The organism is Gemmobacter sp. (assembly GCF_016792925.1).
GTDB lineage: Bacteria > Pseudomonadota > Alphaproteobacteria > Rhodobacterales > Rhodobacteraceae > Gemmobacter.
Genome location: NZ_JAEULU010000158.1, coordinates 1 through 44,487, shown reverse-complemented (window position 1 = coordinate 44,487; position 44,487 = coordinate 1). Strand labels below are relative to the sequence as shown.

Below are 44,487 nucleotides of genomic sequence, written 5' to 3'. Positions count from 1 at the left end.
TGATCGTCACATTCGACGTATCCACCGGCTTGCCCTTGTAATGCATGACCAGACCCGGGAAGGCGATCACCACGCCGATCATCACCACCTGGATCACCACGAAGGGCACCGCCCCGCGATAGATCTGGCCCGTGGTCACCGGCTCGGTCTTCTTGCCGGTCACCTTGTCGATGAAGGGCACGCGCGGCGCCACCGATCGCAGATAGAACAGCGAAAAGCCGAAAGGCGGGTGCATGAACGAGGTCTGCATGTTCACGCCCAGAATGACGCCCAGCCAGATCAGGTCAATGCCAAGCGCCTCGGCCGGGGCCACCAGCAGCGGCACGATGATGAAGGCCAGCTCGAAGAAATCGAGGAAGAAGGCCAGCAGGAACACCAGAATGGAGACCACGATCAGGAAGCCCAGCTGGCCCCCCGGCAGGCCCACCAGCAGATGCTCGACCCATTTATGGCCATCCACCCCATAGAAGGACAGCGAGAAGACCCGCGCGCCCAGCAGGATGAACATCACGAAGGCCGAAAGCCGCGTGGTGGCGGTCAGCGCCTGCGTGATGACGCCCATGTTCAGGCGGCCCTTCATCGCCGCCAGACCCAGCGCGCCCACTGCCCCCATGGCGCCGCCCTCGGTGGGGGTGGCAATGCCCAGGAAGATGGTGCCCAGCACAAGGAAGATCAGCGCCAGCGGCGGGATCAGCACGATGATCACCTGCTGGGCCAGACGCGACATCAACCCGGTTTTCAGCCCCTTGTCGGCCAGCGCGGCGAAATAGATCACCGTCACACCCACGCTTGCGCCCAGAATATCGGCATTGTTGCCATGGGTCTCATACAGCCACAGATGCGCGCCGTAGGCGATGCCCACACAGGCCACCAGCGCCACCAGAAGCGAAGTCACGCCCGAGCCCAGGGTGCGGGCCTCCAGCGGCAGCGCGGGCATCAGATGCGGTTTCAGGATCGACATGACCAGCACATAGCCCATGTAGAACCCGGTCAGGATCAGGCCGGGCAGCATCGCGCCCGCATACATATCCCCCACCGAGCGGCCCAACTGGTCGGCCAGCACGATCAGCACAAGGCTGGGCGGAATGATCTGCGCCAGAGTGCCCGAGGCCGCGATCACGCCCGAGGCGATCCGGCGGTCATAGCCATAGCGCAGCATGATCGGCAGCGAGATCAGACCCATGGCGATCACCGAGGCCGCCACCACGCCGGTGGTCGCCGCCAGCAGCGCCCCCACGATGATCACGGCATAGGCCAGACCGCCGCGAATGGGGCCGAAAAGCTGGCCGATGGTATCGAGCAGGTCCTCGGCCATGCCGGACCTTTCCAGCACGATGCCCATGAAGGTGAAGAAGGGGATGGCCAGCAGCGTCTCGTTGGACAGCACGCCCCACAGCCGGTTGGGCATTGTGTTCAGCAGCGGCCAGTCCAGCGTGATGGTGCCACCCGAATAGGGCGAAAGGTAAACCCCGATCACAAAGAACATCAGCCCATTCGCCGCCAGCGAGAAGGCGACCGAATACCCCATCAGCAAAAAGACGACCAGCGACACGAACATGATCGGCGCAAGGTTCGTCGCGATGAATTCCATCATTTCGACAGCTCCTCCTTCAGGGCCTCGCCCTCGGCCTCAGCCGCGGCATGGGACGACACGAAGGGGTTGGGATCTTCGATCACGCCGCGCATGACGGCGATTTTCTTGATGATTTCCGAAAGGCCCTGAAACCACAGCTGGGTAAAGCCGATCAGCAGCAGGCCCTTGGCAGGCCAGATGATCAGCCCGCCCGCATTGGTCGAAACCTCGCCCGAGGCATAGGACCGGCTGACCCACGGCACGAAATACCAGATCATCAGCGTGACAAAGGGCATCAGGAACATCACATGGCCGAACAGGTCGATCCAGTGCTGGGTGCGGCGCGACCACAGGCCGTAGACGATGTCGATGCGCACATGCTCGTTCTGTTTCAGCGTATAGGCGGCGGCCAGCAGGAAGGCCGCGCCGAACAGATACCATTGCAGTTCCAGCCAGCTGTTCGACGAGGTGTTGAACACTTTGCGCACGATGGCATTGCCTGCGCTGATCAGCACCGCGACGAAAATGAGCCAGGCCACCGCCCGCCCGATCATTTCATTGATGCGGTCGATCCCGGAGGAGACCGCAAGCAGTGATTTCATGTGAAAACCCCCCTTGTGCCCTTATGCGCTGGCCGCGCTTTTAGCTGATTTTGGCGGAAAGTGGTAAGTTTTTTTGTCCAGTTTCCCGGATTTCTTTCCCGCGTCCTCTCTTTTTCCCGGATTTTCCGCCGGAAACCAAGGAAAACCTTGGGGAAACCGTCTTCTTTGGCGCCAGCCCGCCATGCCACGCGGGCGGGTTCTTGAGTTCCCGCGCGCCTGCCCCTAAACCTTGGGCAATGAAGGAAGGATGCCCCATGCCCGTTTTCCGCGATCTGGCCGCCTCGATCGGCAATACGCCCCTCATCCGCCTGAACAAGGCAAGCGACGCCACGGGCTGCGAGATCCTCGGCAAGGCCGAATTTCTCAATCCGGGGCAATCGGTGAAGGATCGCGCGGCGCTTTACATCATCAAGGACGCGGTGGCGCGCGGGCTGCTGAAACCCGGCGGCACCATCGTGGAGGGCACGGCGGGCAATACCGGCATCGGCCTGGCGCTTGTGGGGGCCTCGATGGGGTTCCGCACCGTTATCGTCATTCCTGAAACGCAAAGTCAGGAAAAGAAGGACATGCTGCGCCTTGCCGGGGCCGAGCTGGTGCAGGTGCCGGCCGCGCCCTACAAGAACCCGAACAATTACGTGCGCTATTCCGGCCGTCTGGCCGAGGCCCTGGCCCAGACCGAACCGAATGGCGCCATCTGGGCCAATCAATTCGACAATGTGGCGAACCGTCAGGCCCATATCGAGACCACCGGCCCCGAGATCTGGGCGCAGACCGGCGGCAAGGTGGATGGCTTCATCTGCGCGGTCGGCTCGGGCGGCACGCTGGCGGGCATCGGCATGGCCTTGCAGCCCAAGGGCGTGAAGATCGGTCTGGCCGATCCGGAGGGCGCGGCGCTGCACAGCTTTTACACCCAGGGCACCTTCGAGTCGCCCGGCTCCTCGATCACGGAGGGGATCGGGCAGGGCCGCATCACCGCGAATCTGGAAGGCTTCACCCCCGATTACAGCTATCGCATCCCCGATGCCGAGGCGCTGCCCATCGTCTTTGACCTGCTGTCGGAGGAGGGGCTGTGCCTTGGCGGCTCGTCCGGGGTGAATGTGGCGGGCGCGATCCGGCTGGCGCGCGAGATGGGGCCGGGCCATACCATCGTCACCATCCTGTGCGATTACGGCACGCGCTATCAGTCGAAACTGTTCAACCCGGAATTCCTGCGCAGCAAGGGCCTTCCGGTGCCGGAATGGCTGGACCGGGCGCCGCGCGGCATTCCCGAAGTCTATGCGGATGCCTGATCTCATGCGGTCTGCGGCGCGCGTGCGGGGCTGGCTTGCCAGCCTCGTTCTGGTTTCCGGCCTTGTGGCAGGCGGGGTTGCACCGGCACAGGAGACCCCTGCGCCGCCCGCAGCCCCTGCGGCTCCGGCATCGCCTGCCGCTCCGGCTTCCGCAACGCCGGCAACGCCCGCGCCTGCGGGGCCAGCCAAGCTGGGCGCGGGCCTGACCAAGGCGCAGACCGCAGGCAGCGGCAGCGGCACCAAGACCCTGTCTGCCTCCAGCGAGATTCAGGATGTGGTGGATTACGCCGCCTGGGAGGCGATGGCCCAAAGGGCAGAACGCGCCATCGGTGCCGGGAATACCTCTGATAACGGGCTGGAGCTGTTGCGCGGTCAGCTGGTGGATTGGCGGTCGCGACTGCAAACCGCCCAGAATGCCAATGCCGGGCGCATCACCAGCCTGCGCAGCCAGATCGACGCGCTTGGCCCCGCGCCGGCCGAAGGCGCGACCGAGGCCGACGAGATCGTGGCCCGCCGGGTCGAACTGTCCGAACAGCTCTCCAGACTGGAGGCGCCGCGCCGCGCCGCCGAAGAGGCCTATCGCCGCGCCAATGGCCTGATCGCCGAGATCGACAGCGCGCTGCGCACCCGCAAGACCGCGCAGATGCTGCGGCTTTGGCCCACCCCGGCCAACCCGGCCAACTGGGGCGATGCGGTGGTCGCCGTGGGCAATAGCGTCGCGGCCCTGGGCAATGAGGCGCGCAGCAACTGGGCCAATCCGGCGCGGCAGGCCGAGTTCTACGAGATGCTGCCCGCCTCGGGCATCATGCTGGTGGTGGCGCTGATCGCCGTGCTGCGGGGGCGGCGCTGGATCGAGCGCTTCTCGAACTGGCTCAACAGCACCGCAGATTCGACCCATTGGCGCCGCGTCTGGTCCTTTGTCGCCTCGCTGGGGCAGGTGCTGGTGCCGACGCTGGGGGTCTTGCTGATCGCCTTGGCGCTGCTGTTGACCGATATGCCGGGCTGGCTGGGCCAGCAGGTGCTGGAGGCGCTGCCTGCGGCGGGGTTTGTGGTTTTCCTGTCGCTGTGGCTGGCAGGGCGCATTTTCCCGCGCGGCGATTGCGCCTCGGGGCCACTGGCCTTGCCGCCGGAAGTCTGCGCCGAGGCGCGGTTTCTGATCACGGCCATGGGGCTGGTGCGCGGCGCCGATCTGCTGCGCGAGGCGATGTTCCCGGCGCAGCTGGTTTCCGAGGCGGCGACGCCGGTGCTGGCGCTGCCCTCGATCGGGCTGCTGGCGCTGCTGCTGTGGCGCTTTGGCCATCTGCTGAACCGCCATCTGGGCCAGCACAGCGGCCGCGAGGAGGCGGGCAGCTTCCGCGACACCATGATCCGGCTGGCGGGCAAGCTGTTGATCGTCATTGCCCTTGTCGCCCCCGCCATGGCGGTGATCGGCTATGTCAATCTGGCGCAGGCGCTGATCTTCCCGGCGGCCGCCTCGCTGACGCTGATCGGCATTCTGATGGTGCTGGTGCAGCTGATCGGTGACATCTGGCGCGCCGTGGTGGGCGAGGACGAGGCGGCACAGGGCCTGCTGCCGGTGCTGTCGGGCTTTCTTCTGACGCTGGCCTCGCTGCCGCTTTTCGCGATCCTCTGGGGCGCGCGGGCCGAAGATCTGGGCGAGCTGTGGAACCGCTTCACCGAAGGGTTCATGCTGGGCGAAACCCGCATCTCGCCCTCCAGCTTTGTCTATCTGGCAGTGCTGTTCCTGATCGGCTTTGGCGCCACGCGGCTGTTTCAGGGCGCGCTGCGCAGCTCGATCTTGCCCAAGACCAAGCTGGATCAGGGCGGGCGCAATGCCATCGTCTCGGGCGCGGGCTATATCGGCATCTTCCTGTCGGTGCTGATCGCGGTGTCCACCGCGGGCATCAACCTGTCGGGCCTTGCCATCGTCGCCTCGGCCCTGTCGGTCGGCATCGGTTTTGGTCTGCAAAACATCGTGCAGAACTTCGTCTCAGGCATCATCCTGCTGATCGAACGCCCGGTCAGCGAGGGCGACTGGATCGAGGTCGGCAATGTCTCGGGCATCGTGCAGTCGATCTCGGTGCGCTCCACCCGGATTCAAACCTTCGACCGCTCCGACATCATCGTGCCGAATGGCGATCTGGTCAGCCAGCGCGTGACCAACTGGACGCGGTTCAGCCTGACCGGCCGGGTGATCGTGCCGGTCTCGATCAAGTTCGGGCAAGACACGCGCGAGGCAACCCGCATCCTGCAAGAGATCGCCGAGGCGCAGCCGCTGGCGCTGCTGAACCCCAAACCCTCGGTGCTGCTGATGGGCATGGCGGTGGATTCGGTGAATTTTGAAATCCGCATGCTGATCCGCGATGTGAATTTCTCGGCCCAGGTGCGCAGCGAGGTGAACCACCAGATCCTCGAACGCTTTGCCGAGGCCGAGATCGTGCTGACCGGCACCCCCGCCTCGGGCCCGAGCCGGGTGGAAGAGGTCATCATGCTGCTGGAGGCGCTGCGGGCCGAAGGCGCAACAGCGCTGGAGCGTCTGCCCGAAGGCCCGGTAAAGCCGCTGCAAAAAGACCAGCCGCTGAGCGAAACCGTCGATGACGCGCTGGATACCGAGACTGAAAGATGACCGACACGCCCACCCGCCTGCTGTTTCGCGAAGATGCCTATCTGCGCGAGGCGCCCGCCCGCGTCATCGGCCATACGCCGGAGGGCGGTATCCTGCTGGATGCCACGTTGTTCTACCCGACCGGCGGCGGCCAGCCCGGCGATAGCGGGCGGCTTGATTGGTCGGGCGGTGCGCTGGCGATTGCGACGGCGGTGAAGGCCGGGCCGGACCCGCGCAGCGCCGGCCAGATTGCGTTGGTGGCCGCCGAGCCGCGCCCCCTGCCGCCCATCGGCGCGCAGGTGATGCAGCATCTGGACTGGGAGCGGCGCCACCGCCACATGCGCGTGCATACCGCCCTGCATCTGCTGTCGGTGGTGATCCCGCGCCCTGTGACCGGCGGCCAGATCGGGGTGGATCGCGGGCGGCTGGATTTCGACCTGCCCGAACCGCCCGGCGATCTGGAGGGGCTGACCGCCCGGCTTCAGGCGCTGATCGACCGTGATCTGGAAGTGACCGAGGACTGGATCTCTGACGCCGATCTGGCGGCCAATCCGGGGCTGGTGAAAACCATGTCGGTGGCGCCGCCGGTCGGCACAGGCCGGGTGCGGCTGGTGCGGATCGGGCAGGGGGCGGGTCAGATCGACCTGCAACCCTGCGGCGGCACGCATGTGGCCCGCACCGCCGAGATCGGGGCGGTAGAGATCGGCAAGATCGAGAACAAGGGGCGGCAGAACCGCCGTGTCACGCTGACGCTGGTGGCGTGATCACAAACCGTCGGGGATGCGCGCCAGCGCGCGCTGCACCAGTGGCGGGGCATAGCTGAGATCATGCACCGTATCCTGCCGCACGATGCTGCGCCACAGCGCCGGGTCATGCGGCAGCCGCTCCAGCACCGCCGCCGTCATCCGGTTCATCCCGTCAATCCGCCGCCGCACCAGCAGCGAGAAGCCGGGATAGAAGCGCATGTTTCCTTCCAGCCCGAATTCAAAGAAGGTGATGTTCGACTGGTTCTGCCGATCCTGACAATAGATCGAAATCCCGTCGATATGCTGGCGCACCAGCCCGTGATAGGCGAGGCGCGGAAAGCGGCGGGCATTGGGGTTTTCCTGTTGCGCCAGCAGGTTTTCCTCGAACCCCTTGAACAGCGTCACCTCGCCATGGCTGCGGATCAGCGCCAGAGTGGTGACGATCTTGCCCTGGAACATGAAGGATTTGCGCCAGAAGCGGTAAATCGCATCCGGCAGCAGCGCCGGATCGACCGGGCGCGATTTGCCGATCAGCAGCTTGTCGCGCATCTCGATCAGGAAGCGGTCGGGCAGGGCGCGGCGCAGGTCTTCCAGCGGTTCCAGCAGGATACGGGCATCCACATCGAAATGGGTGCAGATTCGCGCCAGGATGTCCGGGCGCGGAAAGGCCTCGCCCGAGAGGTAGCGATTGAACTGGGTCCGGTTGATTCCAATCTCCCGGCAGATCACCGTGATGGGCTGGCCATTCTCGCAAAGCTCGCGCAGGTTGCGTCCGAAGATCGACCGCAACTCTGTGGGTGACAGCGCAGAGGCAGCTTTGGCGGGGCCGGTCATGTCTGCGGGTCCCTTGGGCAGTGTGACGCTCTTTAGCGTCATGATTGACCCAAAATCGTTGCCTTGTCCATGGCTGTGACGCTGAAAACCGAATGCGGCGCACGGGATGCTGTGCATAAATAATTGTTAAGGGCAGCGCTGACGCCCTTTCACATGAGCGGAAGACGATCCCGACAAGGGACAGGAGAGGAAGATGCTGGGCGTTGTGATCTGGAGCTGTCAGGAGACAGGTCGTGCGATCGTCTGGTGTGCCGATCATCGCGATCTCGCCCATTACGATGGCGCGACGCGGGGCGGATTGCGAGTGATTGTTCAGGTGGGCGACCTGGTCGAGGTTTCGCTGATGGCCGACAAGGCGGTGCGCCGCTGCGCGGGCCTGAAAATGGTCGAGGCAGGTTACTTCCCTGATATCGCAGAGGAATTGAAGGGCCGCACCCGCGCCATCGCCGCCGCCTGATCCGCAACGCCATCGCCGTTTCCCCCCTTGCACAGGTCATGGCTTCGGGGTAAACGGCAGTCACGGACAGGTGGCCGAGTGGTCGAAGGCGCACGCCTGGAAAGTGTGTAGGCGGGGAACCGTCTCGAGGGTTCGAATCCCTCTCTGTCCGCCATATTATCCATGAAAATCTGGTCTTTGCGCGTTTTTGAACGCAGGTAGCTGCGTGGGTGAGCCGCTGCCCTTTGTGATGGGCGCGCCGGCAGCCGATTGGCACAGCACGAAGTTCGGCAGGGAACCGGCAAATCCGTAAAAGCCAAAGCCCCGCCAGGGGCAGGGCTTTGGCTCAGTCGGGGGCGATGGGGGCTTTTTGCGGCCCCCCGTCCCTATTTCAGCTACAGCCGCTCGTGCCGCCGCAGGTGTTGCATTTCATGCAGGTGCCGTTGCGGACCAGGGTGTAATTGCCGCATTCGCCGCAGGCCTCGCCCTCATAGCCCTGCATCTTGGCCTTGGTGCGGGCGTCCAGGGTGACGGTTCCGGTGGCCAGCGCGGTGGCACCGGTGGTGCCAGTTGCCGCCAGACCCGCCGTCGCCAGACCTGCGGTGGGCAGCAGCATCGACAGGGCGCTTGCGTCGCCCGACAGGGCCGTGCCGCCCATACCGCCTTGCAGCACGACTAGATCCTTCGGCAGCCGCTTGCGCAGATAGCCGGTGGAGGAGATCTGCCGCAGCACTTCCAGCGATTTGGAGGCGGCGCTTTCGCTCACCGGCTCCAGATTGCTGGCGCGCTTGCCCTCGGCCTCGCCGCCGCCCAGCTCGTCAAAGCTGGCGCCTTTGGGTGCGACATGGGCCAGATCGGTGCGATCCAGATAGCTCACGGCCAGTTCGCGGAACACATAGTCCAGAATGGACGTGGCGTTCTTGATGCTGTCATTGCCCTGCACCATGCCCGCAGGCTCGAACTTGGTGAAGGTGAAGGCGTCGACGAATTCCTCCAGCGGCACGCCATATTGCAGACCCACCGAGACGGCGATGGCGAAGTTGTTCATCATGGCGCGGAAGCCCGCACCTTCCTTATGCATGTCGATGAAAATCTCGCCCAAGCTGCCGTCGCCATATTCGCCGGTGCGCAGGTAAACCTTGTGCCCGCCGACCACCGCCTTCTGGGTATAGCCCTTGCGACGCTCGGGCAGTTTCTCGCGGTGGCTGCGCACGATTTCCTTGACGATCACCTTCTCGATGATCTTCTCGGCCAGCACAGCGGCCTTTTCCTGCTGGCTGCCGGTGGCGAGGACTTCGGCGGCCTCATCATCATCTTCGACCAGCGCAGCGGCCAGCGGCTGCGACAGTTTGGAGCCGTCGCGATAGAGCGCATTGGCCTTGATGCCCAGCGAATGCGACAGCTCATAGGCTGCCAGCGTTTCGCCGATGCTGGCCGAGTTCGGCATGTTGATGGTCTTGGAAATCGCGCCCGAGATGAAGCTTTGCGCCGCCGCCATCATGGTGATGTGGCTTTCCACCGACAGGTAACGCTTGCCGGTCTTGCCGCAGGGATTGGCACAATCGAACACCGGGTAATGCTCGCGCTTGAGGAACGGCGCGCCTTCCAGCGTCATCGTGCCGCAAACATGGTCATTGGCGGCGTCGATCTGGGCCTTGGTGAAGCCCAGATGGCGCAGCAGGTCAAAGGTCGGATCGGCCAGTTTCTCGGCCGGGATACCCAGCGTGCCCTTGCAGAAATCCTCGCCCAGTGTCCATTGGTTGAATACGAAGCGGATGTCGAAGGCAGAGGGCAGGGCGGCTTCGACCTTGGCAATCTCGACCGGGCTGAAGCCGTGGCCGATCAGCGCGGTATGGTTGATCGCCGGGCAATTCCCGATGGAACCATGGCCGACAGCATGGGCGACGATCTCGGCAATCTGGCCTTGCGTATAGCCCAGTTTCGCCAGCGCCGCCGGCACCGACTGGTTGATGATCTTGAAATAGCCGCCACCCGCCAGTTTCTTGAACTTCACCAGCGCGAAGTCCGGCTCGATGCCGGTGGTGTCGCAATCCATCACCAGACCGATGGTGCCGGTGGGGGCGATCACGGTGGTCTGGGCGTTGCGGAAGCCGTGCTTCTCGCCCAGGCTCAGCGCCTCGTCCCAGGCGCCGCGCGCCAGCGTCACCAGCTCGGGGTCGGGGCAATGGGCGGCATCCAGCGGCACCGGGCGCACGTTCAGCGCCTCATAGCCCGCGTCGTGGCTATAGGCCGCACGGCGATGGTTGCGGATCACGCGCAGCATATGGGCGCTGTTGCGGCCATAGCCCGCGAAGGGGCCCAGCTCGGCCGCGATCTCGGCCGAGGTGGCATAGGTCACGCCGGTCATCAGCGCGGTGAGCGCACCGCACAGCGCGCGGCCCTCGGCGCTGTCATAGCCCAGGCCCATATTCATCAACAGGCCACCGATATTGGCATAGCCCAGGCCCAGGGTGCGGAAATCATAAGACAATTGCGCAATTTCCTTGGAGGGGAACTGCGCCATCATCACGCTGATTTCCAGCGTCAGGGTCCACAGCCGCGTGGCGTGGATATAGGCCTGCGCGTCGAACCGGCCTTCGGCAAAGAAGGTCAGCAGGTTCATCGAGGCCAGATTGCAGGCCGTATCATCAAGGAACATGTATTCCGAGCAGGGGTTGGACCCCCGGATCGGCCCATCCTCGGGGCAGGTGTGCCAGGCGTTCACCGTGTCATGGAACTGGATGCCCGGATCGGCGCAGGCCCAGGCGGCATGGCCCACATTGTCCCAAAGGTCGCGGGCCTTCACGGTTTTTGCCACCTTGCCATCGGTGCGCCGGATCAGCGCCCAATCGGCATCGTCCTTCACCGCTTGCAGGAAGGCATCGGTCACGCGGACCGAATTGTTCGAGTTCTGGCCCGAAACCGAAATATAGGCCTCGGAATCCCAATCGGTGTCATAGGTCGGGAATTCGATGCTGTCGAAGCCCTGACGCGCATATTGCAGCACGCGGTTGATATAGGTTTCCGGGATCATCGACTTTTTGGCAGCGCGGATCGCGGTTTTCAGCCCCTCGTTCTGGCTGGCATCGCAGGCGCCCTCGGCGCTGCCATCCCAGGCCTTGATCGCGGCGAAGATCGCGTTCAGATGCGCCTCGTGCATCTTGGAGCCCGCCACCAGGCTGGCAACCTTCTGTTCCTCGATCACCTTCCAGTTGATGAACTGTTCAATATCGGGGTGATCCATATCGCAGATCACCATCTTGGCCGCGCGCCGCGTGGTGCCGCCGGATTTGATCGCCCCCGCCGCGCGGTCGCCGATCTTGAGGAACCCCATCAGCCCCGAGGATTTGCCGCCGCCCGACAGCTTCTCGCCTTCGCCGCGCAGGGAGGAGAAGTTGGTGCCGGTGCCAGAGCCATATTTGAACAGCCGCGCCTCGCGCACCCAGAGATCCATGATGCCGCCATCGCCCACCAGATCATCCTTCACCGACTGGATGAAGCAGGCATGCGGCTGCGGATGCTCATAGGCCGAGGCCGATTTGGTCAGCTCGCCCGTCTGATAATCGACATAGAAATGGCCTTGGCTCGGGCCGTCGATGCCATAGGCCCAGTGCAGGCCGGTGTTGAACCACTGGGGCGAATTCGGCGCCGCCATCTGGCGCGCCAGCATATAGCGCATCTCGTCATAATAGGCGCGGGCGTCGGACTCGGTGGTGAAATAGCCGCCTTTCCAGCCCCAATAGGCCCAGGCGCCCGCCAGACGGTCGAAGACCTGCTTGGCGCTGGTTTCGCCCACAATCCGCTGGTCCTCGGGCAGGGCGGCCAGGGCGGCCTCATCGGGAACCGAGCGCCACAGGAAGTCGGGCACGCCCTTTTCCTTCACGCGTTTCAGGCGGGCCGGAACGCCGGCCTTGCGAAAATATTTCTGCGCCAGCACATCCGAGGCCACCTGGCTCCAGCCCTCCGGCACCTCGACCGCCTCATTGCGGAAGACGATCTTGCCATCGGGATTGCGGATTTCCGAGGTGGTGGTGGCGAAAGCCAGCGCGCCATAGGCGCCGGTCTCTTCCGTCGTGAACTTGCGCTCGATCTTCATCTGCCCGTCGTCCTGTCCCGATGGGGGCCTTTGCCCCTGCTGTTGTGCCGTTCCGTGCCGCGCGCGCCCGGACATGCCAAACCCGTTCCCGTCCTGTGATCAGGACGAAGCACGCCGCCAGTTCAGCACGCGGGCGCAGGGGAAGGGTTTGGTCTGTCGGGCTGCTCCTCACACCACATCTAGTGGCTCTGGCCGCAGCGAGGACAAGTTGTCGGAAATTTCCCTGCGCGGCAACGGGAAAATTTGGCAGCGGCGCCTCTATTTTGTGTTGACGCGCAGCTTACCCACAAGCCGTGGCGTTAACTTTTTGATTCAAGGATGTGACAGCCCGGCTGTGGACGCTTTGGGGAAAGGCCAGCCGCCGCGTGGCAAGGCGACACGCGCGAAAGGCGAAAATCCAGCGTTTCGGCCCGCTTCGCGGCGGCGTCTGCGCTGCGCGCCGGGCTGTGGATAACCGGCCTCCGCGCCCCTGGCCGGGCCGGGTTGTCCACAGGGAGCGGGGGAGAAGCGGCGCGCGACCGCCGCGCCCTCTCCGAGTGGCGCAACGGTCGGGCTACAGGTTTCGGCGCGGCAAGGCATGGCCGAGGGGCGAATCGCCGCCGCCATGGGCGGGCTTTGGCCCGAGGGGGAAAGCCCGCCCGATTTCCCTCTTTGGTTCATGGGGCTTTTGCGTCAGGCTTCGCATCGGGCCGCGACGGGCGGCGATGGTGGAAAGGGTTCAGAATGTCTCTGGTGAAAACGCTGGCCAAGGTGGCGATCGGTGTGGCGATGGCAAAAGGCGTCAGCCATCTGGCGAAAAACGGCCTGCCCGGCAGCAGCAAGACCACGGCGCAGCGCAGCCCGCAGGGGCAGGGCGGCGGCTTTGACGATCTGGTGGGCCAGCTGGGCGGCATGGTGGGCGGCAGCCGGGGCGCCACGCGGGCTGGTTCGCAGGGCGGCCTGGGCGATCTGCTGGGCGGCATGCTGGGCGGCGGCAAGGGCGGAGCGGGCGGGCTTGGCTCGCTGATCGAAGGGTTGGCGGGCGGCGCCATGGGCGGCAGCCAGCCGCGCAGCACCCGCCGCGCCTCGGCCCCCACCGGGCTGGAGGGCATGCTGGGCGCAGGCGGCATCGGCGGCTTGCTGGGGGGGCTTCTGGGCGGGGCCGGGTCCAGCGGCGGCGCGGGGGGGATGGGCGGCCTGGGCGGCATGCTCGATTCCGTCCTGCAAGGGCAGGAGCCCGCCACCGCCCCCAGCCGCGATCAGGAACTGGCGGCGGCCCTGATGCTGCGCGCCATGATCCAGGCGGTGAAGGCCGATGGCGAGATGGATGCGGCCGAAAAGCAAAAGCTGATGGGCGCTCTGGAAGGCGCCAGCGAGCAGGAGATCGCCTTTGTGAATGCCGAGCTTTCGGCCGAGTCCGATCTGGACCGGCTGGTGGCGCAGGTGCCGCAGGGCATGGAGGCGCAGGTCTATGCCGTGTCGCTGTCGGCCATCGACCTCGACAACCGGGCCGAGGCCGAATACCTGCATCGCCTTGCCGAGGGTCTTGGCCTCGAACCGGCCGAGGTCAATGGCATCCATGACCAGCTGGGCGCGCAGAAGCTTTATGGCTGAACAGCACGGCACCGCGCCGGAAGGGGGGCCTTCGGGCCCCCTTTTTCCTCTCTGCCCACCTTTTTCCGCCGGGGCCATGGACGCAAGCCGCCAAACCGCCTAAACACCATATCCCACGGAAAGGGGCGGCCATGTCAGACAACATCATCCTGCGCTGCGAGGCGAAAGGCCTGCGCATGACCGAACAGCGCCGCATCATCGCCCGCGTCATCGGCGCCGCCGAGGATCACCCGGATGTCGAGGAACTGCATGCCCGCGCCGCCGCACAGGATGGCCGCATCTCGCTGGCCACCGTCTATCGCACGGTGAAACTGTTCGAGGAGGCGGGCATTCTGGAAAAGCTGGAATTCGGCGATGGCCGCGCCCGCTATGAGGATGCCGACCGCGACCATCATGACCACCTGATCGACGTGTCCACCGGCCATGTCATCGAATTCGTCGACCCCGAGATCGAGGCCCTGCAAGAGCGCATCGCCGCCCGGCTGGGTTATCGGCTGATCGGGCACCGCCTCGAACTGCTGGCGGTGCCGCTGAAGCCCGGCGCCTAATCCAGCGCCGCCTGCAGCGCCTCGGTCAGGGCCGCCACATCCGGCACCACCCGGATCAGCGCGCGCAGGCTCGCATCGGCAAAGCCCTCCGCGATCACATGATCCAGCAGGGCCAGCAGCGGCTGCCAATAACCTTCGACATTCAGCAGAAACACCGGCTTGTGGTGCAGGCCGATCTGCGCCCAGGTCACCACCTCGAACAGCTCGTCCAGACTGCCCGCCCCGCCGGGCAGCACCACCACGGCATCCGAGTTCATGAACATCACCTTCTTGCGCTCGTGCATGTCCTCGGTGATCACCAGCTGCGTGAGGTCGCGCTTGCCGACCTCGCGTTTCATCAGATGGGTCGGGATGATGCCCATGGTCGCGGCCCCCGCCGCCTGCGCGGACCGGGCCACCTCGCCCATCAGCCCCACATCGCCCGCGCCATAGACCAGCCGCCAGCCCTGCGCCGCCAGCATGCTGCCGGTGGCGCGCGCGGCTTGCGCATAGACGGGGCGCGCCCCGCTGCGGGCGCCACAATACACACAGACGGAATGAGAGAATGCCATCGAAGCCTCGGATTTCTGTTGCCATTTTCCGGTCTATCGGCCTTCCTTGAGGAAGGAAAGCCGCGCTGCAAGACGCGGCATCTGCACTGCGGGGAGAGAACGGCCATGGCGGCAGAAAACGGGGCAGGGGCCAGCGGGCTTCTGATCGGCGGCGGGATCGTGGCGGGGATCGCGGCGGTGGGGGCCTTGGTCTGGGCCTTGCAGCCGGAACCGGCGGCGGCGCCCGGAACCGCGGCGCCTTTGCTGGCCGCGCCGCAACCCGCGCCGCAGGCCGCGCCACAGTCCGCGACAGCGCAATCTACCACGGCGCAATCCACCCCGCCAGCGGCCCCCGCACCAGAGGCTGCCGCGACCATGCCCGCCTTCGATACCGTCCGCGTGACGCCCGAGGGCGAGGCGCTGGTGGCCGGGCGCGCGGCGGCGGGGGCGACGGTTCTGCTCAAGCTCGACGGGGCCGAGGCCATGCGGGCGGTGGCCGACAGTCAGGGCAACTTTGTCGCCATGTTCACCCTGCCGCCCTCCGACCAGCCGCGCCTCTTGTCGCTGGCCGAGGCAGGCCCGCCCGAGCGTCTGGCCGAACAGACCGTGGCACTGGCGCCGGTGGCCGGGCCGAAGGTGCCAGAGGCGACCGCCGCAGCCGAGGCGCAGCCAGCCGAGATGCAGCCAGCCGGGGCGCCCCAACCCGAGGCCCCGCAGGCGCTTTTGATCACCGATCAGGGCGCGCAGGTCTTGCAGGCGCCTGAAACCATGCCGGAAACGGCAGCGCCGGGGCAGGTTTCGGTCGATGCGATTTCCTATACCCCCGATGGCGCGGTGCAGCTTTCGGGCCGGGCCGCAGCCGGGGCTGCCTTGCGGCTCTATCTGGATAACGCGCCGCTGGCCGAGGTTCTGGCGGCGGGCACCGGCCAATGGTTCACCACGCTGCGCGATGTGCCGCCCGGCCTTTACACGCTGCGCGCCGACCAGATCGGGGCGGAGGGCAAGGTGACCTCGCGCTTCGAGACGCCCTTCCTGCGCGAGACGCCCGAGGCGCTGGCCGCCGCGCTGAAACCACAGGCCATTCCGGGCCAGCCGCGCGCTTTGGCGCCGCCTGCCGCGCTGTCGGGCCAACCCGCCGCCACCCCGGCTGTGGCCCCGGCTGCCACCCCGGCTGTGGCCCCGGCTGCGCCCCCCCCTGCCATTGCCGATGCCGAAACCCCGCTCAGCATCACCGTGCAGCCGGGCTTTACCCTGTGGCGCATCGCGCGCGAGAATTTCGGCGATGGGGTGCTCTATGTGAAGGTGTTCGAGGCCAACAAGACCCAGATCCGCGACCCGGACCTGATCTATCCGGGGCAGGTGTTCACGATTCCGAAGGGGTGATGGGGTCCGAAGGGGGGATGGCGCAAGCTCCGGCCTCGCCCTCGGCCACCAGATGGAGCGCATGGCGGGCGCTGGCCCCACAACAGGCCAGCACCTCCGGGTGATCCATGCAGCAATCGGCCAGCAGGTAGGAAATCGCGCCGCCGATGCCTTCCAGATCGGCGCTGTAGAACACATGCCGCGATTGCTTGCGCGAACGGATCAGCCCGGCCTGTTCCAGCGCCGCCAGATGGAAGGACAGCCGCGAGGCCGTCAGGCCAAGCGCGCGCGCAATCTCGCCCGCCGCCAGCCCCTCATCGCCGCGCGGCACCAGCAGGCGCACCAGATCGAGCCGGGCCTCATGGGCCAGCGCCGACAGGCATTGCAGCACTTTACTCCGCTCCATCTTTCAACTACTCATGAAACGTTGAATTGACCCCTGTGTAACCCAGCCTTGCCGCGCAAGCAACCGGCAAGGGCAAGGAAGCCCGCATGCGCCGCCCCTCCGATTCCCTGACCTCCGCCGATTCCGATACCCCCAGCACCAGCGGCTGGGTGACCCTGCGCCGCGTGGCGCCCTATCTTTGGCCCAAGGGCGAGACATGGGTGAAACGCCGGGTGGTGCTGGCGCTTGTGATGCTGGTCTTTGCCAAGGTCATCTCGGTCTCCACCCCGTTCTTCTACAAGGCGGCGGTGGACAAGCTGGCGGGCGATGCCCCCTCCGGCGCGGCGCTGATGGGCTATGCAGCGGTGGGCCTGGTGCTGGCCTATGGTCTGGCGCGGCTGGGGGCGGTGGCCTTCGGCGAATTGCGCGACGCGATCTTTGTGCGCGTGGGCCAACGCGCGCTGCGCAAGCTGGCGCTGGAGACCTTCACCCATATTCACCGCCTGTCGATGCGCTATCACATCACCCGCAAGACCGGCGGCCTGTCGCGCATCATCGAGCGCGGGGTGAAGGGCGTGGATTTCCTGCTGCGCTTCATGCTGTTCTCGATCGGGCCGCTGATCATCGAGCTGACCATGGTGGCCGCGCTGTTCGCGGTGCTGTTTGGCTGGCAATATATGGCGGTCGTGGTGGTCACCATCGCGATCTATGTGACCTTCACCTTCAAGGTCACCGAATGGCGGGTGGCGATCCGCCGCAAGATGAATGATCAGGATACCGACGCCAACCAGAAGGCCATAGACAGCCTGCTGAACTTTGAAACCGTGCGCTATTTCGGCGCGGCGGGGCGCGAGGCCGCGCGCTATGACCGCGCGATGGAGGGTTATGAGGTGGCGGCGGTGAAAACCGGGCAATCTCTGGCCTTCCTGAATGCCGGGCAGGCCTTCATCATCACATCGGGTCTGGTCATCGTCATGGTGATGGCGGCGCAAGGGGTCGAGGCCGGGCTGCTGACCGTGGGCGATTTCGTCATGGTCAATGCCTATATGATCCAGATCACCATGCCGCTGAACTTTCTCGGCACGGTCTATCGCGAGATCCGGCAGGCCTTGGTCGATATGGGGCAGATGTTTGGCCTTTTGTCGCAACCCGCTGAAATCACGGATAAACCCGGCGCCTCCATGCTGCGCGTCAAGGGCGGGGCCGTGCGGTTCGAGGATGTGCGCTTTGCCTATGATGCCGAGCGCCCGATCCTCAAGGGCGTCACCATCGACGTGCCGGCAGGCCAGACCATCGCGCTGGTCGGGCCCTCCGGCTCGGGCAAATCCACCGTCGGGCGGCTGCTGTTCCGCTTTTACGATGTGACGGGCGGCGCGGTGAAGATTGATGGGCAAGACATCCGCGACATCACCCAAGACAGCCTGCATGCCGCCATTGGCGTAGTGCCGCAAGATACCGTGCTGTTCAACGACACGATCTTTTACAACATCGCCTATGGCCGCCCCGAGGCGACCCGTGACGAGGTGGAGGCCGCCGCCAAGGCCGCGAAAATCCACGATTTTATCCTGTCGCTGCCCGATGGCTATGCCACCACCGTGGGCGAGCGCGGCTTGAAGCTCTCGGGCGGCGAGAAGCAGCGCGTGGGCATCGCGCGCACCCTGCTGAAAAACCCGCCGATCCTGCTGTTGGACGAGGCGACCTCGGCGCTGGATACCCAGACCGAGGCCGATATTCAGGCCTCGCTGCGCGAAATGGGGCAGGGCCGCACCGTCATCACCATTGCGCACCGCCTGTCCACCATCGCCGATGCCGATTGCATCGTGGTGCTGGAGGCGGGCGAGGTGGTGGAGCAGGGCACCCATGATGTGCTGCTGGCGCGCGGCGGGCGCTATGCGGCGATGTGGGCGCGGCAGGCGGCAGAGGAGGCCGAGGCCGCCTGATCGCGGTTGCACCTTGGCGGGGCGCGTGGTTCTCTGGCGCAAAGAGGAGTTCTTCCGATGCGCCTGATGCCGCTCGCCCTGCTGGCCAGCCTGTTGCCGCTCGCCGCCTGCCTGAAACCGCTGCCCGATCCGGTGCCCTCGGGGGCCGAGGATTACGCTACCTATTGCGCCGGCTGTCATGGCATGGAGGGGCGCGGCGATGGCGAGGTAGGGGCCAGCCTTGGCAAGAAGCCTGCCGATCTGACGCAGCTTGCGGGCGCGGATGGCAAGATCCCCATGGCGCGGGTGATGAGCAAGATCTGGGGCTATACCAAGGATGCCAATGGCAATCTGATGCCCAGTTTCGCGCCGCTGCTGGATCAGGAAAAGATGGTGCTGTTTGACAGCGGCGACGGCATTCCGACACCCACGCCCCTGCGGCTGGTGCAGATTGCCGAACATCTTCAAAGACTTCAGGCGAGGGACGAATGATGCTGACGCTTTACGGCTGCTACCGCTCGCGCGCCTCGCGGCCGCTGTGGCTGCTGGGTGAGATCGGCATGGGCTTTACCCATGTGCCGGTCATTCAGGCCTACCGCCTGCCCGAACACAAGGCGCCGGATGCGCCCCTGAACAGCCAAAGCCCGGAATTTCTGGCGGTGAACCCGATCGGCCAGATCCCCGCTATGGTCGAGGGCGATCTGGTGCTGACCGAAAGCCTGGCCATCTGCCTGCATATCGCCCGCGCCCATGGCGGGGCGCTTGGGCCGCAGGGGCTGGCCGAGGCCGCGCTGATGGAGAACTGGGCGCTGTTTGCCGCCACCGCCATCGAGCCGCATTCCCTGCCCATCCTGATGTCGCAAGACGCGGGCGAGCGCGAGGCCGAGGCCGCGAAGCTCGCGCGCGGGCTGGCCCGGCTGGAGGCGCATCTTGCGGGCCGCGACTGGCTGCTGGATCGCTTCACCGTCGCTGATGTGATGGTGGCGGAATGCGTGCGCTATGGGCAGGCCCATCCGATGATGCAAGGCTATCCCCTTGTTTCTGATTGGCTTTCGCGCGCGCAGGCCCGCCCGGCTTTCCAATCCATGTGGGCGGCCCGGCTGGCGGAGCCCGCCTGACCCGCGCAGGGCGCCTTGCGCCCATCCCCGCCGGGTGGTCTAATCCGCCCTTCAAAAGCCCATCAAGAGGAATCGCGCAGCCATGGCCTCCGACATGTTCTCGGGTCAAACCGACGACTACAACGCCTCCTCCATCGAAGTGCTGGAGGGGCTGGAGCCCGTGCGCAAGCGGCCCGGCATGTATATCGGCGGCACCGATGAACGCGCGCTGCATCACCTCGTGGCCGAGATCCTCGACAACTCGATGGATGAGGCGGTGGCGGGCCATGCCAATCGCATCGAGGTGGAGCTGCATGAGGATCACTCGGTCACCGTGCGCGACAATGGCCGCGGCATGCCGGTGGACCCGCACCCGAAATTCCCCGGAAAATCCGCGCTGGAAGTCATTCTGACCGTGCTGCACGCGGGCGGGAAATTCTCGAACAAGGCCTATTCCACCTCGGGCGGGTTGAACGGGGTGGGCTCGTCGGTGGTGAACGCGCTGTCCGATGTGCTGATCGTGCAGGTGGCGCGCAACAAGGAGCTGTATGAGCAGCGCTTTTCACGCGGCGTGCCGCAGGGGCCGATTGCCAAGCTGGGCGGGGCGCCGAACCGGCGCGGCACCACCGTCACTTTCCATCCCGACCCGGAGATTTTCGGGGCGCTGAAACTGAAACCGGCGCGGCTGTTCAAGATGGTGCGCTCCAAGGCCTATCTGTTTTCCGGCGTGGAAATCCGCTGGAAAACCGCGATCAATGATGGCGAAACCCCGCTGGAGGCGACCTTTCATTTCCCCGGCGGTCTGGCGGATTTTCTGGTCGACAGTCTGCAAAAGATCGAGACCTATGCCGATAAGCCCTTCGCCGGAAAGGTAAATTTCACCGAGAAATACGGCGTGCCCGGTTCGGTGGAATGGGCGATCAACTGGACGCCGGCGCGCGACGGCTTCATCCAGAGCTATTGCAACACCGTGCCCACGCCCGAGGGCGGCACGCATGAGGCGGGGTTTTGGGCGGCGATCCTCAAGGGCATCCGCGCTTACGGCGAGCTGGTGAAGAACCGCAAGGCCGACCAGATCACCCGCGACGATCTGGTGGCGGGGGGCTGCGCGCTGGTGAGTTGCTTCATCCGCGAGCCGCAATTCGTGGGCCAGACCAAGGACCGGCTCTCCACCGAGGAGGCCGCGAAATGGGTCGAGGGCGCGGTGCGCGACCATTTCGACACCTGGCTGGCCAATGATACCAAATCGGCGGGGGCTATTCTCGATTTCCTCGTGCTGCGCGCCGAGGAACGCCTGCGGCGGCGGCAAGAGAAGGAAACCGCAAGGAAATCAGCCACAAAGCGGCTGCGCTTGCCCGGAAAATTGACCGATTGCACCGCGAAGAACCGCGAGGGGACCGAGCTGTTCATCGTCGAGGGCGACTCGGCGGGGGGCTCGGCCAAGGGCGCGCGCATCCGCGAGACGCAGGCGCTGCTTCCGCTCAAGGGCAAGATCTTGAACGTATTGGGGGCGGCGTCGAACAAGCTGGGCGACAATGCCGAAATCCGCGACATCTGCGAGGCGCTTGGCGTCGGCATGGGCACCAAGTTCAAGGTCGACGACCTGCGCTATGACAAGATCATCATCATGACCGATGCCGATGTGGACGGCGCGCATATCGCGAGCCTGCTGATGACCTTCTTTTTCACCCAGATGCGGCCCTTGATCGACAAGGGGCATCTATATCTTGCGTGCCCGCCGCTGTATCGCCTGACCCAAGGCGCGAAGCGCATCTATGTGGCCAATGACGCCGAAAAAGAGCTGTGGCTGCAAAAGGGCCTTGGCGGCAAGGGCAAGATCGACGTGCAGCGCTTCAAGGGTTTGGGCGAGATGGACGCCAAAGACCTGAAAGACACCACGATGGACCCGAAATCGCGGACGCTGATCCGGGTGAGCATCGACGAGGATGAGCCGGGCGAAACCGGCGATCTGGTGGAGCGGTTGATGGGCAAGAAGCCCGAGCTGCGCTTCCAGTATATTCAGGAAAACGCGCGCTTCGTGGAAGAGCTGGACGTGTGAGGCGGGAAGGGGGTTTCCCTTCCCTACCAAAGGCTTAGCGCAGTTTCAACCGGTAGCGCACATGGCCGTCATAGGGCGCGTAGCTGTCGTAAAGCGCGCGGGCGCGGGCATTGCCCTCGTCCGTGTGCCAGTAAAGGCGATGATCGCCGCGCGCGGTGGCGAGGGCCTTCAGATCGTCAATCAGCGCGCGACCGACGCCCTTGCCGCGGGCAGTGGCGGAGACGAACAGGTCTTCCAGATAGCAATCCTCGCCCATCACCCAGGTGGAACAGTGATGGTGATGCAAGGCAAAGCCCAGCATCACGTTGTTTTCAAAGGCAAAACGGCCCGATAGCGGGCTTTGGGCCTCCATCAGCCGCGCCCAGGTGCGGGTGGTGATCTCGGGCGCGAGATCGACCTCGTAAAAGGCCAGATATTGCGCCCAAAGATCGCGCCATTGGGCCTCATCTTGCGGGGCGGCGTCGCGGATCGTCAGCGTCATGCGAGGCTGCCCAACAGGCGCGCCCAGCTGCGAATGCCCTTGTGAAAACACTCCAAGTCATACTTTTCATTGGGAGAATGGATTTGGTCATCATCGCGGCCAAAGCCCAGAAGCATGGCATCCATGCCTAGATAGGTCTTGAAATACCCGGCAATGGGGATCGAGCCACCGCAGCCGACGTAAGCCGCCGGGCGGCCCCATTCGGCGGCGAGGGCCGCGCGGGCGGCCTCGAAGGCGGGGTGGGTGATCTGCATGACGCCGGCGGGCGAGGCGCCGTGGTCGGCAAAGCTGACGCTGCAATCGGCGGGGATTTGGGCTTTCACCCATGCGCGGAAGGATTCGCGAAGTTTTTCAGGGTCTTGGCTGCCGACAAGTCGGAAGCTGATCTTGGCGCGCGCCTCGCCCGGCAAGACGGTCTTGAAGCCATCGCCCGCGTAACCCCCTGAAATGCCATTCACTTCTGCGGTGGGGCGCGACCAGATCATCTCCAGGGGCGTGCGGTCGGCCTCGCCTGCGGGCAGCGAGAGGCCGACATCGCCGAGGAATTTGGCGTGATCGAAGGCCAGATTTTGCCATTGCGCGCGAATCTCATCGGGCAATTCAGTGACGCCCTCATAGAATCCGGGCACCTGAACCGTGCCAAGATCGTCGTGCAAGCCACTGAGAATGCGAGACAAAACGTGAATCGGATTACGCGCCAACCCGCCGAACATGCCCGAATGCAGATCCTTGTTGGCGGCGCGGATCACCACCTCCTCGCCCAGCAAGCCCCGCAGCATGGTGACGATGGCGGGGGCAGTATCCTGAAACAGGCCGGTGTCGCAGATCAGGGCAATATCTGCTTTCAGATCAACGGCATGCTGTTTCAGGAAGGGGATGAGCGAGGGCGAACCGGATTCCTCCTCGCCCTCCAGGAGGATGGTCAGGCGACAGGGCAAACGGCCATGCATGGCCTTCCACGCGCGCAAAGCCTCCAGGAAGGTCATCAACTGGCCCTTGTCATCCGAGGCGCCCCGGGCGCGGATGACGCGGCCTTTGGGGGTCTCTTGCAGCTCGGGGTCGAATGGATCGCGCGACCAAAACTCAAGCGGATCAACGGGTTGCACGTCATAGTGACCATAGAACAGCAGATGCGGGCCGCCCTCGCCACCCTGCGCCACCACCATCGGATGACCGGGCGTGGCATGGGCCTTGGCGGTGAAACCAAGGGTTTCCAGATCGGCCACCAGCCAATCGGCGGCCGCCGCGCAATCGGGCTTGTAGGCGGGATCGGTGGAAATCGACGGGATGCGCAGCAGGGCAAACAGCCGCTCCAGCGCGGCGGGCTGATCTTCGTCGATACGGGCCAGAACGGCGTCCAGGGACATGGAAAGCTCCTATGGGCGGGGCGCGAAAGGGTAATGGGATATACGCTTTGGCCCTGAAATTCGGGCCAAGTGTAATGGGATGTACCGAAGTGTCCAGAGTGGGTGCGTGGGGAAGGTGCAGGACCGGGGGCTTCACAGCCCCCAGTTCTCTTTTGGCCCGGACCCCCGTGGGATATTTTTGAACAGAAAATGAGGGGCGCGTGCGCTGGACATGCGACCTTCTGACGGGGGGACAAAATGCCCTCTTTCGGATACAGCATTTGACCAATATCAAGGCGCCGATCCGGCGGCCCGCCTAGACCGCCGGAACAGCCCCGACCTCGCTCATCGCCAGGAGACGAAGATGAACTACGATCACGCACTCGATGCCGCGCTGAACCGGCTGCATGACGAAGGCCGCTATCGCACCTTCATCAATATCGAGCGCAAGCGTGGCAAGTTCCCTCATGCGGTCTGGACGAAGCCGGACGGGACCGAGAAGGACATCACGGTCTGGTGCGGCAATGACTATCTGGGGATGGGCCAGCATCCGGTGGTGCTGGCGGCGATGCAGGAGGCGATTGCGATCTGCGGCGCCGGTTCGGGCGGCACGCGCAACATCTCCGGCACGACGGTCTGGCACAAGCGGCTGGAGGCCGAGATCGCCGATCTGCATGGCAAGGAGGCCGCGCTGGTGTTCTCCAGCGCTTATGTGGCCAATGATGCGACGCTCAGCACGCTGCCCAAGCTGTTTCCGGGGCTGATCATCTATTCCGACGAATTGAACCATGCCTCGATGATCGAAGGCATCAAGCGCAATGGCGGCGCCAAGCGGGTGTTCCGGCACAATGACGTGGCGCATCTGCGCGCGCTGATCGCGGCGGATGATCCGGCGGCGCCGAAGCTGATTGCCTTTGAATCGATCTATTCGATGGATGGCGATTTTGGCCCGATTGCCGAGATCTGCGATCTGGCCGAGGAGGTCGGCGCGCTGACCTATCTGGACGAGGTGCATGCGGTGGGCATGTATGGCCCGCGTGGCGGCGGCGTGGCCGAGCGCGATGGCGTGATGGCCCGGGTGGACATCATCAACGCGACGCTGGGCAAGGCCTTTGGCGTGTTTGGCGGCTATATTGCTGCAAGTGCGAAGATGGTGGATGCGATCCGCTCCTATGCGCCGGGCTTCATCTTCACCACCTCGCTGCCGCCGGCGATTGCGGCTGGGGCGGCGGCTTCGATCAGATTTCTGAAAACGGCCGAGGGGCAGGCGCTGCGCGATGCCCAGCAATTGCACGCGAAAATCCTGAAGATGCGGCTGAAGGGCCTGGGCCTGCCGATCATCGACCATGGCTCGCATATCGTGCCGGTTGTGATCGGTGACCCGGTTCACTGCAAGATGTTGTCGGACATGATGCTGGACCAGTTCGGCATCTATGTGCAGCCCATCAACTTTCCGACCGTGCCGCGCGGCACGGAACGCCTGCGCTTTACCCCTTCGCCGGTGCATGACGGCGGCCAGATCGACCATGTGGTGCGCGCCATGGACAGCCTTTGGCGGCACTGTGCGCTGAATCGTGCCGAACACTCCGCCTGATCGCCGCCGCAGATGCAAAACGGGCTTGCCCTGTGCTACGCTAACGGCAATTAGGGATAAGGCGAGTCGTCCAGCGGCGACTCGGTAAACGCCAAAACCAAGGCAGGACGGGACAGGGCGTATGATCGGGCGGATGATCTGGCGGAGGGGCGATCCTTCGGCGGCCGAGGCTGACAAACCCAAGGGTTTCGATGATTTCGAGCTGCGGCTTGGTGACGTGATGCGCGGCGAGCGCGCCACGCTGGGCAAATCGCTGCTGGATGTGCAGCGCGAGCTGAAGATCAAGGCCACCTATATCGCCGCCATCGAGAATTGCGACCTGTCGGCCTTTGAAAGCCAGGGCTTTGTGGCAGGCTATGTGCGCTCTTACGCGCGCTATCTGAACATGGACCCGGATCAGGCCTTTGCCCGCTTCTGCAAGGAAGCGAATTTCGAGGTGGCGCATGGCATGTCTGCCGCTGCGGCGCCGCAGACGATCACGGCGGCGCGGGCGCGGGCGGGCGTGGCCTCGGGCGATCCCTTCGCCAATCCGAATGCGCTGTTCGTGCCGCGCAGCGAAAGCTGGCTGAGCCGGGTGGAGCCGGGCGCGATTGGCTCGATTCTGGTGCTGGTGGCGCTGACCGGGGCGCTTGGCTATGGCGGCTGGTCGGTGCTGCGCGAGGTGCAGCGCGTGCAGCTGGCGCCGGTGGACGAGGCGCCGGTGGTGGTGGCCGAGGTCGATCCGCTGGCCAATATGCAGCCGCTGGCTCCGGTGGAGCGGGTGAGCCCCGAGACGGTGGACCCGGTTCTGGCGGCCAATGATCCGGCGCCGCAGCCGGGCAGCCCGGAGCTGCTGAACCGGATGCGCCGCCCCGAAGCGCTGGATGTGCCGGTTTTCGTGTCGCGCGATGGCCCGATTGCGGCGATTGATCCGCGCCAGACCGGCAGCTTTGCCGGGCAGGGTGTGGCGCCCGTGGCCGTGGTGGCCGAGGCCGATGGTATGGCCGCCCCGCTGGAGGGGGGCCTGACCGATCAGGTGCAGGTGGTGGCCGAGGCCAAGCCCGGTGTCGAAATCCTCGCCGTGCGCCCCTCCTGGGTGCGGGTGTCTTCGGCCGATGGCGCCGTGCTGTTCGAGAAGATTCTTGAAGCGGGCGAGCGCTATCAGGTGCCTGCGCTGGAACAGGCGGCCACCCTGCGCTCGGGCAATGCCGGGTCGGTGTATTTTCTGGTGAACGGTCAGGCCTTTGGCCCGGCGGCCCCGGGGCCGCAGGTGGTGAAGAATGTGGCGCTGACCGAGGAGGCCTTGAAGGGCAAATATGCCGTGGCCGATCTGGACGACGATGCCGATCTGAAGCGCATCGTGGCGGTGGCCGAGGTTCTGCCCGAGGGCGCCGCGCCGCAGCAGTAACCTTGCTGCGATCCTTTGGCGAAACGGCCCCGGCGGCATTGCCCCGGGGCCGTTTCGTCTTTATCTCTCGGGCCGTAACATCCGAAGGGTTGCCCCCATGTCGCATAATCCTGTTCGTCCCTGGCGCAATATCGAGCGCCGCAAGTCTCGGCAAATCCGCGTGGGCAAGGTGCTGGTGGGGGGCGATGCGCCGATCTCGGTGCAGACGATGACCAATACGCTGACGCATGATGTGGCGGCCACCATTGAACAGATCCAGCGCTGCGCGGTGGCGGGGGCAGATATTGTGCGGGTCTCGACCCCGGATGAGGACAGCACGCGGGCGCTGCGCGAGATTGTGCAGGAGAGCCCGGTGCCGATCGTGGCGGATATTCATTTCCACTATAAGCGCGCGATCGAGGCGGCCGAGGCGGGCGCGGCCTGTCTGCGCATCAACCCCGGCAATATCGGCGATGCCAAGCGGGTGGCCGAGGTGGTGCGGGCGGCGAAGGATCACGGCTGTTCGATCCGCATCGGGGTGAATGCCGGGTCGCTGGAAAAGCACCTGCTGGACAAATACGGCGAGCCTTGCCCGGATGCGATGGTGGAATCTGGCCTCGACCATATCAAGCTGTTGCAGGACAATGATTTTCACGAGTTCAAGATCTCGGTGAAGGCGTCGGACGTGTTTCTGGCGGCGGCGGCTTATCAGGCTTTGGCCGATGCCACCGATGCGCCGATCCATCTGGGGATCACCGAGGCGGGGGGGCTTGTCTCCGGCACGGTGAAATCGGCGGTGGGTCTGGGCAATCTGCTATGGGCGGGGATTGGCGACACGATCCGCGTCAGCCTGTCCGCCGATCCGGTGGAGGAGGTGAAGGTCGGGTTCGAGATCCTGAAATCGCTGGGCCTGCGGCACCGGGGTGTCACGATCATCAGCTGCCCCAGCTGCGCGCGGCAGGGGTTTGACGTGATCAAGACCGTCGCGGCGCTGGAGGAACGGCTGGCGCATGTGACCACTTCGATGAGCCTGTCGATCATCGGTTGCGTGGTGAACGGGCCGGGCGAGGCGCTGATGACCGATATCGGCTTTACGGGCGGCGGCGCTGGTTCGGGGATGGTCTATCTGGCGGGGAAGCAGAGCCACAAGCTGTCGAACGAGCAGATGGTGGATCATATCGTGGAGCAGGTGGAGAAGAAGGCCGCAGAGCTGGAGGCGGCGAAAGCCGAGTGAGGGGGGAGGCCGGAGCGGGCTGCGCCCCGGCCTTTGGCCGTCAGCCCTTGCTGGCGCGTTCGCTTTCGACGATTTCGCGCATGCCGTCGAGCGGGACATAGCCGCGCAGCATGGCGCCTTCGATCACGAAGCTGGGGGTGCCGTTGATCTGCATCGCCATGCCAAGGGCGTGGTTGGCGTCGATCACGGCCTTGACCTCGGGGCTTTCCATCTTGGCGAGGATGGCGGGGGCATCAAGGCCCAGTTCGGTGGCCAGCGCGCCCAAGGTCTCGGGCGTGGCGTCGCCTCGCAGGGTGATCAGGGCGTCATGGGCCTTTTTATAGGCCTCGTCCCCGGCCACCATGCGGGTGGCGATGGCGAATTGCGACGAGATCATCGAACCCTCGCCCAGAATGGGATATTCCTTGAAGATCAGGCGGATATTGCCATCGGATTTCACCAGCTCCTCGACCTCGGCATAGGCTTTGCGGCAATAGCCGCAGCGGTAATCGAGGAATTCGACCAGGGTGATGTCGCCCTTCGGATTGCCGCCGACCCAATCGGCGGGGTTTTGCAGAAGCTCGGCCTTGTGGGTCTGCACCAGCTCGATGTCGGCGCTGGCCTCGGCCTGGGCCTGCTTGTCTTCCAGCACCTTGAAGACCTCCAGCATCACCTCGGGGTTTTCCAGCAGATAGGCCTTCACCTCGGCGCGGAAGGCGCTGCGTTCGGCATCCGTCATCGCGGTCATGTCGAAGGCGGCGGCGGGCAGGGCGAGGCTGAGGGCCAGCGTGGTGGCGGCGAAAAGGCGGGTCATGCGGTCTCCAGTCGGGGTCTGCCTGCTTGACGCTGCGCGCGGTGCGGGCCAGTGTGCCGCCCGATCAGCCGGGCGGTTGCGCGGCGACTTTAAGGGGGCTTTCATGCGGGTTTCAAGTCGGTCTCTGGTCGATCCCTTCATCGTGATGGATGTGATGGAGCGGGCGCGCAGCTTGGAGGCGGCGGGGCGCAGCATCATTCATATGGAGGTGGGCCAGCCCGGCACGCCGGCGCCCGAGCGCGCGCTGGTGGGGTTGCAGGCGGCGATGGCGGCGGGGCCTTTGGGCTATACCGTGGCGCTTGGCCTGCCGGAGTTGCGGGCGGGGATCGCGGCGCTGTATCAGCGCTGGTATGGCGTGACGCTGAACCCCGAGCGGGTGGTGGTGACCGCCGGGTCTTCGGCGGCGTTCCTGCTGGCCTTCACCGCGCTGTTCGAGGCGGGGGACAAGGTGGGTCTGGGCGAGCCGGGTTATCCGTCTTACCGGCAGATATTGAAGGCGCTGTCGCTGGAGGCGGTGGGGATTCCGGCCGCGCTGGAGAACCGCTTGCAGCCGGTGCCGGGCGATCTGACAGGCCATGACCTGCAAGGCTTGATCGTGGCGAGCCCCGGCAACCCCTCGGGCACGATGCTGGATCATGCGGCGCTGGAGGCCTTGATCGGGCATTGCGCGGCGCGGGGGATCAGCTTTGTCTCGGACGAGATCTATCACGGGCTGCATTACGGGGCCCGCGCGGTCAGTGCGCTGGAAATCAGCGATGATGTCTATGTCATCAACAGTTTCTCCAAATATTTCAGCATGACGGGCTGGCGGATCGGCTGGATGGTGGTGCCGGAGGATCATGTGCGCGTGGTGGAGCGGCTGGCGCAGAACATGTTCATCTGCCCGCCCCATGCCAGCCAGGTGGCGGCGCTGCATGCGCTGGACTGCATCGACGCGCTGGAGGCGAACCGGGCGGTCTATGCCGAGAACCGGCGGCTGATGCTGGAAGGCTTGCCAAAAGCGGGGTTTGACAAGATCGCGCCGCCGGATGGGGCGTTCTATATTTATGCCGATGTGAGCGGGCTCACCGAAAATTCACTCGAATTCGCGGCGGAAATTCTGGAACATGCAGGGGTTGCGGTGACGCCGGGGCTTGATTTCGACCCGCGGCGCGGGGCGCAGACCTTGCGCTTTTCCTATGCGCGGGCGACGGCGGATATTGTGGAAGGGCTGGCGCGGTTGCAGGCTTTCATGGCGCGGCGCGGCTGAGAGGGCGGATTTTGGATATTTGGGCCAAGGTGAAGGGGATTGCCGTTGTGCTGGGCCTGCTGGCGGCGGGGCCTTCTGGCGCGCAGGAGCTGAGCGGGTTGGCGCGGCTGGTGCCGGAGGCGAGCCGGATCGAGGCCTCGGGGGCGGGCGTCGCGGTGGATCTGGCGATCAGCCAGCCGGTGCCGTGGCGGGTGCGGGTGATGGATCAGCCGCCGCGTCTGGTGATGGATTTCCGCGAGGTGGACTGGCAGGGCATCGGCACGCTGGACAAGGGCGGCCTGGCGGGTTTGCTGGCGGGCACCTTCCGGCCCGGCTGGTCGCGGCTGGTGGCGGAGCTGCCGGGGCCGATGGCGGTGGTGCAGGCGGGCATGGCGACCGAAGGGGTCACGCGGGTGACTGTGCGGCTGGAGCCGGTGAGCGCGGAGGCCTTTGCCGCCAAGGCGGCCCAGCCCGAGCCGCAGGAATGGGCCTTGCCCAAACCGGCCGATCTTCCCAAGGCCGAGCCGCGCCATGACGGCACGCTGGTGGTGGTGCTGGACCCCGGCCATGGTGGCATCGACCCCGGCGCCGAGCGGGGGCCGGTGAAGGAGGCCGATCTGGTGCTGACCTTCGCGCGCGAGCTGAAAGAGCTGATGATGCGCGATGGCGACACGATCGTGGTGCTGACGCGCGAGGAAGATGTGTTCGTGCCGCTGGAAACCCGCATTTCGGTGGCGCGGGCGGCGGGGGCGGATGTGTTCCTGTCGCTGCATGCCGATGCGATTGCCGAGGGCGAGGCGGTGGGGGCCACGGTCTATACCCTGTCGGAGGAGGCCTCGGATGCGGCGGGCAAGACGCTGGCCGAACGCCATGACCGGGCCGACCTGCTGGCAGGCGTCGATCTGACCGAGCAGGATGACATGGTGGCGCGGGTCTTGATGGATATGGCGCGCACCGAGACGGAACCGCGGGTGGCACGGCTGGCCGAGGCCTTGGTGGCGGCGATTCAGGGCCAGGAGCTGCGGATGCACCGTCACCCCAGGCAGGAGGCCGGGTTCTCGGTGCTGAAATCGCCCGATATTCCGTCGGTGCTGCTGGAGCTGGGGTTTCTGTCCTCGGAGCGCGATCTGAAGCGCTTGCAGGACAAGGCCTGGCGGGCGAAAATGGCGGCGGCGCTGCGCGAGGGCTTGCGCGGCTGGGCCAAGGACGAGGCGGCGCGGGCGGGTTTGCGCTGATCCGGCCTGCGCGCGCCTGTTGCAAGGGGCGGGCGGCTTCCCGCCCGACGATCAGAGCGGCGGCTTCGGGGTTTTGACCTCGACCGCCTTTGCCCCTATATGGGGCGGCGACCCGGCAGATCGGGCACTTGCGGGGGTAGTGGTGTGACGCGCTTCATCGGGTCTTTCTTCGGGGCCATCTTCACCTTCCTGACGCTGGGCACCCTGTTCGGGGCGCTGACGGTCGGGGCGGTGCTGTGGATGTATTCGCGCGACCTGCCCAGCCATGAGAGCCTCGCGCAATACAAGCCGCCGATCATCAGCCGCATCTATGATGCCGAGGGCCGCATGATCGACGAATTCGCCGAGGAGCGGCGGCTGTTCGTCTCGATTCAGGATATGCCCGATCTGGTGAAACATGCCTTCATCAGCGCCGAGGATAAGAATTTCTATACGCACCAGGGGTTTGACCTGCTGGGCATTGCCTCGGCCATCAAGGATGCGCTTCAGGGGGGCAAGCTGCGCGGGGCCTCGACCATTCCGCAGCAGGTGGCGAAGAATTTCCTGTTGTCGGGCGACCGCACGGCAGAGCGCAAGATCAAGGAGATCATTCTGGCCACCCGTCTGGTGGATGCGCTGCCCAAGGACCGGATTCTGGAACTGTATCTGAACGAAATCTATCTGGGCCAGAACAGCTATGGCGTGGCGGCGGCGGCGCTGACCTATTTCAACAAATCGCTGACCGCGCTGGCCCCGCATGAGGCGGCGACGCTGGCCGCGATGCCGCGCGAGCCGGCGCGCTCGCACCCTGTGCGCGACCATGACAAGGTGTTGCGGCGCCGCAACGAGGTGCTGCGCGAGATGCGCGACAATGGCCAGCTGGACGAGGCGACCTATGAGGCCGAGGTGAAAGCGCCGCTCCTGTCGGTGCAGAACGGCGATTATCCGGCCTTCCGCACCACGCTGCCGCCGCGCGACTATTTCACCGATGAAATCCGCCGCCAGCTTTCGGGCAGTTTCGGGCAGAAGGAGTTCTTCTCGGAGGGCTTCTCGATCCGCGCCACGGTGGACCCGGAGATGCAGGCGGCAGCGGCCAAGGCGCTGCGGGCAGGGCTGGAACGCTATGACCGCGGGCAGGGCGTCTGGCGCGGCACCGGCAAGGTGATCGGCCCCGAGCGGCTGACCTCGGAAGCCGATTGGCGCGCGGCGCTGGCCGAGGCGCAGGTGCCGCGCGACATCGAGGGCTGGCACCCGGCGGTGGTGCTGAGCTTGGGCGAAAGCGCGGCCCGCATCGGCATCGAGGGCGTGCAGGAGGATGAGGACGGCCATTTCATCCCCGCCGAGGATGTGACCTGGGCGCGCAAGCGGCTGGCCAATGGCGATCTGGGCAAGAAGGCGCGCGTGGCCAGCGATCTGGTGGATGTGGGCGATGTGGTGCTGGTGCGCGCCATGACCTCGGATGACGATGGCAGCTTTATGCGCTGGACGCTCCGGCAGGTGCCGGAGGTCGAGGGCGCCTTCATGGCGATGGATGTGAATTCGGGCCGCGTGCTGGCGATGCAGGGCGGCTTTTCCTATCAAGACTCTGAGCTGAACCGCGCCAGCCAGGCGATGCGCCAGCCGGGGTCGAGCTTCAAGCCGCTGGTCTATGCGGCGGCGCTGGACAGCGGCTTTACGCCTGCGACCATCGTGGTCGATGCCCCGATCGAGCTGGACACGCCGCAAGGCCTGTGGCGGCCGAAAAACGCCTCGAACAAGTTCTATGGCCCGACGCCCTTGCGCACCGGCATCGAGCAGAGCCGCAACCTGATGACGGTGCGGATCGCGCAAGAGGTGGGCATGGACACGGTGGCAGGCTATGCCGAGCGCTTTGGCATCTATGACCGGATGAACGCCTTCCTGTCGAACTCGCTGGGCGCGCAGGAAACCACGCTGCTGAAGATGGTGACCGCCTATGCGATGCTGGCCAATGGCGGCGAGCGGGTGGACCCGACGCTGGTGGACCGGGTGCAGGACCGTTACGGCAAATCGGTCTACAAGCATGATCCGCGCCAATGCGTCGAATGTGATGCGGCCCTGCTGCCCGAGGGGCAGGCGCCCAAGATCACCTCAAGCCGCGAGCGGGTGATCGACCCGATCACCGCCTATCAGATCACCTCGATGATGGAGGGGGTGGTGCAGCGCGGCACGGCGCGGGGCATCAACCTGCCGGTACCGGTGGCGGGCAAGACCGGCACCACCAATGACGCCAAGGATGTGTGGTTCATCGGCTATACCTCGAACATCGCGGCGGGCTGCTATATCGGCTATGACAATCCGCGCACGCTGGGCGGCAAGGCCTCGGGCGGGGGGCTGTGCGGGCCGGTGTTTGAAAGTTTCATGCGCACGGCGATCAAGAAATATGGCGGCGGCAAGTTCGCCGTGCCGCCGGGCGGCTATTTCGCCAAGATCGACCGGTTCAGCGGCGCGCGCCTGCCCGACAGCGCGCAGGGCGACAATGTGATCTCGGAATATTTCCGCGAGGGCGACGATCCGACGGGCGGCGGCGGCATCTTCGTGGATGGCGGCTTTGCCATGGGCGAGAACCTGCCGCTGTTCACCGCGGGCGAAACCGATGGCGGCGCCTCGCAGGTGACCACGGCCAGCGGCCAGACCAAGATCATCCCGAAGAAAAAGGCCGATTTCGGCACGCTGTCTTCGGGTGGGCTTTACTGAAACCCGGCCAGACCGCAATGGCTTGCCGGATCGGTGCGGGCCGGGTAAGAACCCGGCCTGAACCCTTCATGTTGTGATGGAAGACCTCAAGATGCGCGCTGAAACCCTGTCTCAAGCCGATGCCATTCGCAAGTCGCTGGCCCTGCTGGCGCAGCGCATGGATTACGAGATGGCGCCGCATCGCCTGGAGGAATTCAACGCGATGATCGAAGACCCGAACCTGTGGAACGATCCGGCCAAGGCGCAAAAGCTGATGCGCGAGCGGCAGGCGCTGATGGATGCCGTGGGCACCTATCGCATGATCGAGGCGGGGCTGAACGACAATATCGAGCTGATCGAGATGGGCGAGGCCGAGGGCGACGCCGAGATCGTGGCCGAGGCCGAGGCGGCGATCAAGGCGCTGGTGGAAACCGCCCGCGCCAAGGAGCTGGAGGCGCTGCTGGATGGCGAGGCCGATGGCAATGACACCTTCCTGGAGATCAATGCCGGTGCCGGTGGCACCGAAAGCTGCGACTGGGCCAGCATTCTTGCGCGGATGTATACCCGTTGGGCGGAAAAGAAGGGCTACAAGGTCGAGCTGCAATCCATGTCGGAGGGCGAGGAGGCCGGGATCAAATCGGTCTCTTACAAGATCAGCGGGCCGAATGCCTATGGCTGGCTGAAATCGGAAAGCGGCGTGCATCGGCTGGTGCGCATCTCGCCCTACGATTCGGCGGCGCGGCGGCATACGTCTTTCAGCTCGGTCTGGGTCTATCCGGTGGTGGATGACAATATCGAGATCGAAGTGCTGCCGCATGAAATCCGGATCGACACCTATCGCTCGTCGGGCGCGGGTGGGCAGCACGTGAACACCACCGACTCGGCAGTGCGGATCACCCACCTCGCCACCAATATCGTGGTGACCAGTTCGGAAAAATCGCAGCACCAGAACCGCGACATCGCCATGAAGGCGCTGAAATCGCGGCTGTATCAGATGGAGCTGGACAAGCGCAACGCGGCGATCAACGCGGCGCATGAGGCCAAGGGCGATGCGGGCTGGGGCAACCAGATCCGGTCCTATGTCTTGCAGCCCTATCAGATGGTCAAGGATCTGCGCACCGGCTATGAGACCTCGGATACCGACGGCGTGCTGAATGGCGATCTGGACCGCTTCATGCAGGCGACGCTGGCGATGGATGTGGCGGGCAAAAGCCGCGCCGAGGCCACCGCCGAGGATTGAGCGGCGGCAAATACATCTTTTCCATCGGCCCTGCCTGCGGTTAGCCTGCCCTGAAAGGGGAGGGACCGCATGTCGCAGGCGCCAGAGATCAAGACCGTCGGCTTTGTCGATTTGCGCGACAGCCTTGCCGCTGGCTGGCGCGATTTCACCCGCGCGCCGCTTTACGGCATGGGCTTTGCGCTGGTCTATGTGCTGGGCGGCTGGCTGGTGTTCTGGGCGCTGACCACCAAGGGGCAATTGTGGTGGACGCTGCCCGCCAGCGCGGGTTTTCCGATCCTCGGGCCGTTCATCGCGGTGGGGTTCTATGAGATGTCGCGGCGGCTGGAGGCGGGGCAGCGCCTCGATTGGCCGGGCATCGCGGGGGTGATCCTGCGTGAGCGGAACCGGCAGATCCCTTCGATGGCGGCGGTGATCGTGATCTTCTTCCTGTTCTGGAACTTTCTGGCGCATATGATCTTTGCGCTGTTTCTGGGCACGCTGTCGCTGACCAATATCACCTCCTCGCTGGAGGTATTCGCCACGCCCAACGGGCTGATGATGCTGGCGATCGGCACGGTTTTGGGGGCGGCGATCGCGACGCTGCTGTTCGGGTTGACGGTGGTGAGCCTGCCGCTGCTGCTGGACCGCGAGGTGGATTTCGTGACGGCGATGCTGACGAGCCTTGGCCTTGTGACCAGCAACCCGGTGGTGATGCTGAGCTGGGGGGCGCTGGTGGCGGAGCTGCTGTTTCTGGCCATGCTGCCCGGCTTTCTGGGCCTGTTCGTGGTGCTGCCGGTCTTGGGCCATGCGACCTGGCACCTCTATCGCCGGGCCCTGGGCTAGATGCAAAGCGGATGTTGCAAAGCCGAGGCTTTGCAAAGCTGCGCTTGTGTGGCGTGATTTTGCAAAGCCGGGCCTTTGCAACGCCGGATCATTGCAAACCCCCGCCATAGCAAAAGGCGCCCGCGAAGGGGCGCCTTGTCGGGATGCAAAGCCAGCGCAGCGGCTTAGTCGGCCTTGGGGCCAGCGATCTGCTTCACGCCATTCAGCGGGTCGTCCTGACGCTGGACCGAGCCCTCGAAATGGGCGCCGCTTTCGATGGCGATGGTCTTGTGGATGATGTCGCCCTCGACCCGCGCGGTGGAGGTGAGGCGCACTTTCAGCCCGCGCACGCGGCCGATGACGCGGCCATTCACCACGATGTCATCGGCGACGATCTCGCCGCGGATGGTGGCGGTTTCGCCCACGGTCAGCAGATGGGCGCGGATGTCGCCCTCGACCGTGCCTTCCACCTGAATATCGCCGGTGGTTTTCAGATTGCCGACCACGGTGAGATCGGAGGACAGCACCGAGGCATTGGGCTTGGCCTTCACCCCGGCCGAGAAATCCATCGCGGGCTTGGTGGCGGGCAGCTCCGGGGCTTTCGGCTTGTCGCCTTCCACCTGTTTCGGACCGGGTTCGTTGATTCTGGATTTAGAAAACATCGCTTGCTGCCTTGATGAAGGTCATCGGATTGACCGGGCGGCCCCCGACATGAACCTCGTAGTGAAGGTGGGTGCCGGTGGACCGGCCTGAATTGCCCATATCACCGATCCGGTCGCCGCGCGATACTTTTTGACCGACGGAGACGCGGATTTCGGACATGTGACCATAGAGGGTTTCGAGGCCGAAGTCATGGCGGATCTGCACCATGCGGCCATAGCCATTGCCCCAGCCCGCCTTCACCACCACGCCATCGGCGGTGGCATAAAGCGGCGTGCCATAGGCGCCCGCGAAATCCAGCCCTTCATGGCGGCGGGTGCCGCGCCCGAAGGGATCGTTGCGCGAGCCAAAGCCCGAGGTGAAGCGGTAATTGCCCGAGGGGATCGGATTGGCGAAGGGCGCCTTCACGGCGGCAAGGCGATACATGTTCATGCGATCCAGCCCTTGCAGCACGGTATTGGCGCGGGCCTCATCCTCGCTCAGCGCCCCGCCCTTGGTGGAGACGATGGGCATCAGCGGCCCGCCCTGACCGGAATAGCCCTTGCGCACCTGATCCAGCAGGCTGTCGGGCGACATGCCGGCGGCGCGGAACATCTTGTCCAGCGGCTCCATCGAGACGGTGACGGCCTCCTCCAGCCGGGCAAAGATCGCGTCATTGCGCAGCGCCATCTCATCCTTCGCGCGCTGGATCGCGGCGGCATCCTCGCGGGCCACCTCGGCCATTTTCGACATCTCGTCGCGCTCGCGCGCGGTCTGGCCAAGCGCGCCGGACATGAAGCCGATGGTGGCCAGCGCGTCGCGGGCGCGGCCCAGCTCGGTGGTGCCCGACTGGCTGGCCAGCGCGGTGGTGGTGCGCTCCAGCGCGGCGCGGGATTCGTCGCGCTCCAGAATCGCGCGGCGCAGCGTGTTCTGGATCACGTCGATGCCGGTTTCCAGCTCCTTGCGGCGATCCTCGGAGGCCAGCAGGCGGGCCTGCATCTCGCTCACCTCGGCCAGCGCGAGGTTGAAGCGGTCTTGCGCCCGCGAGGCCTCCTCGGCGCGCAGGTCGCGGTCGGTGGACAGCGCGGTGAGGCGTTGTTCAAACAGCTGCTGCTGCATCGCGGCCTGATCGGCATCGGACCCGGCAGAGATGCTGTCCATCAGGATGATCGAGGTGGCGATGAAGGTCCAGGCCATGAGAAGGCCGCCCGTGGTCAGCGCCACGGCCTGCGTCATGGGGCGCAGGCGGATGAAACGGGTGCCCTCGTCGGATTTCAGGAACAGCCGCTGCTCGGGCAGCCAGTTTTCCAGGGTCGCGTTGATCCGGTAGGCAAGGCGGTGAAGCACGTGTGGTTTCCCTGATCTGGTCGGGCAGCGGGCTGGCAAGCCCCGAGGATGGGCCGCAAGGCGGGGCGCCAGAAGATCGCTGGCCGCCCTTTGGCCCTAGTGCTTAAAGCGCCGGGGGGGAGGGCTGCAACGGTTTTGGGGAGGCGGCAGGGCAGTTTTGCCCATCGGCGCGCCGGTTTCGGCAACATCCTGCCGATAAGCCGTGCCTATTCGGCATAGCTGGGCGGTTTGATCCCCTCTGCCAGCGGCCAGTAGAAATCGGGCGGCAGCCCCGCCTCGGCGCGCTTTTCCTCGTTGAAGGGCGGTTTGGGGCGACCGTGGAAATAGCGCCGCACGAGGGCGTGGAACTCGGCCTTCGGGTCCAGCCCGTCGCGGCCACAAAGCCAGTTGAACCATTTTGCGCCATAGGCGACATGGCCCACCTCCTCGGCATAGATGGTTTCCAGCGCGGCTACGGCCCCGGTCAGGCCGGCGGCGCGGAAAATCTCGATCATGCCGGGGGTGACATCGAGGCCGCGCGCCTCCAGCACCATGGGCACCACGGCAAGGCGGCCATGCAGATCGCCCGCCGTGTCGGAGGCCGCCTGCCACATGCCGGCATGGGCGGGCAGGGCGCCGTAATGGCTGCCCAAGCCCTCCAGACAATCGCAGATGAGGTTGAAATGACGGGATTCTTCGGCCGCCGATTTCACCCAGTCGTCGTAAAAGCCCAGCGGCATCGGGATATGGCCGAAACGGGCGATGATGTCCCAATGCAGATCGACGGCGTTGAGGTCGATATGCGCCACCGCATGCAGCAGCGCGATGCGCCCCAGGGCCGAGCCGGGGCGGCGGCGCGGCACATCGCGCGGCGCAAGCAGTTCGGGCCGCGCGGGCCGGGCCGGGTGATCGGGCGGGTGGGCGGTGCCGACGGGCAGCGGCGCACCGGCCTTGCGGGCCTCGACCCAGCGGGCGGCATGGGCCTGCGAAAGCGCGCATTTGGCGCGGCCATCGGCGGTGGACAGCACCTCTACCGCCATTTCTGCAAGGGTTTTCATAGGGTTCTGACGGCCTCCAGCACTTCGGCGACATGGCCCTCCACCTTCACCTTGCGCCATTCGCGTTTGATCTGGCCATCCGGCCCGATGAGGAAGGTGGACCGCTCGATGCCCATATAGGTCTTGCCATACATGGATTTCTCGACCCAGGTGCCGAAAGCCTCGCAGGTCTGGCCGTGTTCATCGGACAGAAGCGGCACGGCGAGCGCGCTTTTTTTCGTGAAATTCGCGTGTTTTTTAACGCTGTCTTTGGAAATGCCCAGCACGATGCAGGGGGCGGCAGGGTTTGTGGCGGCAAACTCGGGCAGCGCTGCGGTGAAATCCTGCGCCTCTGTGGTGCAAGCGGGAGTGGAATCCTTGGGATAGAAGAACAGGACAACGGGCTGACCTGCGAAATCTGACAGGCTGACCAGGCTGCCATCCTCGCGCGGGAGGGTGAAGGCCGGGGCGGGGTGGTTCGTCAGGTCCATATGCGCGGCTCCTTGCCAAGCGGGGGGATGATGCCGGGGGTTTTAGTTGCCTTTAAGCGCAGTTAAAGGCAAGCCCGGTAAAAAGTGCGCAAGGGCGGGTGGCATGGCCGAAGACCGGGATCAGGCAGAGGCTGCGGGGGCGGAAGCTCCGGCTGCGGCTGCGCCTGAAAGCGCCGCGGCCAGGATGGCGGCACCGCTGCCCAGACGAAGGCTGCGCCGCAGAGTGCGGTTTTCGCTGTGGATGCTGGGCAGCCTGATGGTGCTGGTGCTGGTGGCGGGCTTTGCCGCGCTGGCGCTGACCGGCAAGCCCATCCGGCTGCCGGTCTGGATGGTGGCCGAGGCCGAGGCGCAGCTGAATGCGCGGCTGCCGCTGAAACAGGCGCAGCTGTCGCTGGGCGGCATCGAGGTCATGGTTGATCGCGCCTGGGTGCCCCGTCTGCGGCTGGAAAGCCTGGTGCTGGCGCGGCCCGATGGCGCCACCATCCTGCGCCTGCCCGAGGCGCGGGTGGCCTTTGACGGCGGCAGTCTGCTGCGCGGTGCGCTGCGGCCCTCTTCGGTGGTGCTGTCGGGCGCGGCGCTGCGGCTGCATCGTGACGCGGCGGGGCGGTTCGATCTGGATCTGGGCGGCGGCACGCCGATCCGCGATCTGGGCGCCTTTCCCGATCTGCTGGACCGGATGGATGCCGTGTTCGCCCAGCCCGGTCTCGCGGCGCTGGATGAGGTGACGGCGGAGGCGCTGAGCCTGACCTTGCAGGATGCGCGCTCTGGCCGCACCTGGAGCGTGGGCGACGGGCGGCTGGTGCTGCTGAACCAGCGCGACGAGATCAAGGCCCAGCTCTCGATGACGCTGGCCAACCCGGAGGGCGAACCGGCGCAGGCGCAGCTGTCGGTGGCGACCCGCAAGGACAGCTCGGGCGCCCGGCTGCGCGCCACGGTGGAGCGGGTGGAGGCGCGCGACATCGCGGCACAGGCCCCGGTTCTGGGCTTTCTGGCCGCGCTGGATGCGCCGATCTCTGGGCGGTTGATCACCGGCCTTGCGCCCGATGGCAAGGTGGTGGTGCTGGAGGGCGAACTTGGCCTGGGCGCGGGGGCCTTGCAGCCCAGCCCCAAGGCGCGGCCCATCGGCTTTGACGCAGCGCGTCTGGCGCTGACCTATGATCCGCGCGCCGAGCGCATCCGGCTGACCGCGCTGGAGGTGCAAAGCCGCACGCTGCGGCTGGCGGCGCAGGGCCATGTGGATGCGCCGGGGGTGAATGCGGGCAAGCCCGAAGCCTTTCTGGCGCAGATCGCGCTGGAGCGGCTGATGGTCGACCCGGAGGGGCTGTTCACCGAGCCGGTGACCTTCCGGCAGGGCGCGATGGACCTGCGGCTGCGGCTGGACCCGTTCCGGCTGGAGGTGGGGCAGCTCAGCTTGCAGGAAGGCCCGCTGAAGCTGACGCTTTCGGGGCGCGCCGAGGTGGGCGAGGCGGGCTGGAGCCTGGCCTCGGATATTGCGGTGAATGCGATTGCGCATGACCGGCTGCTGGCGCTGTGGCCGGTTTCGGCGGTGCCGAAGACCCGCAACTGGCTGGCGGAAAACGTCTATGAGGGGCTGCTGCAAGATGTGAAGGTCGCGCTGCGGCTGGATCAGGGCGGCGAGCCGCGCCTCGCGCTTGGCTATGATTTCCGCGAAGGCGATGTGCGGTTCCTGCGCACCCTGCCGCCGATCCAAAGCGGCTCGGGCTATGCGACGATCGAGGGCCAGACCTATACGATGGTGCTGGATGCGGGCCATGTGACCCCGCCCGAGGGCGGGCGGATCGACATGGCGGGCTCGGTGTTTTCGGTGCTGGATATTCTGCAAAAACCGGCCCAGGCCGAGATCCGGCTGAACACGAAATCAAGCCTGACGGCGGCGCTGTCGCTGCTGGATCAGAAGCCTTTCAACTTTCTGACCAAGGCGGGCCGCCCGGTGACGCTGGGCGAGGGCCGGGCCGAGGTGCAGGCGGTGCTGCGGTTGCCTTTGGTGAAAAAGGTGGAGCCGAAGGATGTCAGCTATGACATTCGCGGCACGCTGTTCGATGTGCGCTCGGAGGTGTTGGTGCCGGGGCACAGGATGGCGGCGGATCGGCTGGCGCTGCTGGCCGCGCCCAAAGGGCTGAGCATCAGCGGCAAGGGCACGATGAGCGGCGTGCCCTTCGAGGCCGAGTACCGGTTGCCCTTCGGCAAGAATGCCGGGCCTGCGCGGGTGGAGGGCGTGGCGGAGCTGTCGCCGCGCGCGGTGGAGGCGTTTCGCATCGGGTTGCCTGCGGGCGCGGTGGCGGGCAAGGGGCAGGGGCGCTTCCGGGTGGAACTGGCGAAAGGCGCCGCGCCCCGCCTGACATTGACGAGCGACTTGAAGGGCTTGACCCTGCGCCTGCCGGAAATCGGCTGGAGCAAGGGCCCCGGCGCCGGTGGCAAGCTGGAGCTGGCGGCGACTTTGGGCAAGCCGGTTTCGGTGGAGCGGCTGGCACTTTCCGGCGCGGGGCTGACGGCGGAAGGCAAGGTGAGCCTGACGGCGGCGGGGGGGCTTGACCGGATCACCCTGCCCAAGCTGGCGATCGGCGATTGGTTCCGGGGCGCGGCGGTGCTGAAGGCGCGCGGGCGCGGCCAAAGCCCGAGCGTCGAGGTGACCGAGGGGCGGCTGGATCTGCGCAAGCTGCCAGAGTTCGGCAGCTCCAGGGGCGCGGGCGGCGGCGGCACGCCGATCTCGGCGCGACTGGCCTCGGTGCAGGTGACGGAAACCATTGCACTGCAAGGGTTTAGTGGCAAATTCGGCACCAAGGGCGGCTTCAACGGCGCGTTCGAGGCGGCGCTGAACGGCCAGGCGCCCCTGCGCGGCACGGTGGTGCCTGCGCAAAACGGCACGGCGATCCGGGTGCAATCGGCCGATGCGGGTGGCGTGCTGGCGGCGGCGGGCATCTTCTCCAAGGCGCGGGGCGGCACGCTGGATCTGCAACTTTTGCCGCTGGGGCCGAAGGGCCATTATCGCGGCACGGCGCGGGCCGAGGCCTTTCGGGTGCGCAATGCGCCGGTTCTGGCCGAGCTGCTTTCGGCCATCTCGGTGGTCGGCATTCTGGAAAAGCTGAACGGGCCGGGGCTGGTGTTTTCGGAAGGTGAGGCTGACTTCCGCTTGACGCCCGCCGGTGTCGAGGTCAACAGGGGGGCCGCCGTGGGCCTCTCGATGGGGGTTTCCATGGCGGGAACCTATGATGCGCGGAGCAAGCGGCTGAACATGCAGGGCGTCATCTCGCCGATCTATCTGCTGAACGGGGTGGGCGCGGTGCTGACCCGCGAGGGCGAGGGGCTGTTTGGCTTCAACTATCGGCTGGGCGGCAGCTCGGATGCCCCTTCGGTCTCGGTCAACCCCTTGTCGATCCTGACGCCGGGCATGTTTCGCGAGATTTTCCGCCGCCCGGTGCCGCGCTTGCAGGAGTGACGATGCAGCTCTCAGATTTCGACTTTCATCTGCCCGAGGCGCTGATCGCCACGCGGCCCGCCAAGCCCCGGTCTTCGGCGCGGCTGTTGGTGGCCGAGGGTGCGGCGATCCGCGACCGGCGCGTGACGGACCTGCTGGAGGAGCTGCGGGCGGGAGATCGTTTGGTATTGAACAATACCAAGGTGATCCCGGCGCGCCTGAACGGGCAGCGCTGGCGCGACAGCGCGCAGGGCCGGGTGGCGGCGAAGGTCGAGGTCACGCTGCTGGAGCCGCAGGCCTCGGGCACGTGGCGGGCCTTGGCGAAACCGTTGCGCAAGGTCGCGCAGGGCGAAGTGATCGTCTTTTCCGATCAGCTTTCGGCGCGGGTGGTGGCAAAAACCGAAAGCGACCTGGCGCTGGAGTTCAACCTGACCGGCGAGGATTTCGACGCCGCGCTGGCACAGGCGGGCGATATGCCCTTGCCGCCCTATATCGCCGCCAAGCGCGCCCCCGATGCGCAGGATCGTGACGATTACCAGACCGTCTTTGCCCGCCATTCCGGCGCGGTGGCGGCTCCCACAGCCAGCCTGCATTTCGACGCGGCCCTGCTGGAGGCGCTGCGGGCCAAGGGCGTGCAGTTCACCGAAGTAACGCTGCATGTCGGCGCGGGCACGTTTTTGCCTGTCAAGGTTGAGGATGTGACGACCCATCGCATGCATGCCGAATGGGGCGAGGTGACCGCCGAGGCGGCGGCGGCCATCAACGCGACCAAGGCGGCGGGGGGCCGGGTGATCCCCGTCGGCACCACGGCGCTGCGGCTGATCGAGAGCGCCGCTGTGGATGGCCAGCTGCGCGCCTGGCGCGGCACCACCGATATTTTCATCTATCCCGGTTTCCGGTTTCAGGTCACCGACGCGTTGATGACCAATTTTCACCTGCCGAAATCGACGCTGCTGATGCTGGTTTCGGCGCTGATCGGGCGCGACCGGGTGCTGCGGATTTATGACCATGCCGTCAAGGAAGGTTACCGTTTCTTTTCCTATGGCGATGCGTCATTGCTGATCCCGTGACACTGTTCATCAGTTCTTAATTTGTTCCTGAGACTCTGTCCCAAACCCGGAGAGTTCGATGCTGAAGGTCATTGCCACCTCCTGGCCCCTGCTGTTGGGGGTCATGCTTCTGATGGTCGGCAACGGCATGCAGGGCAGTCTGCTGGGGATTCGCGGCACGATTGAGGGCTTCAAGACCTTCCACCTTTCGGTGGTGATGTCGTCTTATTTTGCGGGCTTTCTGGTCGGCTCGCTGGTGGTGCCGGGCCTGATCCGCAAGGTGGGGCATGTGCGGGTGTTTTCGGCCCTTGGCTCGATGATTTCGGCGGTGCTGGTGGTCTATCCGGTGGCGCCGGACTGGATTGTCTGGTCGGCCCTGCGGGTGCTGATCGGGTTCTCGTTCTGCGGCGTCTATATCACCGCCGAAAGCTGGCTGAACAACACTGCCACCAACGAGACGCGGGGGCAGGCGCTGTCGGCCTATATGATCGTGCAGATGATCGGCATCATCAGCAGTCAGATGCTGCTGAACGTGGATATTCCGACCAGTTTCACCCTGTTCGTGATCCCTTCGGTGCTGGTGAGCCTGGCTTTCATGCCGCTTTTGCTGGCCAATACCCCGGCGCCCACCTTCGAGACCACGGCGCGGCTGAGCTTTCCGCGGCTCTGGCGCATCTCGCCGCTGGGTTGCGTGGGCATGTTGCTGACAGGCGGGATTTTTGCCGCGATGTTCGGCATGTCGGCAGTCTGGGGCTCGATGTCGGGGCTGACGGTGAAGGAAATCTCGATCTGGGTCGGCGCGATGTATGTCGGCGGGCTGGTGCTGCAATATCCGATCGGCTGG

At 65.5% G+C, this 44,487-nt stretch carries 35 protein-coding genes and 1 tRNA gene; 23 read left to right on the top strand and 13 right to left on the bottom strand.

What is annotated here, in order from left to right:
• Positions 1–1,594: TRAP transporter large permease subunit (locus JNN06_RS07850; RefSeq protein WP_291239036.1), on the bottom strand; the 1,594-nt coding region annotated here is incomplete at its 3' end.
• The gene (locus JNN06_RS07845) at positions 1,591–2,175 is read right to left on the bottom strand and encodes a TRAP transporter small permease subunit (RefSeq protein ID WP_291239035.1); all 585 of its coding nucleotides are present in this window, start codon (positions 2,173–2,175) and stop codon (positions 1,591–1,593) included. The genes JNN06_RS07845 and JNN06_RS07850, both read right to left, overlap by 4 nt.
• Before the next feature lie 254 nt (positions 2,176–2,429).
• On the opposite strand from JNN06_RS07845, the gene JNN06_RS07840 reads away from it, so the two are divergent.
• From JNN06_RS07840 to JNN06_RS07830, 3 genes are read left to right on the top strand one after another with little or no spacing between them, the layout of a single operon-like run.
• Positions 2,430–3,464, top strand: coding sequence for a cysteine synthase A (locus JNN06_RS07840; RefSeq protein WP_291239034.1), 1,035 nt, complete (start codon positions 2,430–2,432; stop codon positions 3,462–3,464).
• A complete protein-coding gene (locus JNN06_RS07835) occupies positions 3,457–6,090 on the top strand; it encodes a DUF3772 domain-containing protein (RefSeq protein WP_291239033.1) in 2,634 nt (877 codons plus the stop codon). Before JNN06_RS07840 ends, JNN06_RS07835 begins: the two co-directional genes overlap by 8 nt.
• Complete coding sequence (locus JNN06_RS07830) at positions 6,087–6,833, top strand: alanyl-tRNA editing protein (RefSeq protein WP_291239032.1); 747 nt, start codon at positions 6,087–6,089, stop codon at positions 6,831–6,833. The genes JNN06_RS07835 and JNN06_RS07830 overlap by 4 nt, the downstream gene beginning before the upstream one ends.
• Here JNN06_RS07830 and JNN06_RS07825 read toward each other — a convergent pair whose 3' ends face one another.
• Positions 6,834–7,649, bottom strand: coding sequence for a helix-turn-helix transcriptional regulator (locus tag JNN06_RS07825; RefSeq protein ID WP_291239031.1), 816 nt, complete (start codon positions 7,647–7,649; stop codon positions 6,834–6,836).
• Between the two features lie 193 nt (positions 7,650–7,842).
• On the opposite strand from JNN06_RS07825, the gene JNN06_RS07820 reads away from it, so the two are divergent.
• The gene (locus tag JNN06_RS07820; RefSeq protein ID WP_291239030.1) at positions 7,843–8,106 is read left to right on the top strand and encodes a hypothetical protein; all 264 of its coding nucleotides are present in this window, start codon (positions 7,843–7,845) and stop codon (positions 8,104–8,106) included.
• Between the two features lie 64 nt (positions 8,107–8,170).
• Positions 8,171–8,260: transfer RNA gene (locus JNN06_RS07815), tRNA-Ser, on the top strand.
• Positions 8,261–8,476: 216 nt separating this feature from the next.
• Here the strand turns inward: JNN06_RS07815 and JNN06_RS07810 are convergent.
• Positions 8,477–12,181: a vitamin B12-dependent ribonucleotide reductase gene (locus JNN06_RS07810; protein ID WP_291239029.1), complete on the bottom strand. Its 3,705-nt coding sequence runs from the start codon at positions 12,179–12,181 to the stop codon at positions 8,477–8,479.
• Positions 12,182–12,904: 723 nt separating this feature from the next.
• On the opposite strand from JNN06_RS07810, the gene JNN06_RS07805 reads away from it, so the two are divergent.
• Together JNN06_RS07805 and JNN06_RS07800 are read left to right on the top strand one after the other, a co-directional pair.
• Positions 12,905–13,774 (top strand): DUF533 domain-containing protein, encoded by an 870-nt coding sequence (locus JNN06_RS07805; protein WP_291239028.1) that lies wholly within the window; start codon positions 12,905–12,907, stop codon positions 13,772–13,774.
• A 131-nt stretch (positions 13,775–13,905) separates the two neighbouring features.
• Positions 13,906–14,322 (top strand): Fur family transcriptional regulator, encoded by a 417-nt coding sequence (locus JNN06_RS07800; protein WP_291239027.1) that lies wholly within the window; start codon positions 13,906–13,908, stop codon positions 14,320–14,322.
• Here JNN06_RS07800 and JNN06_RS07795 read toward each other — a convergent pair.
• A complete protein-coding gene (locus JNN06_RS07795) occupies positions 14,319–14,873 on the bottom strand; it encodes a TIGR00730 family Rossman fold protein (protein ID WP_291239026.1) in 555 nt (184 codons plus the stop codon). The genes JNN06_RS07800 and JNN06_RS07795 overlap by 4 nt on opposite strands.
• A gap of 105 nt (positions 14,874–14,978) precedes the next feature.
• Between JNN06_RS07795 and JNN06_RS07790 the strand changes: the two genes are divergently transcribed.
• Entirely contained in the window at positions 14,979–16,235 is a 1,257-nt protein-coding gene (locus tag JNN06_RS07790; protein WP_291239025.1) for a LysM peptidoglycan-binding domain-containing protein, read from the top strand.
• On the opposite strand, the gene JNN06_RS07785 is transcribed toward JNN06_RS07790, so the two are convergent.
• Complete coding sequence (locus JNN06_RS07785) at positions 16,216–16,620, bottom strand: metalloregulator ArsR/SmtB family transcription factor (protein WP_291239024.1); 405 nt, start codon at positions 16,618–16,620, stop codon at positions 16,216–16,218. The two genes, JNN06_RS07790 and JNN06_RS07785, sit on opposite strands and share 20 nt — an antisense overlap.
• Before the next feature lie 86 nt (positions 16,621–16,706).
• On the opposite strand from JNN06_RS07785, the gene JNN06_RS07780 reads away from it, so the two are divergent.
• From JNN06_RS07780 to parE, 4 genes are all read left to right on the top strand, one after another.
• Positions 16,707–18,539, top strand: a complete 1,833-nt coding sequence (locus JNN06_RS07780) for an ABC transporter ATP-binding protein/permease (protein WP_291239023.1) — start codon at positions 16,707–16,709, stop codon at positions 18,537–18,539.
• 57 nt (positions 18,540–18,596) lie between these two features.
• Positions 18,597–19,010 (top strand): cytochrome c, encoded by a 414-nt coding sequence (locus JNN06_RS07775; RefSeq protein WP_291239022.1) that lies wholly within the window; start codon positions 18,597–18,599, stop codon positions 19,008–19,010.
• The gene (locus JNN06_RS07770; protein WP_291239021.1) at positions 19,007–19,636 is read left to right on the top strand and encodes a glutathione S-transferase family protein; all 630 of its coding nucleotides are present in this window, start codon (positions 19,007–19,009) and stop codon (positions 19,634–19,636) included. Before JNN06_RS07775 ends, JNN06_RS07770 begins: the two co-directional genes overlap by 4 nt.
• An 82-nt stretch (positions 19,637–19,718) precedes the next feature.
• Positions 19,719–21,674, top strand: coding sequence for a DNA topoisomerase IV subunit B (gene parE, locus JNN06_RS07765; protein ID WP_291239020.1), 1,956 nt, complete (start codon positions 19,719–19,721; stop codon positions 21,672–21,674).
• A gap of 34 nt (positions 21,675–21,708) precedes the next feature.
• On the opposite strand, the gene JNN06_RS07760 is transcribed toward parE, so the two are convergent.
• Both JNN06_RS07760 and JNN06_RS07755 read right to left on the bottom strand, forming a co-directional pair.
• The gene (locus JNN06_RS07760; protein WP_291239019.1) at positions 21,709–22,155 is read right to left on the bottom strand and encodes a GNAT family N-acetyltransferase; all 447 of its coding nucleotides are present in this window, start codon (positions 22,153–22,155) and stop codon (positions 21,709–21,711) included.
• Complete coding sequence (locus tag JNN06_RS07755; RefSeq protein ID WP_291239018.1) at positions 22,152–23,522, bottom strand: M20/M25/M40 family metallo-hydrolase; 1,371 nt, start codon at positions 23,520–23,522, stop codon at positions 22,152–22,154. Before JNN06_RS07755 ends, JNN06_RS07760 begins: the two co-directional genes overlap by 4 nt.
• A gap of 343 nt (positions 23,523–23,865) precedes the next feature.
• On the opposite strand from JNN06_RS07755, the gene hemA reads away from it, so the two are divergent.
• From hemA to ispG, 3 genes are all read left to right on the top strand, one after another.
• Complete coding sequence (gene hemA, locus JNN06_RS07750; RefSeq protein ID WP_291239017.1) at positions 23,866–25,095, top strand: 5-aminolevulinate synthase; 1,230 nt, start codon at positions 23,866–23,868, stop codon at positions 25,093–25,095.
• A gap of 133 nt (positions 25,096–25,228) precedes the next feature.
• Entirely contained in the window at positions 25,229–26,482 is a 1,254-nt protein-coding gene (locus JNN06_RS07745) for a helix-turn-helix domain-containing protein (RefSeq protein ID WP_291239016.1), read from the top strand.
• Positions 26,483–26,579: 97 nt separating this feature from the next.
• Complete coding sequence (ispG, locus tag JNN06_RS07740; protein WP_291239015.1) at positions 26,580–27,695, top strand: flavodoxin-dependent (E)-4-hydroxy-3-methylbut-2-enyl-diphosphate synthase; 1,116 nt, start codon at positions 26,580–26,582, stop codon at positions 27,693–27,695.
• Between the two features lie 40 nt (positions 27,696–27,735).
• Here the strand turns inward: ispG and JNN06_RS07735 are convergent, their stop codons facing one another.
• On the bottom strand, positions 27,736–28,488 hold the full coding sequence (locus tag JNN06_RS07735; protein ID WP_291239014.1) for a DsbA family protein: 753 nt from the start codon (positions 28,486–28,488) through the stop codon (positions 27,736–27,738).
• A gap of 103 nt (positions 28,489–28,591) precedes the next feature.
• On the opposite strand from JNN06_RS07735, the gene JNN06_RS07730 reads away from it, so the two are divergent.
• The 5 genes from JNN06_RS07730 (at position 28,592) to JNN06_RS07710 (ending at position 35,686) form a co-directional block, all read left to right on the top strand.
• Positions 28,592–29,737: an aminotransferase class I/II-fold pyridoxal phosphate-dependent enzyme gene (locus JNN06_RS07730; RefSeq protein WP_291239013.1), complete on the top strand. Its 1,146-nt coding sequence runs from the start codon at positions 28,592–28,594 to the stop codon at positions 29,735–29,737.
• Between the two features lie 29 nt (positions 29,738–29,766).
• Positions 29,767–30,951 carry an N-acetylmuramoyl-L-alanine amidase gene (locus JNN06_RS07725; RefSeq protein ID WP_291239012.1) on the top strand — a complete coding sequence of 395 codons (1,185 nt, stop codon included), beginning with the start codon at positions 29,767–29,769 and terminating at the stop codon, positions 30,949–30,951.
• Positions 30,952–31,095: 144 nt separating this feature from the next.
• A complete protein-coding gene (locus JNN06_RS07720) occupies positions 31,096–33,645 on the top strand; it encodes a penicillin-binding protein 1A (RefSeq protein WP_291239011.1) in 2,550 nt (849 codons plus the stop codon).
• 91 nt (positions 33,646–33,736) lie between these two features.
• Positions 33,737–34,864 carry a peptide chain release factor 2 gene (prfB, locus tag JNN06_RS07715; RefSeq protein ID WP_291239037.1) on the top strand — a complete coding sequence of 376 codons (1,128 nt, stop codon included), beginning with the start codon at positions 33,737–33,739 and terminating at the stop codon, positions 34,862–34,864.
• 69 nt (positions 34,865–34,933) lie between these two features.
• The gene (locus JNN06_RS07710) at positions 34,934–35,686 is read left to right on the top strand and encodes a DUF2189 domain-containing protein (protein WP_291239010.1); all 753 of its coding nucleotides are present in this window, start codon (positions 34,934–34,936) and stop codon (positions 35,684–35,686) included.
• Positions 35,687–35,850: 164 nt separating this feature from the next.
• On the opposite strand, the gene JNN06_RS07705 is transcribed toward JNN06_RS07710, so the two are convergent.
• The 4 genes from JNN06_RS07705 to JNN06_RS07690 all read right to left on the bottom strand — a co-directional run bounded on the left by JNN06_RS07705 (position 35,851) and on the right by JNN06_RS07690 (position 39,158).
• Positions 35,851–36,327 carry a polymer-forming cytoskeletal protein gene (locus JNN06_RS07705; RefSeq protein ID WP_291239009.1) on the bottom strand — a complete coding sequence of 159 codons (477 nt, stop codon included), beginning with the start codon at positions 36,325–36,327 and terminating at the stop codon, positions 35,851–35,853.
• On the bottom strand, positions 36,317–37,651 hold the full coding sequence (locus tag JNN06_RS07700; protein WP_291239008.1) for a M23 family metallopeptidase: 1,335 nt from the start codon (positions 37,649–37,651) through the stop codon (positions 36,317–36,319). The genes JNN06_RS07705 and JNN06_RS07700 overlap by 11 nt, the downstream gene beginning before the upstream one ends.
• A 206-nt stretch (positions 37,652–37,857) precedes the next feature.
• Positions 37,858–38,688: a ferritin-like domain-containing protein gene (locus JNN06_RS07695; protein ID WP_291239007.1), complete on the bottom strand. Its 831-nt coding sequence runs from the start codon at positions 38,686–38,688 to the stop codon at positions 37,858–37,860.
• A complete protein-coding gene (locus tag JNN06_RS07690; RefSeq protein WP_291239006.1) occupies positions 38,685–39,158 on the bottom strand; it encodes a peroxiredoxin in 474 nt (157 codons plus the stop codon). The genes JNN06_RS07695 and JNN06_RS07690 overlap by 4 nt, the downstream gene beginning before the upstream one ends.
• A gap of 223 nt (positions 39,159–39,381) precedes the next feature.
• Here JNN06_RS07690 and JNN06_RS07685 point away from each other — a divergent pair, with 223 nt between their 5' ends.
• The 3 genes from JNN06_RS07685 to JNN06_RS07675 form a co-directional block, all read left to right on the top strand.
• The gene (locus JNN06_RS07685) at positions 39,382–42,615 is read left to right on the top strand and encodes a DUF3971 domain-containing protein (protein WP_291239005.1); all 3,234 of its coding nucleotides are present in this window, start codon (positions 39,382–39,384) and stop codon (positions 42,613–42,615) included.
• A 2-nt stretch (positions 42,616–42,617) separates the two neighbouring features.
• Positions 42,618–43,664, top strand: a complete 1,047-nt coding sequence (gene queA, locus JNN06_RS07680) for a tRNA preQ1(34) S-adenosylmethionine ribosyltransferase-isomerase QueA (protein ID WP_291239004.1) — start codon at positions 42,618–42,620, stop codon at positions 43,662–43,664.
• Between the two features lie 58 nt (positions 43,665–43,722).
• A partial coding sequence (locus JNN06_RS07675) for an MFS transporter (protein WP_291239003.1) occupies positions 43,723–44,487 on the top strand: 765 nt, incomplete at its 3' end.

Bases quoted from the DNA above. Each gene is read 5' to 3' on its own strand.
- JNN06_RS07835 (WP_291239033.1), top strand. From the start codon at position 3,457: ATGCCTGATCTCATGCGGTCTGCGGCGCGCGTGCGGGGCTGGCTTGCC.
- JNN06_RS07690 (WP_291239006.1), bottom strand. From the start codon at position 39,158: ATGGACCTGACGAACCACCCCGCCCCGGCCTTCACCCTCCCGCGCGAG.
- JNN06_RS07780 (WP_291239023.1), top strand. From the start codon at position 16,707: ATGCGCCGCCCCTCCGATTCCCTGACCTCCGCCGATTCCGATACCCCC.
- JNN06_RS07820 (WP_291239030.1), top strand. From the start codon at position 7,843: ATGCTGGGCGTTGTGATCTGGAGCTGTCAGGAGACAGGTCGTGCGATC.
- JNN06_RS07800 (WP_291239027.1), top strand. From the start codon at position 13,906: ATGTCAGACAACATCATCCTGCGCTGCGAGGCGAAAGGCCTGCGCATG.
- JNN06_RS07785 (WP_291239024.1), bottom strand. From the start codon at position 16,620: ATGGAGCGGAGTAAAGTGCTGCAATGCCTGTCGGCGCTGGCCCATGAG.
- queA (WP_291239004.1), top strand. From the start codon at position 42,618: ATGCAGCTCTCAGATTTCGACTTTCATCTGCCCGAGGCGCTGATCGCC.
- parE (WP_291239020.1), top strand. From the start codon at position 19,719: ATGGCCTCCGACATGTTCTCGGGTCAAACCGACGACTACAACGCCTCC.
- JNN06_RS07710 (WP_291239010.1), top strand. From the start codon at position 34,934: ATGTCGCAGGCGCCAGAGATCAAGACCGTCGGCTTTGTCGATTTGCGC.
- JNN06_RS07745 (WP_291239016.1), top strand. From the start codon at position 25,229: ATGATCTGGCGGAGGGGCGATCCTTCGGCGGCCGAGGCTGACAAACCC.
- JNN06_RS07695 (WP_291239007.1), bottom strand. From the start codon at position 38,688: ATGAAAACCCTTGCAGAAATGGCGGTAGAGGTGCTGTCCACCGCCGAT.
- JNN06_RS07825 (WP_291239031.1), bottom strand. From the start codon at position 7,649: ATGACCGGCCCCGCCAAAGCTGCCTCTGCGCTGTCACCCACAGAGTTG.
- JNN06_RS07705 (WP_291239009.1), bottom strand. From the start codon at position 36,327: ATGTTTTCTAAATCCAGAATCAACGAACCCGGTCCGAAACAGGTGGAA.
- JNN06_RS07840 (WP_291239034.1), top strand. From the start codon at position 2,430: ATGCCCGTTTTCCGCGATCTGGCCGCCTCGATCGGCAATACGCCCCTC.
- JNN06_RS07830 (WP_291239032.1), top strand. From the start codon at position 6,087: ATGACCGACACGCCCACCCGCCTGCTGTTTCGCGAAGATGCCTATCTG.
- ispG (WP_291239015.1), top strand. From the start codon at position 26,580: ATGTCGCATAATCCTGTTCGTCCCTGGCGCAATATCGAGCGCCGCAAG.
- hemA (WP_291239017.1), top strand. From the start codon at position 23,866: ATGAACTACGATCACGCACTCGATGCCGCGCTGAACCGGCTGCATGAC.
- JNN06_RS07845 (WP_291239035.1), bottom strand. From the start codon at position 2,175: ATGAAATCACTGCTTGCGGTCTCCTCCGGGATCGACCGCATCAATGAA.
- JNN06_RS07730 (WP_291239013.1), top strand. From the start codon at position 28,592: ATGCGGGTTTCAAGTCGGTCTCTGGTCGATCCCTTCATCGTGATGGAT.
- JNN06_RS07775 (WP_291239022.1), top strand. From the start codon at position 18,597: ATGCGCCTGATGCCGCTCGCCCTGCTGGCCAGCCTGTTGCCGCTCGCC.
- JNN06_RS07805 (WP_291239028.1), top strand. From the start codon at position 12,905: ATGTCTCTGGTGAAAACGCTGGCCAAGGTGGCGATCGGTGTGGCGATG.
- JNN06_RS07735 (WP_291239014.1), bottom strand. From the start codon at position 28,488: ATGACCCGCCTTTTCGCCGCCACCACGCTGGCCCTCAGCCTCGCCCTG.
- JNN06_RS07810 (WP_291239029.1), bottom strand. From the start codon at position 12,181: ATGAAGATCGAGCGCAAGTTCACGACGGAAGAGACCGGCGCCTATGGC.
- JNN06_RS07770 (WP_291239021.1), top strand. From the start codon at position 19,007: ATGATGCTGACGCTTTACGGCTGCTACCGCTCGCGCGCCTCGCGGCCG.
- JNN06_RS07755 (WP_291239018.1), bottom strand. From the start codon at position 23,522: ATGTCCCTGGACGCCGTTCTGGCCCGTATCGACGAAGATCAGCCCGCC.
- JNN06_RS07795 (WP_291239026.1), bottom strand. From the start codon at position 14,873: ATGGCATTCTCTCATTCCGTCTGTGTGTATTGTGGCGCCCGCAGCGGG.
- JNN06_RS07790 (WP_291239025.1), top strand. From the start codon at position 14,979: ATGGCGGCAGAAAACGGGGCAGGGGCCAGCGGGCTTCTGATCGGCGGC.
- JNN06_RS07760 (WP_291239019.1), bottom strand. From the start codon at position 22,155: ATGACGCTGACGATCCGCGACGCCGCCCCGCAAGATGAGGCCCAATGG.
- prfB (WP_291239037.1), top strand. From the start codon at position 33,737: ATGCGCGCTGAAACCCTGTCTCAAGCCGATGCCATTCGCAAGTCGCTG.